Below are 56,655 nucleotides of genomic sequence, written 5' to 3'. Positions count from 1 at the left end.
CCCGAAGAGATCAAAGGGACCCTCGTGGTCCTTCCCATCCTCAACAGGCAGGGTTTCCGCAAGCGCAGCATCTACATCATGCCGGAAGACGGAAAGAACCTGAACCGCATGTTCCCGGGCAAGCCCGACGGCTCAACGAGCGAGCGCCTGGCCAACTGGCTTGTGACGGAAGTTTATCCGCAAGCCGATGCCTATCTCGATCTCCATGGAGGGGATCTCGATGAGTCGCTTGCGCCTTTCACGATCTTCCCCAAAGACTGCGAAAAATCGAAGGCGCTTGCCACCGCCTTCGGCATCCCAGTCGTGATCGCAGCGGGCGGCGAGGGCTACACCGTCAATGCCGCCAACAAGGTGGGGGTGCCGAGCATCCTGCCGGAGGTGAGCGGCAACGGGCTCTGGGGCGAGGAGACCGTCAGTGAGATGATGACGGGTGTCGAGCGCGTCATGCACTCTCTTGGCATGATCTCGGGGCCTGTGAAGCCGGCTCCTCAGAAGGTTCCGCAATACGTCACGATGTGGGTGCCATCGGCGCCTTCCGACGGGCTTTGGTACCCAGCAAAGGAGATCTCCGATTTCGTGGCCGTGGGTGACGTGCTCGGCGAGATCAAGGATGTCTTCGGCAAGGTGCTCGCGACCGTGCGCTCCGAGAAGGAGGGCTTCATTCTGTACCGGCTCACCAGCCTGGCCGTAAACCAGGGCGAAGCGCTGCTGGGCGTCGGTACGCCGCTCGCGAGCTGACATCTCCGTCCGACAGTCCGCACCGATAGAATCGGTGCGGACTGTTCCCCCTATCAAAACAGCACTCCGTTATGTTCGGCCGCTGCTCGCCAAGTTGCGCCTGCCTGCTGTCGAATGCCGGCCAACCGGACTGAAAGAACCTATGAGGCTCATCGTAAGTAACAAGGCCGTTTCGCCCTGGCCCTTCCGCGCTTGGCTCGTGCTGAAATCCTTCGAGATCCCGTTCGAAGAAGTGTTCCTCGATCTATCATTGCCGCAACGCAAAGAGCGTCTGAGGGCCGCCTCGCCGACAGGTAAGGTCCCGGTTCTGATTGATGGAGATATCAAGATCTGGGAGAGCCTGTCGATTATCGAGTACGTGGCAGAGAAGTTCCCATGCCGTCCGATCTGGCCTCAGGACCGCGGTGCACGGGCTCATGCACGCTCCATCGCCAACGAGATGCACGCCGGATTTTCCGCCCTGCGGGAGCATTGCCCCATGAACATGCTGCGGGCTCCTGAACCTGTCGAACTCGGCAGCGAGGTTCGGGCCGATATCGACCGGGTCATCGAGATCTGGGAGGAAACGAGGACTCGCTTCGGCGTGGGTGGCTCCTTTTTATATGGCGCCTTTTCAGCCGCCGACGCAATGTTCGCGCCCATTGTCAGTCGGTTCTACAGTTATGGGATCACCGTACCGCGGAAGGCCCGCAATTACATGAGAACAGTGATGTCGATGTCGGCTTGGGACGAATGGCAGAGGGATTGCGAGGCAGCCGCATGATAGTTGAAAAGGATTCGGAGCTCCAAAAGTCGCGACCCCAGTAACGTCGATCGCCGTGCGGATACCTACCACCTCGTGGGCCGCCAATTTGCCGAGCGCCACCACGTCCCGGGATGAGAGTTCGAGGGTCAGCACCTGCTCGATATAGGTTGCAGCTTCCGTCAGCTATTGGCGACCGAAACATACTTGGGTCCGACGCTCTAAGGTCCGTTCCTGGTACGACGCGGAACTAGGTCGACAGCCTGCTTAAGCAGGGAAGACTGGCCCCCAGAAGGGCAGGGGCCTTCAGAGTTTGGCTCTAAGACGGCCTTCAAGCTTGGACTTGCATCGGAGACTGCCTCGACATCGACGGCCGTTGGAGGGACAATGCAGATGCTTCGTCAGCCGCTTGCCACGACCGTCTCCAGGTGTTCACCGAAGGCCAGAAGATCCGCGTCGCGTCCTGTGCCAGCCAAAGCCTGAAGACCGACGGGAAGTCCGCCATCCCGAGGCCGCATGGGAACGGTGAGGCCGCAAAGATCCAGGTAATTGCCGATGCGCGTGAAGCGCGACATGGGGAAAACGCTCTCGTCCACTTCCGTCAATGGAACGGCCGGAAGCGGTGTGGCGGGCAGGAGGACGATATCGTATCGGGCGAAGATCGGGCTGAAGTCCCGGATTGCCTGCTGCCTTTCCGCCAGCGCCTCCCGATAGCGGGTTTCGCCGATCTCGCGGCCGGCCCGTGCCCGCTGACGCACGAAAGGGTCGATGGGTGACGACTCGTCGTCGACGATGCGACGCAGGCGCTGATAGGCTTCGAAGGCCATGATCTCACCGTTGCGGCGTTGATACTCAGCCGGGTCCACAGGCAGGCGAACGGACCCGCAATATGCGACGGTCTTGCGCAGCCGCGCGACCGTGTCATCGAACAACTCGGCCACGTGTGAAACGAGGGGCTCGAGTTGGGCACGCTCGACAATGCCGATGCGCAGGCGCGCCGCATCGCCCGTTGTCGGCGGGACGTCGGCTCCGGTCAGCGCCGCGAAGACGAGACGCGCATCATGAACGCTGTTCACGAGAGGGCCGATTGTATCGAAGGTCGGGCTGAGCGGTGCAACGCCCTCTGTCGACACCTGGCCGACCGTCGGCTTGAAGCCAACAATTCCGCACAAGGACGCAGGAATCCTGATAGAGCCGCCTGTGTCCGATCCGATTGAGGCGGGGACAAGGCCAGCCGCAACGGCCACCGCGGATCCGCTGCTCGATCCGCCGGGCACCCGGTGCGTCACGCGGTCGATCGGGTTCCAGGGAGTTCCCACGGCATGATTGGTGCCCCAGCTGCCAAAGGCGAACTCCACCATATGGGTCGTCCCGATGATGATGAGGCCCGCCTCCTTCAGGCGCTCGACGAAACGTGCCGTCTCGCGGGCGGGCTCGCTGCCGTATGCGCGGGAGCCGAACCCGGTCACGCGGCCCTTGATGTCCGCTAGTTCCTTGACTGCGATCGGGAGGCCGTGAAGCGGGCCGCGCACGATTCCTCGCCGGCGCTCGTCGTCGAGGCGGAACGCATCCTCAAGAGCTTCTTCGTCAAAGACATTCGAGAACGCATGAAGCTTGTCGTTCTCGCGATCGATGCGGGCGAGATATTGCCTCACCAGATCCTCGGACGAGAGGCTGCGGTTTTCCAGGCGTTGCCCGAGGGCAGCGAGCGTTTCGGTCATGATGTTGCTGGTCCGTTTGCGTTCAGCGGCGTCGCTGAGCTTGATGAATGTAAAACGAGAAGTCCTCTCAAGGCTTGTCGCGAACTGACGCGAGAGAGCAAAGATCCAGCGACAGGAGCATGAAGAGGAGCCTCTTGTTCCCCGGGGGCATTTGCCGCCATGGTCTGAGCGCTGCCGAAACTGGCCGTGCTCAATGGACTCTTATGATGGGTTTGATCGAAATTGGAGAGCAGGCGCTGAATGGGCTCATCATCAGCACTTTCTACGCCCTTACCGCGCTTGGCCTCGCCATCATCTTCGGTGTGCTGCGAATTGTGAACTTTGCCCATGGCGAGCTTTATATGCTCGGCGGGTATGTAGGGTACCTGATCGTCACCGTATTGGGATTGCCACCGGTCGTGGGAGTGGTTGCCGCCGCAGCCGCTCTTCTGATTTTCGGCGCGCTCATCGAACGGGCGCTTATCCGCCCCATCCACCTGGGTAAGGTCGACCGACCGGATGAATATGCCATCATCATCACCTTCGGCCTGTCGGTACTTCTGCTCAATGTTGCCAACAGCGTGTTCGGTCCCTGGCCGCAACGCCCAGCGCCGATCTATCGCGGGCGTGTCGAACTCGGCGAACTCATCGTGAGCGGCGACCGCTTGGCAGCTGCGGCTGCCGCGATGGTCCTGATCATCGGCACGATCGTGGTCCTGCGCTACACTTGGATCGGGCGCGCGGTTCGGGCCGTCAGCCAGGATCGCGCAGCCGCGGAGACCTTCGGGGTGGACATCAACCGCACCTCGATGCTTGCCTTCGGGGTCGGAGCTGCGCTTGCCGGTGCTGCCGGAGCGCTCATCGGACCGGTCTTCAACGTCACCCCGCCGATGGGGGTCGTTCCATCGATCAAAGCCTATATCGTGGTCGTGTTGGGAGGGCTCGGGTCCATTCCCGGGGCCATCGTCGGAGCACTGATCCTGGGCGAGGTCGAAAGCTTCGCGACAGTACTCATTCCCGACACCACGCGGGCGCTCGCGTACAAGGATGCGTATGGACTATTCGTGCTGACGGCAGTTCTTCTCCTGCGTCCGCAAGGCCTCTTCGGCCGAAAGGAGCGCCGGGCATGAGAGCCGCAAGCACGACACCAACGCATGTCGGCCTCGTCGTCCTTGGCGGATCGGCGCTGCTGCCGTTCCTGGGCCTGCAGGAGTACTGGATCTACACGCTCACCATCGGCTTCTACTACGCGATCCTCGCCGCGAGCTGGTCTCTCCTCGTCGGCTATGTCGGCCGCATCAGCTTCGCACAGGCGGCCATGAGCGGACTTGGCGCCTACGCGTCGATCCTGACCGTGCAGCATCTCGGTTGGCCTCTGCCGCTGGCGCTCGCTGCCGGCGTCCTGCTCGCAGGCGTGACGGGACTCTTCATCGGCTGGCTCACATTGCGCCTCCATGGAGCCTATCTCGGGCTTACCACGATCGCGTTTGGGGAGATCCTCCGCATCGCCGCGACGGCCGAGCATGGATTGACGGCAGGAAGCCTCGGCCTCCGGGCTACTCCCCTCATTCCCGGCGGCAGCGCCACAGTTTACTATTACGTCTTTCTCGGCGCGACAATCGTCTGTCTTGGGCTGATGCTTCTCATGCTGCATTCCCGCGTCGGCCTCTTCTTTCAGGCCATCCGGGAGGATGAAGACGGGGCTGCGAGCCTCGGCGTCGAGGTGACAACGTGGAAGATCGTGGCTTTCGCTGTCTCGAGCGCCTTCGCAGGATTCGCAGGCGGCTTGTACGCTCACTTCGTGCAGCTGATCACGCCGTCCATGATGTCCCTGCAGGAAATGGGCTTCGTGCTCGCGATGGCTGTCATCGGTGGATTCCATAACGTTGTCTTCGCAGCCCTTGGCGGGCTTGTCCTTCAAGTTGCCCTCGAGGCGCTGCGCAGTGTCGGGGAGTGGCGGCTCGTCGTCTTCGGCCTCGCGGCAATCCTGGTCCTCCGTTTCGCGCCCAACGGCTTGTTCGGCACCGTGGCGGCTCTGGTGACGCGGAAGGGGAAAAAGCCATGAGCGGGCAACTGACGATCAGCAGGCTGAGAAAGCAGTTCGGCGGCCTTGTGGCTCTCAACGATATCGATCTGACCTTCGACGAGGGCGAGCTCGTCGGGCTCATCGGTCCCAACGGCTCCGGAAAGACAACGCTGTTGAACATCGTCGGGGGCTATTATGCGCCGAGCGCCGGTTCGGTGCATTTTGCCGGGCAACGGGTCGATGGTCTGGCGCCAAGCCGACTCGCGCGACTTGGGGTCGGCCGGTCGTTCCAGGTCACGAAGGTCTTTCAGAGGCTGAGCGTTCTCGAGAACATGCAGGTCTCGGCGCTCACGGACTGGAAGATCTCCCGAAGCGACGCCAGAGAACAGGCGCTGCAAGTTCTCGAATCGCTCAACCTCACGCGCCTGGCGCATGAGCGGGCAGGACGCCTCTCCGGCGGACAGGCAAAGCTCCTCGAATTCGGGCGCATCATGATGCTCAAGCCGAAGCTCGTCCTGCTCGACGAGCCCTTCGGCGGCGTTCATCCCGAGCTCAAGCGCTTCATGTACGACACGATCCGCACATGGAATGCAGGCGGGGTCACGATCATTCTGATCAGCCATGACATGGGATCGATCTTCGGGCTATGCCGGCGGGTCGTCACCCTGAGCTATGGCGACATCATTGCCGACGGGGATCCGGAGACCGTGCGCAGCGATCCCGCTGTTCTCGAGGCCTATCTGGGAGACCATCATGCAGCTTGAAGTGCACGATGTCTCGGCAGGCTATCAGCGCGACATCGACATTCTGCGAGGAGTTTCGGTCATCGCGCGGCCGCGCCAGCTCACGACGATCATCGGGGCCAACGGCGTCGGCAAGTCGACGTTGCTGAAGACGATCATCGGGCAGCTGCGTCCTCATCGGGGCCAGATCAGCTATGACGGCCACGACCTGACCAGCTTGCCCACCCGCGATCTCGTGCGGATCGGGATTGCCTATGTGGCGCAGCGGCACGCCCTGTTCAAGGACATGACCGTCGCCGAGAATATCGAGATGGCGACCTGGAGCTTCCGTGGCGATCGGCAGCGGGCCAAGCGGGCGGTCGAGCGCATTTACGACCGGGCGCCCTATCTCAAGGACTTTGCCGCACGGCGAGCGGGCTTGATGTCGGGCGGGCAGCAGCGCCTCATGCAGCTCGAGCTTGCCCTGATGAGCGACCCCAGCCTGATCCTCGTGGACGAGCCGACCGTTGGCCTCGACCCAAAGCGGGCCGGGTTGATCTACAGCCATCTGCGTCGCCTCGTCCTCGAGGAGGGGCGGACAATCCTTATGGTGGACCAGAACGTCATCGCCGGGGTGGACGTGGCCGACTATATCTACGTCCTCGAACTCGGAGCCAACAAGATCGAGGGAACAAAAACAACCTTCGACGCGGAGTATCGCGACACGATCGCAGACTGGCTGTTCTGACCTGCGGGCCGGGAAAGCATGCCATTGCGCCCGAAAGCAAAAAACCCCGCCATTCGATGGCGGGGTTTTCCGTATTCAGAGCAACACGCGTCTCAAGGTGTCAGGACCAGCTTGTCGACAGTCGCCTGGGAGCGCGGCCAGAGGATGGCGGCATCGCCCGGAGTCTGCTGCTGCTTTGTGTACTGAATCACGAAGATCGGCACTTCAGGCCATTGCTGGAACTTCCAGGCCGGCTCGTCGGTCTGCGGGAAATGGATCGTCCCACGGGTACCTTCCCACTTCATCTCGCGCAGGGCCTTCTGAATGGCGACCCGGTCGGCGCTGCCGGCCTTCTTGATCGCCTCGGCCACCACCATGATGCCGTCGTATCCCTCCATCGACACGGCGTTCGCCGGGCGCTTGAACTTGGCTTCAAATGCCTTGCTGAAGGAGCGCGACAGGGGCGTGTCCGGCTTGCCCGGGAGACCGGCCGGATTGGCGATCACGCCGACACCGCCGTCGCCGACCACATTCCAGAATTCCGGCTCGAGGGCATCCGATCCGGCCGCGAAGATGGCGGTCTTCTTGCTTGGAGCGATTCCAAGCTCGGAAGCCTGACGCAGCATGAGAAGGAGGTTGGAGCCGGTGAAGCCCGCAACGATGAGGTCAGGCTGCGGATTGGCCCGCTTCAGCTGGAGGAGCTGCGGAGTGAAGTCGCTGACCGTGCGCTCAGCCGTGAACGATGTCACCTTCGCGCCGGTGTTCTGCAGGTTCTTCGTGAATACGTCGATGATGCCGAAACCCCAGTCCGAGTTCTCGGAAATGATCGCCACATTCTTGAAGCCGGCCTCCTTCACCCAATCGGCGGCAACGGAGTAGACTAATGAATTCGCGACCGTAATCCGGAAGACCTGCGGGAGCTTGGCCGCGGTCACCGCATCCGACCAGCACTCGTCGGCCACGAAGGCCATGTCGTATTTCTTTGCGACCGGGCCGACAGCAGTGCAGACTGCGCTGTGCGCCGCGCCCGTCACGGCTACAACTCCTTCCTTGGACGCCAGCCGCTCAAAGGCAGCGACTCCTTTCTCGGGAAGGCCGGCGGTGTCCTCGATCACCACCTCGACCTTCTTGCCCAGAAGACCGCCGGCCGCGTTGATTTCGTCGACGGCGATTACCATCCCGTCCCGCAGGGATTCACCGTTCTGGACGCCGCCCGGCGGTGACAGGGGCGCGATGCCGCCAATCTTGATCGTTTCCTGTGCCATTGCGGGGCCCAGAACCCCCAGTGCCGCGATGGCAGCGGCTGCCGTCAGCCTCATGGTCTTCATGTCTTGCTGTCCTCCGTCCGGTGTCGTGCTCGCGGGCTCTCTCCCGCATGATGCGGGCGCACCGAGTCATCGTTCCCGCGCAAAGTGTGGCTTGTCGCTTGTGTCGGGTGCAAGGATTGAGCAAACTCGGATTTGACGCGACTTGACGCTAACGAGGAGTCAAGAATGGTGGAAGCCGACCAGGGAAGCTCAAATCTGACCGCCAACCTGAAACTGTTGTGCAGTTATCACACATCCACCTCCGAAGTCTGCCGCCGCCTTCAGATCAACCGCCAGCAGTTCATGAAGTATCTCGCGGGTACGGCATTTCCCTCACGCCACAATCTTCGGCGCATCTGCGACTTCTTTGGAGTGGACGAGTACGAAATCCTCATGCCGCATGAGCAGTTTCGCGAGATCGTGCGGCTTCGGCCTCATGGTCAGGAGGATTCTCTCGTGATCCCACCGATGTTCCGCAATCTGCTCGGGCAGGCTCAGCGTCAGAAGGGGCAACTCACGAAGTATCTCGGATATTATTACAAATACTTCTATTCGTTTTCATCGCCCGGGTCGATCCTGCGCTCACTCGTGTGCGTGTACACGAGAGGGGATTATACGCTCTACAAGACAGTCGAACGGCTAAAGCCCCCAGGGGCGCAGACCACTCCTTACATCTTCAAGTATTCAGGGCTTCTCGTCCATGTGGGGGACAGGCTTCACATGATCGACTATGAGGCGGTTGCGGGTCATGAGATTTCCCAGACAATTCTCTATCCGTCCTACCGCAATCGCGTGATCACGTTGATCGGTTTGATGATCGGTGTTTCCGGAACAGAAGCCCACCAGCCGACGGCAGCGCGCGTGGCGCTTGAGTATGTAGGACGGACAATCAATTTGCGCCGGGCACTCGAGGGGTGCAGGCTGTATTCGGAAAATTCCACTGAGATTTCATATCAAGTCACGGAGTATCTAAAGGGCTCCTCGTCACCGCCAGTCCATTTGCTCCGTGCTGAGACAGCCTAGAGAGCAGTTGCGGGCGAGATCCAACGAGGAATATGTGGCCCCAAGGCATCGTCAGGTTAACGGGAATATGGCCGCGTGACCTCAATTCGTTAACCTGACGATACCCGTGTCAGGCTGCAAGTCAGCGCATCAGGGCGTCGACAACAATTCTCTCTGTCGATTCGAGCGTTCGCGCCAGGATCCCGCAAAGTTGCTCGGCCCCGGCTGATAGGGGTGACCCAATGCCCTTGATAAGCAGCGTTCGCACCGGCAGCGATCGCTCGAACCTCCGGAGCGCAATCCCGTTGCCGATGAAATCATATGCCGCGATTGGATGGACGAAGCCGATTCCGGCTCCCTCCCGGACGAGGGCACAGATGTTGGCGGAATATGGCGTCTCCACCGAAGCGCCTGAATAGCTAGCGCTGGCTTCCTCGAGTACGTTTGTCAGACCCCATCGGATCATGTCTTCACGAGGATAGGCAATGACGCTTTGCTTCTTCAGCATGCTCGCCGAAATCGTCTGCAGTCGTGCAAGCGCATGATCGATCGGGACGGCGCATAGCAGGTCCATCGAAGCAAAGGCAGAACTGGAGACTGACGATACATCGGCATTGTCGGTAACGAGGCCAACGTCACAGGTCCTCGCAGTGACCTGATCGGCGATGAGGGCGGACGATCCCATCGTGTGGGAGATCGGCACCTGGGGATGTTCGGCCTTGAAGGCCGTGATCGCCCGAGCCGAGAAGCCGATCCCGAACGACATTACGGTCCCAAAACGGACAGGAGACGAAACGCTTTCCTTAAGACTTTGCGCAAAATCGCGGATCGCTTGCAGGCCTACATAGCGGCGCTCGATCTCCTCGAAGAGAGCGTCGGCCTCCGGAGTTGGACTGAGTTTCCCGCGGGTACGATCGAAGAGTTTGAGGGCGCTGAGCCTCTCGAGTTCGGCGATGAGCCTGCTGATGCCGGGCTGGGATGCTCCAATCAGTTTGGCCGCCTGGATCATGTTCTCAGACTTCATCACCGCTCGGAACGCGTCAATATGGCGAAAATCCATCATAGCAAGCGAATGATCCTCAGTTTCATGGTGACCTCGGGCATCTATGGCCGTTCCGGACTGTGGTGCGCAAGGTGCTGGACGGTCGCAAACAAAATCTATTCGCAATTGAATATGATTTGTGTCTTTAATCCACATAAGCATAATTAGAAAAGAGACTGGAGAGGCTGGGTGCCGTCTCTGTCTCGACGCCTGTTCAACCGGCTCCAGTGCGACTCCTCTGGACCCCCCGCACAAGAAAGCGAATGCGGCACTCATGATCATAGTGACAAACAACGAAGGCCACGCGGGCATCGCGACGACCGCAAAGCTTCTGGCACAGGGCGGAACCAGTCTTGACGCTATCGAGGCAGGGATCCGCCTCGTGGAGGCTGACGAGAATGTACGCACGGTCGGCCGAGGTGGTTGGCCCAACCTTCTCGGCGAAGTCGAACTCGATGCCTCTGTGATGGATGGCACAACCCTCCGGACGGGCGCCGTCGGCGCGCTCAAGGGCTTCCTGCACCCGGTGAGTATCGCACGCCAAGTTCTCGAAAAGCTTCCGCACGAACTTCTCGCGGGGGAGGGAGCGAGACGCTTTGCAGCGGAAATCGGTGCCGAGGCGGGCGATCTCCTGATGCCGCACGCGCGGACAGCCTGGCAACGCTGGTTTGAGAATGAGGTCACCGAAGGTGAACGCGAGCGATGGCCGGAGGTACCGATGACGGATTTGTGCCGGCGTGCGATCGACCCCGAGATCGGACGCGATACGACGATTTTTATCGGCCAGGACAAGGACGACAATATTGCCGCCGGAACAAGTACGTCAGGTTGGGGCTGGAAGTATCCCGGCCGTCTTGGCGATAGCCCGATTATCGGCGCCGGCTCATATGCCGATACCCGCTATGGGGCCTGCGCCTGTACAGGTGTCGGCGAGATGAGCATCCGCGCCGGCACGGCGCGCGCCGTCGTGCTTTACATGAAGATGGGCATGACCGTCGAGGAGGCCGTTTACGAGGCTGTGACCGACATGCGCGCGCTCAAGGGCGGTCTGATCGGGCGAGTGACCATTCACGCCATCGATCCAGCAGGACGGCATAAGGTCGTCGCTGTAAACGGGCTGCCGGAGAACCACTACTGGATCTGGCAGGATGGAATGGAGGCGCCGGTCAGTTGCCCGGCTGAGATCATCGCAATCAGTGAGGATCCAACGCCCAAGCCCACTGCTCACCGAAGGTACGAGCAGATGGGACTCTAGAAGACTCTGCCGGGTCACAAGAACCCACTACTCAAGACGTGACCCACCGAAACTCATTCGCAATAAGCCTTCCAGGAGGACATGAGATGGCGCGAACCATGAAGACCGCTTTGTTTGCATTGGCCGGAACAATTATGTTGGGCTCGGCTGCATTTGCACAGGACACGCTTCAGAAAGCCAAAGATCGAGGCCATATTCTGTGCGGCACAAGCACGGGCATCGCAGGCTTCAGTCAGGCTGACAGTCAGGGCAACTGGGCCGGCTTCGACGTTGACATATGCCGTGCGTTGGCAGCGGCAATCTTCAATGACGCCGACAAGATACGTTTCATTCCGTTGACCAGTAAGGATCGGCTCACAGCGCTTCAGAGCGGTGAGATCGACGTGCTCCCACGGACGACCACCTGGACACTGAGCCGTGATGCAGGCCAAGGCCTGAACTTCACGGCCGTGAACTACTACGACGGGCAAGGTTTTCAGGTGCGGAAGGGCGCCAACATCAAGTCTGTCAGGGAACTCGACGGTGCCTCCATTTGCACGGTGCAGGGAACCACGAACGAACTCAATCTGGCGGACTACTTCCGGACGAATGGATTGAAGTATCAGGTCGTCACCTACCAGGGCATCGACGACACGGTGAAGGCCTATGAGGGTGGCCGGTGCGACGCACTTTCGACGGATATGTCGCAGCTTGTCTCCTACCGCTTGAAAATGGCCAATCCGGACGACCATATGCTCTTGCCGGAGGTCATCTCAAAGGAGCCTCTCGGCCCCTACGTGCGTCAGGGCGACGATCAGTGGTTCGATATCGTGCGTTGGACCGTATTTGCGTTGCTCAATGCTGAGGAGTTCGGCGTTACCCAATCGAATGTGGGCGAGATGCTCAAATCGGATAATCCCGAAGTGCGCCGTCTTCTGGGCCTTGAGGGAAAGTACGGTGAAGGCCTCGGCCTCACGGCGGATTGGGTGGTGCGCATCGTCCGGCACGTTGGAAATTATGGTGAATCTTTCGAGCGCAATCTCGGCTCGAAGAGCAAAATCGGCCTGCCCAGGGGAATAAACAGCCTCTGGTCGAAGGGCGGTATTCAATTCGCGCCCCCCATCCGCTAATGGCTCGCTGAAGCAGGGGCGCGGCAGCCGTGCCGCGTCTCCCGATGGGCGATAATGGGAATCATGAGGATCTATGGGGCCGTCGGTGGCAGGCCGGGTCCAGAAGACTGCTCTCTCGGTACGATGACAGACACTATCAAGGGGGGCACTCACCAGGGGCTGCATCATCGCCCCACGCTTTCTCATGCTCTCCGGTTTTCTGTGCGTCGCGTGTATGGGACCGTTGAGGAAATAGAATTATAACTCCGGCAGCGATAAGGTTAGTTTTGCGGCCTGGCTGATTACTTCTATGTCTAGAGTATCGGACGCTTAATCGGCCGCATATCCAGTGGCCTTGAGGTAGCTCCAACATTCCTGAGGCTCGAACAAGTTGCGGATCTCGCCAAGGGTGCGCCAGAGCGCGTCAACGGTTCGCGCTTCGGCCTTGCGCAGATGCGCTTTGATTTTTGCGAAGGCCTGCTCAATCGGGTTCAAATCGGGCGAGTAAGCGGGCAGGAACAGGAACCAAGCGCCGTGTTGCTTCAGACACTGGGCAGCCCTCTCACTCTTGTGGGCTGCTAGGTTGTCGAGACTGACCATATCGCCTTTTGCCAGGGTCGGCGCCAGTTGCGTCTTGATGCAGGCGTCAAACGCCGAGCGGCTGATCGGGCCGTCAATGATCCACGGCGCGCGCAACTCATGGCAGCGCAGCCCGGCGAGGAAAGTGGGGTTTTCCAATGACCAAACGGAACGCTCGTGCGTAACCGCTGGCCGTTGCGAGAGCGGCCGCACAGATGGGTCTCATCTTGGTGTTGACGTAAGTCTGTTCAAAAACACCGGACGGTGCGGCTGCTCGCGCATGCGCGGCTGGCGTTGGCCTCTCCAGACGCGACGCTCGTCACGAACATCGGCGCGTGCGCACTCCGCGGCTATCAGCAGTTTTTTATACGTGAAGCCGTGCCGGCACAGCAGACGCGAGAAGGTGGCCGGGGCTACCACCCCATGCTTCTGTAGCAGTTGAGCCACCAGTTCGGATCATCCCATGCTCTCCCTGCAAGAGCGCTTGGTCGAAACCGGCGAGATGCTGCTTTACTTTGCCATGAGCCGCATCCTGCTGCGGCGCCTCACGCTAAAGGACGAAAGATAATTGCTCACCAGCCTCTTATTCTATCAATGTCCTCCCTTCAAAACGAGAAGGGCTGCATTCCTCCCCATAGCTGAAGCCAGGGGGTTTCCTGCCGAAAGTCTCGATGAATCGGCTTATCATCGATGCGAGCCGATCACCGTTTCGGACGTTACCACGACCCACTCCTCCCCAACCCGATCAATCGATTTGACGAGACCCGCCCCAGGGATTTCCATCCCGACGATGACGTTCCTGGCGCCGTCAGGACCCTCGATCACCGCAAAGCCGGAAACCGCCATTTTCACCACATATCCGGGGTTTTGCAGTTCTTCCTCCGATGATGCGCTAGACGCTATTGGAGTTGGCCCAACTTGATCCGGTTTAGCCTTCTTAGGTTTGGCACTATCCTCGTCCGATTGTTCCTTCGTGGGCCCTTTGAGAACGATTATAGGCTTCTTCTCGCCCGGTTCACCCTCCTCGACGTCAAACCACGCCTCAGGCAGAACCAGCCGACCGGTGTTTTTCTTGAAACCGTAGAGCAAGAGACCCAGGGAAAGAAAGGTAAGCGCAAGAGCAAGCCCATAGGTGATCAAGTCACCTACCCGCTGCCTACGGCGAATAGACGCCTCGAGAGGATGCAGCTTACTTCTGCCAAGCCCACCGGCCATCACGATACTCCCGCCCTCTGACTTGCCAGAGGCAGCCTTCCCGAGAAAACTTCGAAACCGAACGCCCATCCGAGCCCCCAATCTGAAAGTTCGTCTCAGTCCTAGGATAGCCTAAAGAAGGGTTCGCCCCCTTCTGCCCGTTACTATATTAGGGAATTATCAATCGGTAAATTATGGTTAAGATTGTTTTAAACACGACCTAAGCGGTGCATCCGGCAGGTAGAGGGCATCGTCAGGTTATGAAGCTGAGGTGAAAAAGATATTGTCACGAGAATGGCTGATGAGGGCTTCAAGTCGCCTGGCTCAGCCTAGCGCTTTCTCTCCGCCCATGCCGCCGTTTACGACACCTTCAACCTGCAGCGCCATCTGATCTCCCGCCAGACGTTGCGCCTCTTCAGGGCAGAGGCGGCGGAGCAATGGCACACCGCCGCCGCTTGAATGAAGCCGCCTATCACCCCTTTGACCGTTCCGCTTCAGTTCCCGTGACAGTGCCTGCCGGAGCAAGTTACCGGGGGAGTTTGCGATGGTTACAGATGATCCACATGATGCGGAAAGGGCAGGCGAAGTATGCCCGCGATCCGCAGCCGCCACTGGCGGAGCAGTGTGACCTCCTCGCCGCGCTGAATTTCATCGGCTGGGGTACCGCAACAGAGCCAACGCTAGAGCATCGTGCGAAAAACCGGGTCCACTTTTCCGCACGATGCGCTAGGTCCGTCCTCGATGTTGAAAGGTCAGAACAGGCGCTTGCCCGTCGCCTTATCGAACAGGTGCGACAGGGATGGGTTTGGCAGAATGGGGATGACATCCCCAGGGCGAGCGTTGATCCGCTCACGGAACACACAGGTTACATCTCGTCCGCCCAGGCTCCCGATGACCTGAGTTTCCGATCCGGTCGGTTCGACAACACGCACCGTGAGAGGGATCCCGTCGCCCGTGACGTGAAAATGCTCGGGTCGGATACCATAGAGGGCAGTCTTGCCTGAGGATGCCTGCGGGGCTGTTGCAAGCGGCATCGATACTTCGCCGATCTTAAACCCATCCGTCTCGATGCGCCCTTCCAAGATGTTCATGGCGGGGGATCCGATAAAGCCTGCGACGAAGAGATTGGCGGGCCGATCGTAGAGCTCGAGCGGGGCACCGATCTGCTCGACGATGCCGTCATGCATCACCACGATCTTGTCCGCCATGGTCATGGCCTCGATCTGATCGTGCGTCACATAGATCGTCGTGGTCTTGAGCCGCTGATGCAGCGCCTTGATCTCAGCGCGCATCTGCACCCGCAGCTTGGCATCCAGGTTGGACAGCGGTTCGTCGAACAAAAACACCTGCGGGTCGCGTACGATGGCGCGGCCCATAGCCACCCGCTGACGCTGCCCGCCCGAGAGCTGGCGCGGATAGCGCTCAAGGAGCGGCACCAGGCCGAGTATCTCGGCGGCCCGCCTGACCTTGCCGTCGATCTCGGATTTGGCAGCCCTCTTGAGCTTGAGCGAGAAGGCCATGTTGTCGGCGACCGTCATGTGCGGGTAGAGGGCATAGTTCTGGAACACCATGGCGATGTCGCGATCCTTGGGCGGCACGGTGTTGACGATGCGCTCGCCGATGCGGATGTCCCCACCCGTGATGTCCTCCAGCCCCGCGATCATCCGCAGAAGCGTGGATTTCCCGCAGCCCGACGGGCCCACCAAAATCACAAACTCGCCGTCGGCGATATCCACCGAGACCCCGTGCAGAACTGCGGCGGCGCCGTACGACTTCCGGGCATTGCGAATGGTGACTGAGGACATGGGCCGGGCCTAGTGGAGGATCGAGAAAATTAGGAGATGCGGTGGGCGTCGAGTACGGCCCGGTCGAGGGTCACGCCGAGGCCTGGGGCCTGCGGCACCGCAAGCTGGCCCTCTTCGAGATGGAGCGCACTGCCGACGAGAGGTGTACAGAGCGTATCCCGAAGCGGGTTGTCGTAGACCATGCACTCGAAGCTGCGGAAGGTTTCGGCCGCTGCGGCAAGATGAAGGCTCGCGGCGACGCAGATCGCACCCGACCAGCCCACATGGGGCGCATAAGCCACGTGATGGACCGCAGCCAGCTCCGCGATCCGCCAAGTCTCCGTGATCCCACCTGAGCGGGTCACGTCCGGTTGGATCATGCCGAGGGAGCGGTCTTCGAGCGAAATCAAAGCCTCAGCGGCCACATAGTCGCTCTCGCCGGCCGCCAGCCTCATCGGAAGGTGCTGAGACAGTCGTCGGTAGCCTGCACGATCATGCGGTGCGATGGGCTCCTCGAAGAAATCGTAGCCGAGATCGGCAAGGGCTCGGCCGATCGAAATGGCTTCATCCACGTCGTAGGCCCAATTCGCATCGACGCCAAGCAGCGCGTCCGGCGCGAGGCGGCGCACCAGCGCCGCTCGGGCGATGGCGTCCTTTATGGGACGACCGAGCTTCACCTTTATCTCGCGAAATCCGAGTGCCAGCGCATGCGCGACTTCGGCCTCAACGGTTGCATCGTCGAGCCAGTTGATGGACGACGCATAGGCCTTGACGTGCGTGCGGCCCATCCCACCGAGCAGGCGATGGATGGGCTCGCCCGCGATCTTGCCTGCAATATCCCAAAGAGCGATGTCGATGGCCGCTATGGCTTCCACCAGCTGCCCGCCCGGACGTCCCGTGAGAGCACCTCTCATGACACGCCATAGGCGACGGCGGTCGCGGACATCCTGGCCGATCAAGCGCGGCGCCAATGCCTCATTTACGAGAGCCGCATATCCTCGAGCTCCGCGCCGGGCCAAGCCTTCACCGATTCCGATGATTCCCGCCTCGGTCTCAATCTCCACCACCAGGATCTCGACCGCAGGATAGTCGCCCTGCGAGGTCCGCTGGGCTTTCGGCAGGACCACTCTCAGAGGGTGGGACGTCACTCTGCGGATGCGTCCGGCCGCATTCGGGCTGGAAGAGGCTTCGCCAAAATGCAGGAGAGGGGAGGGGGGCATTACTGTGGGACCTTCAGCTCTTCAGGTGAATGGTGACGAGAACGGTGTTGGCGCTGTCTTCGGGCAGGGTGGCGGCAAGGCGAAGCCATGTGCCGAAATGGGAGACGCGCGCAAAGGTCACAGCGTCCTTTTTGTCCGGAAGGGGAATTTCCGCACCTTCCGGAGCCCAGTTCATGCCGTCCGGAGAAATCTCCACTCGCGCACGGACCTGCGGTCCCGACGGTGTCTTGAGGGAGCGCACGAAAATGATCGCTTCCTTCGCCCAGCCCGCCTCATAGGGTTCGGTTGCCGCCTCGCCGGTCCATGTTTCGTTACGTGCGATGATCGCGCTCGTGCTGGTGCGCATCAGAAATCTCCCGAGAGGCAGACGGAATCGAGATAGAGAAATGCGCGCTTGTCGGTGTCGGTCTCGGCAAAGAATGCGAGATTGAGCATGCACCAGAGGTTCTTCATGGCCGGAAGGCGCAGGGAGTCGAAGCCTGAAACATCGAATTCCCGATCGTTGCAGCGGAATCCCGTGCAGGTCATCGAGGCGAGGTCAAAGTCGAACCGGATATAGTGCCAGTTCACCTTGGTGGGGATTTCATTGTAGCAGAGCCGCTGATCGCCGCCGGGCAGGTCCTCCCAATCCTCAGGGGCGAGATGGTAGTGGCTGATCGTCTTGTTTTCGGTGCCGAGCGGAATGATCGGAACGGAACGCCGCTTGAACTGCCACCGCTGCACATGCTCCCCGTCACGGGCGTTCAGGAAGCGCATATGAGGCATCACCCGCTGGCCGCCAGCGCCTTGGCGATCGCCTACCTGGAGGTCGAACAGAAAACCGAAGGACCGGATGTCGCTTTCGGATAATTTCAGTTCCGTCGCCTCGGGCTTGAAGGTCACATAGGCCTCCATGCGGATCGGCCCGGCTTCGCGAAACGTGAGCCGCTTGATGGCGACGTTCTGCGCCCCTCGGCGCGGCCGTGTGGCGATCTTAAGGGCATAGTTGCCACCCATGGAATTGTGGGAGCCCGCGTCCCAATGGGCTAGGCTGGACAACATGGGAGAGGTGTGTTGGGCGTAGCCGGGCAGCATGGAATCGAGGTTGCCCTCGTAATTGCCGACGAGTTGGGTCCAGCCACAAAAGCCTCGGTCGAAATCATCAAGGCAGATGATGCGCGACAGGGGATCGAAGCGGCTCAAAGCCGGATCTGTCCAGGTCGCAGGCGGCTGCGCCGTTCGATGGTGGCCTAGCATGTCTGATGTCTCCTGAGATCATGATCCCTTCCGGGCATTCATCAACCCTTCGTGGCACCGGCGGTAAGGCCCGCGACGAGGTGTTTCTGGGCAAGCACGACGAAGAGTAGGACGGGCAGGAGCTGCACCGTCGAAGCGGCGAAGAGCACGCCCCATTCCACGCCTTCCACAGCGCCGATCATTTCGGATATCACCAGCGGCGCAGTCTTCGCGCGCGTCGTGGTGAAGATGAAGGCGAAGAGAAACTCGTTCCATGCATAGACAATCACAAAGACGGCCACCGCCACCATGCCCTGCGCGGACAAAGGGAGGATGATCTTGCGCAGGATCTGCCCGCGGGTTGCGCCGTCGATATGGGCTGCCTCGTCGACCTCCTTAGGAATCTGGTCGATGAAGGTGCGCATGACCAATGTGCCGAGCGACACGAAGAAGGTGGCATAGAGCACGATCAGGATCAGGTGCGTATCACTGAGACCAACGGCGTTGACGGCTGGAAAGAGCGGTAGCGTGATGACGATCGGCGGGATGAGCCGGATGAAGATGAGGAAAAAGGCGCTGCCGGCCAGAATTCGGTGGCGGAAGCGGGAATAGGCATAGCCCGCCATGGCGCTTGTAAGCACGGCAAGGACAGTGGCGCCCACCGTTACAATGAGGCTATTGAGGAGTCCGCTGAAAAAGTCGCCCCAACGGGTGACGAGCGCCACGTAGTTGTCCAGGGTCGGGCTGAAGCCGAGCCGGGGCGGCACGGCGAAAATGTCCCGGTCGGCCTTGAACGACGACATGAAGATCAGAAGGATCGGCGCGAGAGACCAAGCGAGAACTACCGCCACCGCTACGATCTTCAAAAAGCTGCGAAGGAACGATCTAGGACGCATAGGTCGCAAACATGTCCTTGTAGATCCGGCGCAGGTACCACAGCGCGAGAATGAGGGATGCGAGCACCAGGAGCCAACCGGTCGCAGCCGCTTCACCGAAGGCGTTGTAACGGAAGGCTTCGAGGTAGAGATAGACTGCGAGCACCTCCGTCTGCCGCGCCGGGCCTCCTCCCGTGAGAAGCCAGACCTCCGAGAACAGCCGGAAGGCGAAGATGTAGCGGAACAGGACGGCAATCAGGATCGCCGGCATGAGCAGGGGAAGGGTCACGCGCCGGAACTGCTGGAGCGGCGTGGCGCCGTCCACCTCGGCAGCCTCGTAGAGCTCACGTGGGATGGCGAGCCGCGCCGCGTAGAGGATCACGAAAGTGAAGGGCAGATGCAGCCAGATGCTCAGGAGAGCGACGAGGATAAGCCCATGGGTTGGATTGATCGCCCATTCCAGCCCAGGCAGACCGAGCCACGCGAGGGCTTGGCTGACGTATCCGATGTCGAGGTCGAACAGGTAGCGCCACATGACGACGGCGCTCACCTCACTCACCGCGTAGGGCGCCAGAACTGCTGCGAGCAGGAGCGGCGTCGCCCGCAGCCCGCTGGCAAACAGAAGCGCGACTCCAAGGCCGAGCAGAAGTTCCAGGTGGACGACGATGAGAACAACCAGGACGGTATTGCCAAGAGCGCGCCAGAAGTAGGGATCGCCGAGTACCTGGGCGTAGTTCTCGAAGCCGACGAAGATGGGTTGCTGCCCGAAGGAGGATTGCGTCAGGCTGAGCCATGCCACGTAGAGGGCTGGCACAAAGATGATCGCGCCGATCAGGAAATGAACAGGCGAGATCAGGGCAAGCGCTGGCCAAGGAGTCGGAACGCGGCGTGTCGAATCTCTCATGGAGGGGGACAACTCCATCGTCACGCCTTCGCCGGATCGTCGGTCGTGATGTGCTGAAGGACCATAGCCGAGGGCATCCATTCGCAGGAGAGACCGCAGTGCGATCAGATGTAGTAAAAATAAAATTGCCAGCTGCCGAAAGTCAAGTTTTCTCTTGAAATTCGACTTTCCTCGTAACTATTCTACAAAGGTCATCGGACAGGCGACGATGGCCGGCATGCGTCCGGCTCGATCCGGCGGGCGCAGCAAATGATGGGGCCACGGCAGGCTGCCCATGCAATCCCGGATTGGGAGGAAAGCATCATGGTCGTAACGAGGCGAGATATTCTGGCGGGAGGCCTAGCGGCCGCTACGTTGCCGGCATTCGGAAATATGGCGAACGCCCAGGGCAAGCAAATCAATGTATTCGCCCACCGGGTGTTGCAGAACGTGTCCAACGGCACCAAGGGCGGTGATGTCACGCAGGGTTTCACGAAGGCCACCGACGCAACGGTCAACTGGGTGACTTTCGAGACGGGTCCCCTCCACGACCGGCTCTTCCGTGAAGCGTCCCTTGGGGAATCGACCGTGGATGTGGCCTTCATCTTGAACACCTACGCGACGCCTCGGGTCGCTTCCATGTTCGAGCCGCTCGACACGTATATGGCGAAAGATCCGATCCCGGACTTGGGCGATGTTTTTCCGGGCTTGGTGAAGGGCGTAACCCTGGACAACAGGCTGTTCGCTATGCCCTTCCGCCATGCTTCGACGGGTCTGCACTACAACGAGGAGATCTTTGCCGAGCGCGGCATCAAAGGCCCTCCGCAGACAATCGAGGAGTTCGTCGAGGTCGCCAAGAAATGTACCTATACGCGGGCCGATGGAACGCCGGTGGTCGGCATGATCCTCCCCGGGGTCGCCTATCCGGAGGTCATCGCCCTCGCGAGGGCCTGGGATGCCGACTTCATCACACCGGACATGAAGGTCGTAGCGAATTCTCCGGCGATGGTGGCCGCGCTGACGATGATCCGCGACCTCTATACGGCTGGGGCCATTCCGAAGAACCTGACCGGCATGAAGGCGGAAGACGCCAACACCTGGATGCAGAATGGCCGCGCCGCTATGGCCGCCAGCTCCATGAGCCGATACGGGCTCTACAACGACCCGGCCAAGTCGCAGGTCGCGGGCAAGATCAAGACGACCTACTTCCCCGTGGCGGCAGAACTGAAGGGCAAATACGAGGTTGCGCCCACCAAGGTCGAATTCTGGAGCATGGCGATCCCGAAGAATTCCAAGAACAAGGATTTGGCCTGGAGCTTCATCAAGGCCATGTCCTCCAAGGAGGCAGCGCTGGCAGCTGCTCTCAACGGCAACGGGCCCGTACGCAGCTCCACCTACGACGATCCGCGCATCAAAGCAGAGTTGCCCTATTCCGAAGCCGAGCGGAAGGTCTTGAAGGTCTCGCGTGTCCCGCTGCCCGCCTTCGATAATGCAGCGCGGGCTGCCGATTTCTTCAAAGAAGAGGCCGAGGCCGCGGTGCTGGGCATGAAGAATCCGCAGCGGGCCATGGACGACCTGACCACCCGCGTTCAGAAGCTCATCGGCTGAGAAGCGTAGCCCGGTCGACGTCCTGGCCCAGATGGACGAGGACGTCGCCAGGTTCCACCATTGCGGGCACGCGTCGGCAGATCACCGTACCGCCAGCGGTAAAGGCAATTTCCTCGGCCGGGCTGCCCGGCCGCTCGGGGTTGGACAGCCGGCCCGCCGCTTCGCCGGCATCGACGTTCTGGCCCAGCGTAAACATTGGCTCAAACAAGCCGCGCCCCGGCGAGCGCACGAAATGCTCCGCCTCGATGGCGAGAAGCCGCGTCTGCGGTGGTGGACCGTTAGCGGGAAGAATCCCCATATGGGCGAGAACTCGTGAAAGCCCCTGTTCGGCAAGGGCGACCGTTTCTCTCGTTACGCCCCCTCCGCCAGCTAGTTCGGTTGCCATGGCTACCACGCCCTGCTCCAGGGCTTCGGCCACCAGGGTGCCACGGGCTTCGGGCCTGCGGACGACCGCCGTCACGGGAGCACCGAACGCGATCATAAGGTCCAGGACACGATCCGCGAGCGCGGCCTCTGACGGGAGACGTCCGAAGGCACAAGGCAGATAGTCAAGAGTGCTTCCCCCGCTGTGAAAATCGACGAGGAAGTCCGTCTCCGCCAGCAGCAAACGGCTGATGCCCTCGGCAAGCTGGCTGGTCGGGCCACCGTGGGCATCGCCAGGAAAAAGCCGTGCGAGATTGCCTCCGTCGAATGGGGACGTGCGCCGCCCCGCCAATGAGGCTGCCGGATGCGCGCAGGGCAGGATGATGACACGCCCACAGATGGCCTCAGGCCGAAGGGTGCGGGCAAGGCTGCCGAGCACGATCTGGCCTTCATACTCGTCGCCGTGAATCCCGGCGGAGAGGAGCGCTGTCGGTCCGTCTCCGTTTTTGACCACGATGACCGGAACAACGATCTGGCCGTAGGCCGACCGGTCATGGGACCAGGGCAGCCGCAGGGCTCCGACAGTGCGCCCAGGACGGTCGAGAGGAATGTCGAGCCGCGCTGGCCCCGGTTGCGTCGTCATGCGGCCCGGTCCGTCCCGAAGGCCTCGGCGTGGGCGAACAAGCCGGGTGTGCCTCCGGAATGAACAAAGATGACGGAATGCTCTGGCCGCACCAGGCCGGCTCGCAGGGCGGCCTGAAGGCCTGCGAGCCCCTTACCCGTGTAGATCGGATCGAGCAGCAAGCCCTCCGTGCGACCCGCGAGCCGGACTGCCGAGATGCTGGCCGCCGATGGCTTGCCGTAGCCGGGGCCGATCTCGCTATCCACGATATCGAAATCCTCGGCCGTCAGCCTGCAGGAAAGGCCCAGCCGCGTTGCGGCCTCGTCGGCTGCGGTGACGATCCACGCTTTCAGACGGGCGGCGGGCTGCTGGGCGCTGATGCCCACCAGACGGGCCGGGCAGGAGAGATGCTTGAAGCCGAGAGCGAGGCCGGCGAGAGACAGCCCCGAACCGCAAACGGAGATCACCACGTCGGGAATGCCGGGGCCGGCTTCGGCATCTCGCAGGAGTTCCGCCGCGCCGGACATCCACCCGGCGACAGCGGTGGCGGCACTGACACCTGTGAGCTGCACGATGAAGGGCTTCCTGCCCTGCCGCTCGTAGTTGTCAGCGATATCCGCAAGTTCCTGCGTGATTTGCGGATCCCAGGGATCGGTGGCTTGGGTGAATGTGATGGCGGCACCCAGAATCTCGTCGAGCAGGAGGTTGCCCACCAGTGCGGTGCCGGTAGCAGCGCGCAGATGCAGGTGACAGCCCAGACCTAGTCTTGCAGCAGCCCCCGCAAGGGAGCGGCAGAAGTTGGATTGGCTGCCCGCTGTCGTGACGAGGATATCCGCTCCTGCCGCCAGCGCCTCGGCAAGGATGAAATCGAGCTGGCGCAGCTTGTTGCCGCCCAAGGCATAGCCCGACAGGTCCTCTCGCTTTACCGACAATCGTGCCACCCCGAGGGCGGAGGCCAGCTTCGGGGCCGGATCGAGAGGTGTCGGCAGACGGGACAGCACCAGCCGGTCGAGCCCGGTGGTGGGATCGCGAACAATCTGGGGCATGGCTTGAAATCTCGCGGCTGGGCAATTCCAGTCCAGGACGCATTGCGCCTCGTCCCGGGCACGTGTAGATTAATTACAAAACTCGGTGAGTCAACCCCGAGAAAGGCTCCGCGTTCCTTCAAGTCAGCACCGAATGTGAGTAATTATCGCCAATATCCATCCGGTGTCGACGCCCTATTATGGAAACTTAAATGACTGATAAAACAGAACAAAAATTGAAGGAACTGAAGATCGAACTTCCGGCGGTGACAGAGTCGGTGAAAAACTACATCCACACGAAACGGACCGGAAATCTGTTGTATGTTTCCGGCCAGCTCTGCTTCGGGCCCGACGGCAAGATTCCGCCGCGTTATGTCGGGAAGATCGGAAGCACGGTGTCGGCGGAAGATGGATATGCGGCCGCCCGCCTGTGCCTCATGCATGTTCTCGGTCACGCCCGCCTTGCCCTTGGGTCCCTGGATGCGATCAAGGAATGTGTCAGGCTCGGCGGCTTCGTCAACGCCGAGCCCGATTGCACCGATCTCGCAGCGGTGATGAACGGTGCCTCCGATGCCATCGTCGAGATTTTGGGTGAGAGGGGACGCCATTCGCGCACAACCATCGGTGTGGCGACGCTCCCGCTCGGATCTTGCGTCGAAGTGGAAGCAATCCTAGAAATTGCCGCGTCGTGACGATGTTGCGCGCGGAGAAGGGAGTCCCGATGATGCCGGAGACCGCCACAGATTCCCAATCGGATTCGAACCGGTTTCTCGAGAAGCTGGCGGCCCAGCGGGCACATCTTTCTCCGTCTGAACGGCGTGTGGCGGATTTCGTGCTCGATCATCCCGAGCAGATCATCCGAATGTCGATTGCGACCCTCGCCGAAACGGTCGGCGTCAGCCAGCCGACGGTGCTGCGCTTCGTCCGCGCGCTTGGCCTCCAACGTTATCCGGAGCTGAAGCTTCTCACGGGGCAGAGCATCGTCTCCGGCACGCCGTATCTGCATAGCGAGGTCGCTCCGGACGATGAGCTCGACACCATTGTCACGAAGATCTTCGACTCGAGCGTCTATGTCCTGAGTTCCGTCCGTCAATCCATCGACCGGGAGGCGCTCAGGCGCGTCGTCGGCATACTGCACGAGGCCCGCCGCATCGATTGCTTCGGCACGGGCGCAGCGAGCATCCTGGCCATCGAGGCTCAGCATAAGCTCATGCGTCTCGGCATTCCGGTCGTGACCTATGGCGACACACATCTGCAGCGCATGGCGGCCGCCACTCTGCGTCCCGGCGACGTAGCCCTGTGTTTTTCCCACACCGGCGAGGTGAGCGACACGGTGAAAATGGCTCAGATGGCACGGCAGGCCGGAGCGACGGTTATCGCCGTGACACGCCCGGAGACGACTCTTGCGAACGCGGCCGATGTCCTGCTCGCCGTGGATGCCCAGGAGAACACGGAGGTCTATGCACCGATGACCTCTCGCGTCGCCCACGCGGTGCTGATCGACGTGATCGCCACTGCCCTGGCCTTGAGCTTCGGTGAACCCATGCTTGCCCGGCTGCGGGAGGTGAAGGACAGCCTTGCCGACCTGCGCCTCCAGCCGCATCGAGGTGAAGCAGGCTCATTCCGGAAAGACCGCCCATGAAGGTCTTCGTGGCCTCCCTTGCGACGGAAACTAACACGTTCTCTCCGATTCCCACCGACCGCGCAGCCTTCGAGGATGCGTTCTATGCCCCGCCGGGCCAGCATCCCGAGACGCCGACGCTCTGCTCGGCTCCCTTCGTGGCGGCTCGCCGAAGGGCTCGCGAGGAGGGGTTCTTACTGGTCGAGGGAACGGCAACCTGGGCCGAGCCTGCAGGCCTCGTAAGTCGCGACGCCTATGAAAGCCTCCGGGACGAGATTCTCGACCAGCTTCGAGCCTGTACGCCGGTGGACGTTGCTCTGTTCGGATTGCACGGCGCTATGGTGGCAGACGGTTACGACGACTGTGAGGGCGACCTTCTCACCCGCGCCCGCGCCATCGTCGGGCCAGACGCGGTGATCGGCATCGAGCTAGATCCCCATTGCCATCTCAGTGACGCCATGGTGGCCGCCTCCACGATCATTGTCACCTTCAAGGAAGTGCCGCATACGGATTTCCTGGAGCGCGCGGAGGATCTGGTTGATTTCGCCCTACGGACGGCGCGGGGGGAGATCAAGCCGGTGATCTCGGTGGTCGATTGTCGCGCCATCGCCAACTTCATCACGAGCCGCGAGCCGGGGCGTTCACTGGTCGACCGGATCAAGACCCTGGAAGGCCGGGACGGGATCCTCAGCATTTCCGTCGTTCACGGCTTTCCGGCCGCGGACGTCTACGACGTGGGGACCAAGATCGTCGTGGTGTCCGACGCAGCGCCCGAGCGGGGCGAGGCGCTCGCTCGTACCCTGGCCAAGGACGTGCTCGGGTTTGGCGGCAATCGCCTGCCGCCGATGCCTTCACCCGCCGAAGCCGTGAAGGCTGCGCTGGCCGTTGAGGGCGGTCCGGTGGTGCTGGCCGACCGCTGGGACAATCCGGGCGGAGGGGTTGCGGGAGACAGCACCTTCCTCATCCATGAACTCCTGAAGTACCCTACGGTCCCAGCGGCGGCCGGGGCCCTATGGGATCCCGTGGCTGTCCAGTTCTGTCACGCAGCGGGACCCGGCGCACGGCTGGCGCTTCGCATTGGCGGGAAGGTGGCGCCGAGTTCTGGGCCTCCGGTGGATGCCGAGGTCGACGTCATCGCCGTGACCCGCGACCTCGTGATTCCCTTCGAGAAAAGCCTCGTCTCCCTGGGGGCAGCGGCGGCCGTGCGCATTGGCGAATTGTTCGTCGTAGTTGCATCGAAGCGCGCGCAGACCTTTCATCCGGACGTGTTCCGCAATCTCGGGATCGATCTCGAAAGGCAGAAGATTGTGGTCGTGAAGTCCGCCAGTCACTTCCATGCGGGCTTCGCGCCGATCGCTCGGGAGATCATCTACGTGAATTGCGGCGGACCCTATCCTCCGGATCCGGCGAAGATTCCCTATACGAAGATCCGCCGCCCCATCGCGCCGCTCGATCCGGTGTCTGAGCCCGTGCGCTGACGGCCGACGGAGCGAACTTACGCGACCGGCGCACCGCCTCGGTCCGCCGCCGGTGTTGTCACATTAACCCGAGTATAGGAGCGAGGCGTGCGGATGGACCGGCATGATCAAGTCCGTCAGCTACAAACGCCATCGCTTTCCACCTGAGATCATCGCCCATGCGGTATGGCTCTATTTCAAGTTCCCCTTGAGCCTGCGGCTGGTTGAGGAGATGCTGCTCGAGCGGGGCATTCTCGTCTCCTACGAGACTGTCCGTCGGTGGGCTCTAAAGTTTGGACCGGACCACGCCCGCCGCCTCAAGCGCAAGGCGCCGAGGTTGTGGCGGGCTGTGGACCAGGACGGACACGTGCTGGACGAGATTGTCCAGACCCGCCGCAATGCCAAGGCGGCCAAGCGCCTGTTGAAGCGTCTGCTGAAGAAGCCCGGCCGGCGCAAAGTACGACGAGATGATGTCGCACATCGACTGCTGGTCGACGCTGGCCGCGATGGCCGGGATCACCCCGCCACCGCACGGCGCATGGACAGGTGATGACGGCAAGCCGATCTACTTCGACAGCATCGACAACAGCGCCTACATCCTCGGCCAGGCCCGCCACTCCGCCCGGAGGTCGTGGATCTACGTCGACGGAGAAAACTTCATGGGAGCGCGCGTGGACGTCGCCGGCGACCCGAACAATCCCGATCTCAACATCGCTTGGAAATACCTCTGGACGGCCAAGGACACCTGGCTCGGGCCGGAGCAGAACCTGGGCGCGATTGGCGCGGCCTACAACCGCACCATGGATCCGTTCGAGAAATACGACATGGTCTTCAACGGAGCGGTGGCGGCCCGGCTGCCCCAGTCCTCGCCGGGCAGGTATGCGGGACAGGACAACGGCTGGGTGCTGGCGCTGATCTTCCCGGCCGTGATGGAGTTCAACAAGTCGCTTGTCGAGTTTCCGAACATCAAGCGGGTGCCGGGCGGCGCCTCGAACGACTGGCGGCCCAATCTCCAGAACCCGGACAACCCCGTCCCCGCGCTGGATCTGAAGAACCCGCCGCGCATTAAGGGCGGTGGCGGCTAGTTGCGGCGGCGTCAATCGAGCGGGGCGTGTGCAATCCCACGTCCCGCCTTTTGTTGACCAAAGTTGGTGCGAGGCGTGTTGCAATCGTTGGTGGCGTCCGGTTCTGACACTGAGCTGGAGTACATCGAATGTCTGCTCAACCAGCAAACACCGTACGCCCCTGAAGGGTTGGCGGTTTCCTGACGTGACCCGACGCGGACCTCCGCCGTGACGAATAAGGAAGGGGATGGTTCCCTTCCTGAGCCGGAACGGCACTCTGCGGGGCGAGTCCACAATCTCGGGAGCGCGCTCTCAACGCCCCTCGTCTGGGCTGGTTTCAGCGTGGCCGGTGCAAGTTATGGCGCTTTGTCCCCGTGCAGCCGGAAATCGCCAAGGTCGCCCCGAACTTCATCGTGTTCCCGCCCATGCGGAAGGGTGGTAAGTTTAGTATGGAAGCGGTGGTGCAGCAGATCGAGACCGCAGTTCGATCCCGCCCTGGCAATTGAACAATCGGCCCTGAATTGCGTCGGGTGCCCTGCAACAGAGCCCCTGCGCCAAGGGATCGGAGGCGTCGATGGGTATCCGTCTATCCCGGCTCGGGGGTTTTGCCCTGTTCGTCGTCTGGGTCTCAACCGCTGTCGCGCAATCCGATCCGCGACAGGGCGTCCCTCCGCCGGTGCCACAGCCGCCCGCCGGATGGACCCAAGAGCAATTCGACAGGCTCGTCGACGCGATCAGCGCCACCGTCGTCGCAAAGCTTAAGCAGGACGGCAAGGGAGAGCCGCACGACGGCATCCCGGCGCCTCCCGTGGCGGACGCAGAAGAGGATTTCGGCTCCGCTGTCGCGGCCTTCAAGACTCGCGCCGGTTCGGTTCTCCGTGCCTACCCGGACTACATTCGTGAAGTTGCCCGCATCCCTAGCCTCCTCGACCAGGGTGACGCCGGCCGCGGGGTCGGTGCGTTCGTTGCGCTCCTGAGCACGACCATCGCCGCTGCCCTCGCGGCGGAAGCCCTGTTTCGCAACGCGTTCCTTGCCGTTCGACGCAAGCTCGCGGCTCACGTCGCCGCTGGCCTCGACAGAGCCGGCCTCGGCAGCCTCATCGGCCTTGCCGTCATCGACGGCCTAGCGGTCGGGATGGTCTGGTTGATCGGTTACGGCGCCATCGGCTTATGGTTTTCCGGCGCAGATGCGCAGTCCCGGCTCGCGACGCTGGTGCTGGCGGGGATCCTGTCCTGGCGTCTCTACATGTTGGCGTTCCGCTTGGTACTGCGCCCCGATCTGCCGGGCGCGAGACTCGCCGTGATGGCCGATGCGGACGCTCGCGCCCTCTATCGGCGCATCCTCGCGGTGGTCCTCGCCATCGTTGCGGCCAGAAGCCTGACCCGGGTGCTGGTCGCCATTCACTCGCCCCCGGAGGCAATCGCGGCCGGCCAAGTTGCCGCCCATCTCGTCCTCCTGGCGATCTTCATCGCGGTCACCATCGCCTCACGCGACGCCGTAAGAGGCTGGTTTTCGACCCTCGCGCGACCAACCGGCTATTCGATTGGTCGGATCCTCGCACAGTACTGGCACTACCTTGCGGTGCTCTTCTTCGTGGTCGTCGCGGTGACCGGGACCTACGGCGCAATCATGGCACGCTACACCGTTCCGACGGCGCTCATTCTGACGCTCAGCATCATCATCGCGCTGATCTTCCTCCAAACAGTCATCGTCTTCGTGCTGCGGACCACGCTGGGCGAGGGACGCGGCGATACTGCTGCTCTGCCGCGCACGTCGCCGGGACCGCGCCTCGGCGATCTCGTCGCGCGCTGCCTCACGGTCGCCGCCCTGATCGGCGCGGTCGTGCTGGTCACTCAGGTCTGGATCGTCGATGTGTTCGCCCTCGTCGATGCCAGGGACTGGGCAAGGCTCACCGGCTCCTCGCTCACGGCTGGGCTGACGCTGTTCACCGCCTTCATTGCCTGGGAAGCGGTCAAGTTCGCGACAGCGCGCTATATCGCTGTAAATTCCAGTGGCACAGGCAAAGCCAACGGCGGCGAGGAGCAGCAAGCCGGCGGCAGCTCGCGGCTCGCGACCTTGATACCGCTGCTACGCATCGTGGCCGCCATCGCGATCCTGGTGATTGCGCTTCTCATCGTGCTATCCGGACTTGGCGTCAACATCACGCCGCTGATTGCCGGCGTTTCGGTGTTCGGCCTCGCGATCTCATTCGGCAGCCAGACGCTGGTCCGCGACATCGTCTCGGGCATCTTCTATCTCGCCGACGACGCTTTCAGGGTCGGGGAATATATCGATTGCGGCCGCGCCAAGGGCACTGTCGAGGGCTTCACGCTGCGTTCCATCAAGCTCAGGCACCAGAATGGCCAGTTGCACACGATCCCGTTCGGTCAGCTTGGCCAGATCACCAATTTCAGCCGTGACTGGACGACGGTGAAGTTCAACCTCCGCTTCACTCGCAAAACCGATCTCGAGAAGCTGCGCAAGACGGTGAAAGCGGTCGGCCAGGACCTGCTGAACGATCCCGAGGTCCAGGACGATTTCCTGGAGCCCTTGAAGATGCAGGGGTTGGTTGACATCACCGACAATGCGCTTGTCGTGCGGTTCAAGTTCACGGTCAAGCCGATGAATCCGAGCGTGGTGCAGCGCCAGGCGATCAAGCGGATGGTCGCCGCCTTCGCTGCGAATGGCATCGATTTCGCCGACGCAACGGTCGCTGTCCAAACGCTCGGCGCTGCGCTCGACGCGACCACGGCCGGTGCGGGTGTCGCCAGCAGCCGCCTGCGGGACGCCGCCGCGGGATGACCCTGCCGTTACCGCAAACGCGGGCACCGCCTCGATGCCAGGTCAAGGCCAAGTCAAGGGCGCCGAGGGCCCCTAAGGACGGCTCCGTTGCAGTAATTTGGAGAGGGCACGACAAACCCGACTGGAAGAGCCCCTCAGGCAGCAAGACCGAAGAGCTGATTGACGAGACGGATTTCGCCTGTCGCTCCTGGCGGTGTGAGGATGCAGTGGCCACGCCGGATCATCCGCATGACCTCGAAGCCTTTGATCGTCGCGTCGGCTGTTTTCATCCTCTGGAAGCCGCGCGTCGGTCGGATCACGCAGTTGAGAGCGCCATGATCCGCCTCGATAATATTATTGAGATATTTCGAGGTCCGATGCTCGACATCTTTCGACCGTAGCCCTTCGCGCTGGATCGCCTTCGGGTACGAGGCCAGCTTGTCGGTCGTGATTGAAGAGGGCGGATAGTCATTCATTGTCTTCAAAGCTTTGCGCAGGAAGCGACAGGCCGCTCGGGTGTTACGGCGGTCGGTCAGCATGAAGTCGATCAGCTGACCGTGCTTGTCGACGCTGCGATGCTCTGATCGGGAATAGGACTATGGCTTTACGGTGAGACGCAGAGAGGCGTCGCCCCTCGTAATCTTCGCCCGGTCGAAGTTGATATCCCCCAGCCGCCACGACTGCAGAACCACGACGGCATCGCCGATGGTTTTGGGCTTCACACCCCCGTCGGCGACCCGCGTGACGGACAGGGTCTTTCTCGTCCAGTCGATCTGAATACGGTCTTCTGTTGCAAATCCTGCGCCGTCCCACAACTCCCTGGGGAGCCGAATGGAGGTGTAGAACCGGTCCGGCCGCTTGGCGTCTGGGATGGACTTCACCGAAACCTGACCGGGAGACTTGCGATGAGCACTGTCCTCGGACTTCTGGCGGCGCCGGACCCGCTGGGCCGGCTCTGACGCTTCCTCCCCCTGGACACGCTCTGGTTCTGAGCGGGCCTCTTGCTTCTGTGCGTTGCCGAGTCCTTCCTCCAGAGGAAGCTGCCGCTCAGCTGCGGTTGGCCGATCCGGGATGGCGTGGACAGGGCTGACGACATTCCTCAGGCCGCCGGTGATCCCGTCCACGGCCTGGATCATCACAGGCGCCACCCGGGCGATGGCCTCAATCTGCTGACCTCCGATGGCAACCAACCTGCTCACCTGCTCTGCAATCGCTTCCATGGTCGATCGAAGGCTTTTGAGATCCGCGGCCATCCCAACCAGAGCCTGCTCCCCCTCAGGTGACAGCGCTGGAGCAGACGCCGGTGGCCGCGAAGCCTCCGGATCGGCCGTTCGAGAGGACTGCAAGTCCTTGGGCCGGAAGACCTCCGCGGCCAAGGCTTCAGGCTTGCCCAGGTGCCGGGTCAGGATGTCGGCGGTCTCCCGATGGCGCTTGTCCGCCGGGGCGGGGGTGCGGTCCGCCTGCTTCATCGGCGAGACGAACTCGTGGCGGCGAGGTTCGTTGCGCGACCGGAGTGGCTGGGTGTTGCCGGATGTCTCCAGACAGGCCGAGCACAGATCATCCGAGCGCCTTCGCCCCAGAATCCAACCGCGCCCATCAAAGTAGCGTCTGAGCTCGGCATCGCTGACAGGCTTGCCGGCTTCATGGGTATCCGTCGTGGCGCAAGTGGAGCATCGCACCGTGAAGCGATACTTTGAGGGGACACCGCCACTGCGGGTGATTTGCGGCTCGAATTGACGCGCGATGCCCGGCATCAAAATTTCCTTAATGATCGCGATGAGCTTCCAATGGGACGAGGCTCGCCAAAGGCGTCGTCTCAGCCGTTTTCAGGGAGCTGTGCGGATGAATGGAGGGGACGTCTAACCGAACTTGCGGCAGCTTCCAAGTTCAGGCGGCCTGCGCTGATGACGCGGATAGATCGGCGGAATGGCAAGGGCAGCATTGCTACCGGTATATCGATAGAGACATCTTTGAGGAGATCCGGGGTGAGAGACCTATCGATCGCGCGAACAACAGTCCCTGCTTGCGGTGAAATACCGAGCGCGTTACGCATAATCCTTATATGAAATTTGTTAGAAGGCACTCCTGATGGGCCGGGGTAACGATCACCGTGATCGTCGACGTCAGTTCGGCGCTCAACCTGCAGATCCTTGGGGCGACTATGCACCCCAGCCACCGCATGAGCGACCAGCGCGCCAGCAGGGATCCTCCCCGGCGTCCGGGAGCGAGGCCGAGGCTCGGGTCAAATGGTTCAATCCCGAGAAAGGCTTTGGCTTCGTCGAGCTGACCGATGGCTCGGGCGAGGCCTTCCTGCATATCAGGCAGGTCGAGGCTGCTGGCCACACGGCTTTAGAGCCCGGCACAACCCTGATGGTGAAGGTTGGGCCAGGGCAAAAAGGCCAGCAGGTCAACGAGGTCCTTAGCGTCGACGCCAGCACCGCCACCCCTGAACCGCCGCGACGTGCATTTCCGGCCAGACAGGGGCAATCCGATGGTTACCCGCGGCAAGGCGCGCCAAGGCGGGGGCCCAGGGAAACTGAGGTCCGGCCTGTGAGCGGCCCTCCGACCATCGCAGGCACGGTCAAGTGGTTCGATCCGGTGAAGGGATATGGCTTTGTGTCCGTCGAGGGCGAAAGCAAGGATCTTTTCCTTCACATCTCAGCGGTCGAGCGGGCGGGTCTTGGTGCCCTGACAGAGGGACAACCTGTTCTCGTTTCCATCGTGGAAGGTCGTAAGGGGCGTGAGGTTGGCGCTATCGAGGCGGCATAGCCCTGCGTCAGCACAAGACGTCGTCTCGACCGCCTGCGGATGATGGTGACTTGGATGCCTCTGTTTGTAACATAATTCGCATTTAAGAATAGAATCCACCCATATCAGATAACAATTCGCATAACAGGGCTTTTGACAAGAAGTCGGTAACCGCTGGTATGCGAGGATCCTTCCGACCAGGAGGATCTCATGCGTTCCAACCGACGGCTGGCTCAATTATGGCTCGACGCCCTTAGCACCGAACTCGGGGCCGCAGTCGGCACCATCGACACCTACACCGATGACCTCAACTGCTACCTCGCTTGGCTCGACGAGAACAGCCTTGGGCTCGAGGATGTTGGCTTGGACCAGGTCCGGGATTACATCGCCGATCTCGATCAGCGCGGATACGCCGGATCGACCATCGCCCGGCGCATCACAGTCGTGCGCGGCCTGCACCGCTTCCTGATGGCCGAGGAGCTCGGCTCGCGCGATCCCACCGCCACCTTGTCGACCATGCGCCGACCCAGAAAGCTGCCTTTCGTGCTCTCGGTTGCCGAGACGGAGTCTCTACTGGAGACGGCTCATGCGCTCGCGGCCGATCCTTCAGTCGGCCTTTACCGCCAAGCTGGCTATGCCCGCCGGGCGGCGGTGTTCGAGACGCTCTATGCCTCGGGCATGCGCATCAGCGAGGCGCTGTCCCTACCCTCCGATGTGGCTCCGCCTGGCACCCGGATGCTACTGGTGCGTGGCAAGGGCGACAAGCAGCGACTCGTGCCCCTCCACAACCGGGCGATTGAGGCTCTCGCCCACTGGCAGCGACTGGCCCGCGCCTACTCCGGAGGAGCGCCCTCCCCCTGGCTGTTCCACTCGGTGCGCAACGGTACCAAGGCTCTGACCCGTCAGGCGGCTCTGCTCGAGATCAAGGAAGCCGCCGCCGCGGCAGGCCTTGCCAGCCCCGAGCGGGTGTCGCCACATGTGCTGCGCCATGCCTTTGCCACTCACATGCACTCAGGCGGCACGGACTTGCGCGTGCTGCAGGAGCTGCTGGGGCATGCTGGCATCGAGACCACTCAGATCTACACCCATCTGGATACCTCCCGCCTGCACCAGATGGTCCGCGACCTCCATCCGCTCAATGCTCAAGACCTTTCGGAATGACAGTGGCGTGCTGGATGATAGAAGCGAAAATAAGCAGCAGGGACAACAAATCGGCTGCCGAAGAAGCAAGGCTGCCTGCCCCGTCGGATGATCACCGACAAGCTCGGCGCCTACGCAGCCGCGCGACGCCAGATCATGCCGGCGGTTGAGCACCGCTCGTACAAAGGCCCGAATAACCGGGCAGAGAATTCGCATCTGCCGCTGCGCCGGCGAGAGCAAGCAATGCAGGGCTTTCGATCGCCAGGAAGCCTGCAGAGGTTCGTCAGCATCTCCTCGGCTGTCCGCAATCTCTTCGTTCCGCCCCATTCTCGCCGTTCTGCCCTTGCTACCCACCTTCATCGCCTCAATGCCATGGCGGCATGGAAGTCTGCAGCCGGCGTTGCCGCGTGAAGCCGCCAGGCGACTGGGTTTGCCTCAGTGCTCCAATACCAGTTAATGTGACAACGCCCGTTGGTGAGATCCTGCCTATTCGAGGCGGACCGTGTCTTGCCCACTCGGGTCCGGCGCTGGTCGCCGCTTAAGGCCTGGGCGGTGCGGCTGCGCAGCGAGGTGGGTTCAACAAGGCCGTGTCGCCCTGGCCCGCAAGCTCGCCGTCATTCTGCATGCGATCTGGCGGATGGTCCCAGCCCTTCCGCTGGACCAAGGCGGTACGCGGGCTGCTCTCCAGCCGGGTCGGGGTTCGCGACATTGGGGCTCCTCATAGTGGTTCATGCCTTCATGAACCACGTTAGAGTTTCTTGTAGGGCTGCATGTGCGTGTACCAACCGCTCCGGAGCCGTAAGATCCTTTGCCCGGTGGCCAAACTCAGTCCGCGTAACCGCTTTCTCCCAATCATGATCCCTTGCCTCTATGCCGATTTCCTCTCGCCGCCCACGGCAGCCCGCAGCAGGGCCATGACCATCGGCCCGACCGAGAACTGGCCTTCCCGGGCTCGCTCCGTGAGATTTCGCAGATAGGCGCCGGCGCTTCGGATCATCTCGTCGCGCTGCAGGATGGCCGCCAAGACGATGGCAGCCTGCTCTTCGCCCATGACTTCGCACGCATCAGTCCAAGCGCTTGGACTGATGCCCAAGACGGGTCGGACCACGCCAGCCGCAACGATAAGATCACGCCAAGTCGAGATCCCTGCCCCGCCCTTGGTGTACATCGCGATGTCGGGACAGGCCTGAAGTACCAAGCTCAGGGGAAAAGTCCTGACTGGCGGTCGCTTCGATTCGAGTTCTGGAGCCGAGGCTTCTTCCAGCCTTCCTCGAAGGCTTTGCTCAGAATCTAAAAAGGGGTTTGGGTTTGAATTCTGATAATGGCGCTCAGATTGGGACTCAGTGGCGCTCATATTATCAGGTTTAACCTGTTCTCTGAGGCATTTATCCACATCCTGCCAGAGAGTCCGTAACTCGGCCGCCATCGCTTCCAGAAGAATCGTGTCCGCATTACGAGCGGGCATGTCTCCGCAGGAGCGATACCGATCCGCAAGCTCGGCCCAAGGGCCTTCGAGATTTTCGTCCGTCGCGACAGCAATCGTTTTCCAGATGTCCCGGCGCAGAATGCTGATTTCCTCGCGGAGGAGATAGCGGGCCTTCCGCTCGGCGCGTACTTGCCGGGCGAGATGCTCGAACTCGCCGGCTCGTGCGACGAGAGGGCTGAGATCGAAGCCAAAGGCCTGCTGAATCTGACCGCCCTCCCCTCTCCGGGCGTAGCGCTTCCCGTTCGGGCTATCGCGCCGGATGAGGAGGCCTGTCTCCACCAAGGCCGCCAGGTGCCGCCGCAGCGTCGAGGGCGACATCCCATTCGAGCGAAGCATCAGGGCCTGGTTTGATGGGAATACGATGAGATCGGATCCGAGCGTCAGCGTCGTATCCTGGTGGAAGGTCAGGAGCGCGTTGAGAACACTGAGAGCCCGGTCGGAAATGCCGATCATGTTCTTCGCTTCCCGAAGATTGTCCAGGATCTTCCATTTCTCGGCGATGGTCTCCGGTGGAGCTGTCTCGGCAATCGCCCGCGCTGCCACCATGGCCAGAGATAGCGGTCGCGGTCCAAAGGGGGTTGTCGATCGATGAGGGCTCATACTGCCCCCCATCCAGCTTGAGGGTGGGGTATCGTAAATATCATTGTTTAGGCCCTTTGTTGGGCCGCACGTGTCCGTTCGCAAAAGCCAGTTGGTCTTTGCGTGAAGAAGCAAAATCCCAGCATTCGAAGAAGTGGCACTTCTCCGTTGACACCGGATTCGGTGTGTGAGACTCTTCGGGCTGTGAGTGGACCGAAGGGTCTCTATCGAATTACTGGCCTCCGAAGTTCCCGCTTCGGGGGCCGTTGCTTTTTCTAGGTCACTGTCGCGGCATTGCTCCTGTCTTGTAGACCGGTCCGACTCGGCCGACCGACTCGAGCCGAACCTTTAGGCTTGCTCCACAAATCAATTGTGGGGGCAATAAATTTGCCGGAAAGTCTCGAAACATTCCCAGCAGAACCAGTTGTCGGCAGAAATGCCGTACAGAATACTGACTGATTTGAAGTTTGCTTTTCCCGGCATGCCGAATTTTGCCCGTGAATGCCTTTCAGAAGACGCACGAAACCTTCTGACTCGCGAAAGGCCGGGCCAAGCGATGCACCTCTGCTTTGAACCCCTGCCACGATAACGTCGTGACCGTGTTCCCGCCCCAGCGCATCGATGCGTAGATTTCCTGACGATGCCGATTGCATCTCAGCCTCCTGATGAGCACAAGCGAAAGCATTCACCGAAACCGATGTTCTTGACACTCAGCTTGTCAGGGTGGCATAAGGGGGTTGTCACACGCCCTTATTCACCCCTTTGTGGGTTCCAAAGGCCTCGAAGTCGCCAAACTTCGGGGCCTTTTGTTTTGCCTGGTTACGTCGGTATCGGCGTATCCTTCTTGTTAAAGGCTTGCTGGATTGCAGCAGACATTGCGGCTTGGCGCGACGGGTACAGCCCACCTTCAACCGCACGGTCGATCGCGGAAGTCACAGCCTCATCGACCCACACCGTAGCCTCTTTGAGCCCCTTTGCTCGCCGAGTCTGCCGATGACGGTGAACCCGCTGTCGATTGAGATGATCAGACATGGATCGGCTCCATTTCCTGTAATGACTCGACGCTGCCCGATTCCCCCCGATGCGTGGAGTCGAAATGCAAGATTGATTCCTAAACGGGCTAAGAATGCTTTGGAAAACTCGCCGCTGGCTCCCGTAAGACTACTACACCCAACTTTAGGAATGGCTGCTGCAGGTCAAGGCAAATAGCCCCTCATGCGAGGCCATTCGCGCTAGCGCTCAAGGGATTAGGCGCGCTCGTTGTAGGAAATCTCTGCGGAGCTTGGAGGTTTTTGACGCGGCTGGCTGATGCGCGCGTTAAACCTCGATAGAATCATCCCGCGGCCTCAAGGTTTTCCGCGCAGAGGTTCTAGGTTTCCCGCGCGCTTTGGCGGATCGCCCAGTATCCTTTGGCAAGCTAGGCGACGCGTATTTTATATTCCGAGTGTTTCGGCTTAGTTCTGCTTCTTGGTTTTGCACGCGGATCCAACTATCGCGGTTTTAGACACGCTTCTGGATCGAATCGGCCTCTGACTAGGGAACGCCTACCGGGACCGGAGTGCGATCCGCGACAAATACCTAGGATTCGTTTTGGTTGTTCCGAGCCCGCGATCTCGGGATGTTCCTCCGTAGGGCTGAGATCCGCGCCGAATACCTTAAGGTTCCGCAGCGAAAACCTAGCGCTCGTCGCGCGAAAGCGCCCTTCGATGGCAAAAAAGAGGATAACCTGCTGCCCTCCCTTTGACAGCTCGCCAAGAGTAATTCAGCGTGACAAGTCCTAGGAGGGATTAATGATCTCGAATGTAGTGGTTGCGCCAATGACAACGGGGACCCCTTCCCAGTTGCTTCAGTTTGAAAATCAGGATCCGCAGCGCACGAACACCATTGATCTCTGGGATGTCGCCCCCCGAGGGGTTTTCTACACCACTGCAAACGACCGTGAGGCTGGAAAATACCTCAAGATCGTCGAACGTGAGTTCGAGCACTGCGGGAAGTTCTATAAGCTCCAGATTAAGCCGGCGCGCCTGAAGCGTGCTGGCCAGGAGACCGAGGAATATCCTGGTGAACGCGAACAGCTCGTAGAAGAGGTCGTGCGCCGTCTAGCTCAAGAGACCGGACGGCTACGGTTGGAAAACCGTGACCTGTGGATGTCGTTCTCGATCAATGAGATCACTGCGGAGCTCGCGAGGACAGGTCATCGCTATTCTTGGAGCGAGGTCAGAGAGGCGCTCCAAATCCTCCACCTCTCGACGGTCGAGATTATGCGCGTTGACCGAGACCACACGTCCTCTACCGGATCAGCCGTGACCGTCATCAGTGCGTCTGCCTTTCCTCAGCTCGCATTTAGAGAGCGCGGCCGCGAATTCAGCGAGACGACGGTACAGTTCAACGCGCTCCTTACGAACGCAATCAAGCACCTGGAGTTCGTGCAACTAGACTACGACACCATTATGGGCCTCAAGGGCCCAGTCCCGCGGTGGCTCTACAAGCGTCTTAGTCATAACGTGTTCTTTGGTGGTCAGGAGGCGCATCTTCAAGTCCTGACGGCGTCAGACCTCTATCGAGGTTGCGGTTTGGCGCCGAGATCCAGAAAGCGCGACGAACTCCGCAAGATCACAGGTGCAATCGACGCACTTAAAGCCGCCGGTGTCATCGATGTCTATGACGTCGAGGAGGTCCATGACGGCATCGATCGACGTCGAAAGGAGGATATCGTTTATACGGTCCATCTGTCGGCGGCCTTCGTAAAAGACATCACGATCGCAAAGCGGCGGCAACAAGTCATTAGATCCGACTATGTTCAGATCGAGGGAAAGGAGGCCAAGGATTTTGCGCCGGGTACTCCGCAAAAACGCGACAAGCTGCGCCAAATCAAAGCTATGCGTCGCGTTTCAGACCAAAGCGAGCTTCAGTTTTAGAAACCGCACTTGCGACGGCTCAAGCTTCGCGGTCAAATAAATGGTTTTGTCGCAAATTCTGTCTGGAGACAAAACGAAGCGTAGACGCCTCGCCAACCGGTTCATGCGGCAAGGCTTTCGAACTGCTCGGCGGGCATTGGCCGGACGCGTCACTTGATGGCGCGATGATCCTGTTCAACGCATTCATTCAGATATTGGCTCTACCGGATCCGGATCGGCTTCAGCCGCCGTCTCGGTCTACCCTGCAACTGGTTTGCCATATCACAGGATACGATGGCTTCGCGGTCGGTCTGGCTGCCGTCGATGACAATCCGATCGGGACGGCCATGCCGCTTGTGGATTTGTTTCGCTTTCGTGAGGGCGGTTGGCTCACTTTTCTGCCCGTCGTTCGAACTGGGCGGGGCTGACGGAGGCAAGCGACGAGTGGCGCAGGACGGCTTCGCCAAGCGAAATACCCGCTGGGGCTCACGTCGAGAACCTGGCAACGGCACACTGGGAGCGCCCACTCGTGAGACCGAGGCGGACCGCCTCATCCTGAAAGTCTCTCGTAAAACGCGTCTTCTGCGGCATGGACATCCTCCCGCTTCATCCAGAGCTCTCCACTTCTCCCAAAAAAGTCCAGCCCACCGTACCACCGATACTGTCGATGGCCCGGTTCGGGCAGAGTCGGTGTATATCAGATCTGTACGAAGTGCCCCGACGACACCTCCCGATACTGCCGCTTCGGTGGAATGTAATCCACCGCCCGCACCGGGCTCTTGATCTCCTCCACCGCACCCATGCGCCGTTCGCCACGCCGCGAGGGATCCGGCACCGGGACGGCGGCGAGCAACTTCTTCGTGTAGATGTGCTGCGGATTCTGAAACACGTCAGCGCGCGGACCGATTTCGACAATCTCTCCCAGATACATTACCGCTACCCGGTGACTCACGCGCTCGACCACGGCCATATCGTGGGAGATGAACAGGTAGGCAAGTTTCAGGCTGGCTTGCAGATCCAACATGAGATTGATCACTTGCGCCTTGATCGAGACATCGAGTGCGGAAACAGCCTCGTCGGCGATAATCAGCTGCGGTTCGAGGGCAAGCGCCCGCGCGATGCAAATGCGCTGGCGTTGCCCGCCTGAAAATTCGTGCGGGAACCGGCGCGCCATGTCGGGACTCAGACCCACCCGGCTCAACAGATCCGCAACCTTTTCCTTTGCTCGCGCCGCCTGATTGTGAATGTGCAAGGGCTCTGCAACGGCCGCTCCCACAGTCATGCGCGGGTTGAGGCTTGCAAAGGGATCCTGGAAGATCATCTGCGCATGACGGCGCACGCTTTGCAGTCTACCCTTGGGCTCGGACAGGATTTCTCGCCCGGCGATCTTTATCGATCCGCCCTCAGGTTCGACCAAACGCAGGATTGAGCGACCGGTCGTGGATTTCCCGCATCCCGATTCTCCAACAAGCGCGAGGGTCTCGCCCGCCTTGAGCCCGAAGGAGACGTCCTCTACCGCGTGAACGCGACCGGTAATCCTTCCGAACAAACCACTTCTGATGTCAAAGCGCGTGACGAGGTTCTTCACTTCGAGAATCGTCGTCGGCGCGACCGTATCGGGTATTTCCTGGCCATCGTTCGTCTCCCCGGTTTCGGGGTTGACGACAGCAAACCGCCTTGGCCCACTGCTTGCTCCCATGGCGCCGAGTTTCGGAACTGCGGCCAGGAGCGTGCGCGTGTAGGGATGTTGCGGACGGGCGAATACATCCGGAGTCTCTCCGGTTTCGACCACCTTCCCCCGAGACATCACGATGGTCCTGTCGGCGATTTCCGCAACGACGCCCATGTCATGCGTGATGAAGAGGACGGCCATCCCTTCTTCTTCCTGCAGAAGTTTGATGAGATCGAGAATCTGCGCTTGGATTGTCACGTCGAGCGCTGTGGTCGGCTCGTCGGCGATCAGAAGCTTGGGCCTGCATGCGAGCGCCATGGCGATCATGACGCGCTGGCGCATGCCACCGGAGAAGCGGTGCGGATAGTCGTGGAAGCGCGCCTTGGCCGCAGGAATTCGCACTTTGTCCAACAGCCTCACCACTTCCGCCTCTGCCGCCGCCGCGGAAAGGCCGCGATGCTGCATGAGAACCTCGGCAATCTGGAATCCGGAGGTCAGGACTGGGTTGAGGCTGGTCATCGGTTCCTGGAAGATCATCCCGATCTGGTTGCCGCGAACCTGCTGCATTTCCTGCTGGCTCAGGGCGAGAAGGTTGCGCCCATCCAGCAGGATCTGCCCTTGGGTGCGAGCCGTTTCTGCTCCAAGGAGCCGCATTATCGAGAGCGCGGTCACGCTCTTACCCGATCCGGACTCCCCGACGATCGCCAACGTCTCCTTCGGTGCAATGGTGAATGTCATGCCCTGTACGATGGAAATCCATTTGCCATCGACCCAAAAGGACGTGTTCAGATCGTTGACCGCGATGACAGGTGTGCTCATCGGCGCCTCATCGGAAAGGATCGTCATGGGAATGGCCGAATGACTTCACCGGCCCGCATGACGAAGGCCGGTTGCCGGAACGCCGCCGGGTCGACTAGAGGATCCGATGTGACGGCAATGATATCGGCGCTGTAGCCGCGCGCAATGCGACCGACGCTATCATCAATGAGCAAGGCTTTCGCAGCCCCTGAGGTCGCGGCCCGGATTGCGTCGGCAGCCGGCAAACCTCCTTTGACGAGCCAGGCGAATTCTAGCCAGGTGTCCTCGAAGGGCGTGTCGCGGACACCGGCATCGTTGCCGCAAACCATCGGAATGCCGAGATCGACCAGCTTGCCGAAATTCTCGATCATGATATCGAATTGACGAAGCGCATGGGTCTCGGCGGATGTCTGACTCGCACTTTCGCGCAGAACATCGAGATAGCGCGTCGCGGTTGACAGGTTGGCCATTACCGCCGAACCACTATCCCGTACCACGGAGGCAATCTCCGGATCGAAGGTCCGGACGATCGCACCCTGCCCGTCGCGTTCGAAGAAGGCGCAATGCTCGAGACTGTCGAACCGAGCGATAGCGGACCGGCGAATGCTCTCTGTCGCCAGGACATGAGAAACGCTGGGGAGTCTCCTGTGACGTGCCTCATCCGCGATGAAGTTCAGTGACTCCTGCGTGAAGACGGTTTCCTCCGGAAGTGAGCCAGGTGTCATTTGCCCACCGCTCGCCATGACCTTCACGCTCCGTCCGCCCTCATCCTCAAGGCGGTCGATATGAGCGCGGATTTCGTCGTGGCTGTGCACCACCCCGTGCATGAAGTGTAAATGCCCTTTCGGCACTGTGATCGGTGGACCTGAGCACAGCAAGCGTGGCAGCGCGACCGGACTGAGATCCGGTCGCCGGGCCAGCGCCAGCATGATCCAACTCGAGCCGCAGTCACGGGCCGTTGTGACGCCACTGGTCAGGAGGCGATGGGCGTTTCCGGCAGCCCGCAAAAGCCGTTCTTCAGCTGTCTCGGACTCGAAATCTGCCAGTGGCCGGCTGGACGCACTAAACTCCAGATGGACGTGAGTGTTTATGAGACCTGGCAAGACCCACAGCCCTGTCAGATCGATCACCGCATCCTCATCCGGCAGGGCAGTCGCGATTGGTTCGATGGCGACGATCCGGTCGTTATCGAGGAGGATGAGGCCCGGCTCGAAGCGCCCCCGTTCTTCGCACCAGATCGTTAGCGAACGAAGCCAGGATTTCGCAGACTGTGACACGACAGACTCCTCTTTCATATGTCTCCCACCGCCCGTTCAGCCGTCGCTGACAGTTGGATTCAGGAGTCCGTAGACAATGTCCACGAGGATGTTGACGATGAGAATGAAGGACGATGAGACGAGGAGAAGCCCCTGGATCACTGGATAGTCGCGGCGCAGCACAGCGGAGACCCCGAGGCTTCCGATGCCGGGCAACTGAAACAAAGCCTCCGTAATGAAAGCGCCGCTGAGAAGGAGCGCCAACGACAGGCCGATGACCGTGACGATGGTGATGATGGCATTACGAAAGGCGTGTCGACCGATCACGACCTTTTCCGGCAGGCCCTTGGCGCGGGCAGTGCGGATATAGTCCGCACCGAGCACCTGCAGCAAACTCGCCCGCGTCATCCGTGCGATCAGGGCTGATTGCGAAAGGCCGAGCGCCAGGGCAGGAAGCGCCAAATGATGAAGCCACGGACCGACACCGTCACTCAAAGGCGCGTAGCGCCCGATCGGAAACCAACGCAACTCGACGCCGAGTACGTAGATGAGCAGCATTCCGACGACGAATTCCGGAATACTGAGAAAGGTCAGCGAGATGCCGATGGTCGATGCGTCCTTCCATGAATTCGGGGACAGCGCCGCGATCGTGCCGAGTGGAATGCCGACTACGATTCCTACAAGAAGCGCGAGTATACCCAGGCTGAACGTCACCGGCAGCCGCTCGAGAATCGCCTCAGCGACGCTCCGTCCGAGGAAATAGGATTGACCCAGGTCGCCGGCGAGGGAACCGGCGACCCAATGATAGAGCTGTTCCATGTATGGGCGATCGAGGCCAAGGCGCTGTCGGGCAGCGTCCAGACTCGCGGCACCCGCGTCCTGACCTACGAAGCTTGCGGCCGGATCCCCTGGCGTCGCGTGCACGATCATGAATGACAGCACACTCACGGCAATCCACATGGGGATGAACAGAACAAGCCTGCGCAGGACCAGATTCATCATGGCACAGACCTCGTCATTTACCTTTCTTGGTGACGTTCCAGAATCGTGGCGTCACATAAAATGGCTGGTAGCCGCTGAGCGCCGTGCGTGTTGCCTCAGGCTCGAAGTAATCGCCGATGCGCAGCACTGCGACATCGTCCCAGACGAGCTTCTGTGCCGCGGTCCAGGCGGTCTGCCGTTCCGTATCGGACGCGCCCGAATTGATCGTCTTGAGCAGCTGCTCCATCTTCTCGTTACAGTAACCAAAGGACGAGACCGCCTTGCAGTGCAATCCATCGGTGAGCTGGAAGGGATCGAAGCGCGGCGACCAGCCGGTCTGATTGATCGCCCAGTCGTTGCTTGTCTGCGCCCGCTTGATCTGCGAAGGCCAGTCCATCAGTTCGAGCTTTACGTTGATCCCCGCCTGCTGCCACTGTGCGGCGATCGCCTGTGATGCCTTATACATCCAAGCGTAGTTCTGGTTCGTGAGGAAGACGACAGGCTCGTTCTTGTAACCTGCCTCCGCGAGATAGGCCTTGACCTTGTTCAGGTCCGGCTTGTTGTAGGTTTCGGCACCGGCCTCGGCGTACCACTGTGTCTGTTCGGGAAAGAAGATGCTTGGCTGGACGCGGAAATAGTCGGGGCGCCCAAACGCGGCGGCGCGCATGACCTGTTCGGCATTGATCGCCGAAAGCAGCGCCTTGCGGAAGGGCAGGCTCGCCATCAGCGGATTCTTGTGACCGAGTTCCAGTACCACGGCCCAGCGCGGCTTGACGATTTCTACCTTAAGATCCTTGTTGGTCTCGAGCTGCGGCACTGCAGTGATCGGCACTGCTTCCGCGAAATCGAGTTCACCCGTCTGCAATCCAGCGACGCGGCTAGCATCCTCCGAGATCGGTAGGAAATTCACCTCGTCTACACACACTGTTCGGGCTCCGCCGAAGCCGGACGGGCCGCTGAAGCGCTGATCGGTGACATAATTTTCGAACTTCGCCATCTTGATGCCCACATCAGGCCGCCAATCGACAAGTCGGAACGGCCCGGTGCCGATCACATCGACGCCACGGACTTCCTTGTCACCATATTTCTCTGCGATCTCAGCTGGAATGATGGCGACGACAGGCGACGGCATCGCCAGATTGGTGATGAGCGGAAAATCCTGGCTAAGCGTGAATTTGACCGTCTTGGGATCAATCGCCACGACATCGGTAACGGCGCGGAAGCGGTTCGCGCCGGGGGAGATCTTGAGGAAGCGCTTGAGGGAAGCCACCACGTCTGCGGAGGTGAGTGACTTTCCATTGTGGAATTGCACGCCATCGCGAAGAGTGAAGGTATAGGCCAAGCCGTCGTCACTGCGCTTCCAGTCCTGCGCGAGTTGGGGGATGACCTTGTAGTTCTGATCAAGTGAGACGAGGGATTCGAAGAGATGGATTGCGATCTGGCGACTGGCATTGGTAGTCGAGAGAATGGGGTCCATCGTGGAGGCATTCGCCGTCATTGCGGCCTGGATCTTTCCGCCTGTGGTTTCACAGGTGGCGGAAAGTGCCGTCCCGGCGCAGGCCAGGACCATGAAGGAGCTGAGCGTTGTCGATTTTAGAATGGTCATTGTCGTACACCTCTGGAATTAGGGAGAAGACCGTTCTTGTTTTGGACGGGCGGCCGATCAGAGTGAGGAATCGGCCAAGCCCGTCACCGTGATGGCTGCGCGTTGCGGTTCGAACTCGACGAAACGCTTCGTAGCGGCCATATCCTTGAGCCCGATGCCGGTCACGATGCAGGCGACCGTCGCGTCGGGATCGATCTCTCCATTGCGCGCCGCACGCATGAGGGCGGCCGTGGCATAGGCGCCCTGCGGTTCGGCGAAAATGCCTTCCAGATTGGCGAGCCAGGCTTGCGCCTCGGCTATTTCGTCGCTGCTGACCGACAGCAGGGTGCCGCCCGTGTCCTGGATCGCGCTCCAGGCCCATTCCCCATCGAGCGGTAGATAATAGTCGCCTTCGACATAAAGCCGGTGGGTCATCTTATCGATGGGCGCGTAATTCCGGTCGGTGCGCTGTCCACCGTGAATGCGCGGCATGCGCGTCGATTGGCCGAGGCCGACCAACTCAGAGAACCCCTTGTGCATGCCGCCCAGCAAGCCGCCGCCACCGACGCAGCAGAACACCTCGTCCGGCACGCTATTGAGTTTCGCAGCGATTTCGAACGCGATTGTCTTCGTCCCTTCAACCATGAACGGATTGACCGGTCGCGCCGAAATCATCGGAACGACGTCGCGCGCAAGACAGAACCCCTGAAGATCCCTGAACAAATTCCAATGATCGCGGACTCGTCCTTCGCTGGGTGCAGGTACGAGAAAGAGCTGCCCACCATAGACGCTGATCTGCTGACGTTTCGATTCCGCGGTGTCGTCTGACACCCAGACAAACGCTTCATAACCCGCCTTTGCGCAATAGGCTGACAGGGCGTTGCCTACATTGCCCGACGACACCGTGGCGTAGCGCGTGCGTCCCCAGGATCGGCCCATGCTCAACGCTACCGAGATCTGCCGATCCTTGAACGATCCGGTCGGATTGCAGGATTCCAGCTTGAAGAAGAGGTTTCTCAGGCCCAGCCGCTTTGCGATGCGCTCGCTGCGCACCAGCGGGGTACTTCCCTCCCCCAGACTGATGACATGAGACCGGTCCAACGGCGTAAGAACAGCTCCAAAGCGGTCCCACATGGAGCCGGCGGACTTCCATTCGTCAGCGAACCGTTCCGCTACAGCCGGCAGATCGAACGTCACGCTGAGTTGCCCACCGTCGACAGGATCACGGAACAGCGGATGGATCTCGTGCTTCTCGCCTGACGTCACACCCTGGAGCCAAACCGTGTTGTTACGTGTCATGATGCGACTTCCCCCGGGCGCCCTGCCCTTCTCCGATGGTGCCGATGATGGATGCCTAGTTCCGGCGCGAGCTCAAACAGATCCGCACCGCCGATGCGGATCCGGTTAGCGCACTGCTCTATCGGGGCCTTCGTTCGCCGGGCTGCGATGCGCGCCCGGAGCGCGGGAATGGTGCACTCCATGCTTATCGCGCCCTACGCTTAGGATCGATGAACTGGCCGAGGCCGTCTCCGAGAAGATTGAGGGACAGCACGGTCAGGGCGAGTGCAATGCCGGGATAGATCACGAGCCAGGACGCCTGCTGAAAGCTCGCTCGCGCTTCTCCCAGAATGTTACCCCAGCTTGGGTCGGGCGGTTGCAGGCCCAACCCGACGAAGCTCAGTCCCGCCTCGCCCAGAATGGCATAGGCGAAGAGAAAGGTTTCCTGCACCACAAGCGCAGGGATGGCGCCAGGCAGAATATGCAGCAGCAAAATGCGCAAACGCGACGCTCCGAGTGCCTCGGCAGCTTCCACATAGGGCATCCTGCTGAGCACCAGCGCCTCACCGCGGACGATGCGCGCCGTACGCGGGATATAGACGAGAGACAAGGCAAGAACGACATTGAACGCCGTATTTCCGAAGGCCGCCAGAATCGCGAGCGCGAGAAGAAGTGCGGGAAATGCCATCAGGATGTCCATGATCCGCATAAGGGGCCCGTCGAGCCATGCCGTCGTCCCCGCACATAGACCGATCACCGTTCCGGCAAGGGCGGTGACAGCCATCACCGAGGCACCGATGAGGAGGCTGTTGTGCCCGCCATAGATGACCCGCGCCAGGAGGTCGCGTCCCAGTGCATCGGTGCCCAGACGGTGGACTTCCGAGGGTCCAGTGAGGATCTCCGCATAATCCAGCGCATTCGGATTGAGCGGCAGGAACAAAGGCAGGAGGATGAGTGTGGCGAGGATCATCACGAAAAGCGATCCGCCGCCGATCAGGAGCACGTTGAGATGGCGCCTCCTAAAGCTGCGTCCAGACGTTTTGGATTCCGTCTGCACCGTCGACGTCATTCTCGTCCGTCTCCTCTGAGGGTACAGGCTCCTGCCCGATGCTATGTCTATATGATCATGTCACAACGGCTATTGCGGTCATCTCGACCCTTAGGTCTGGATCGGCCAGCCGTGCTTCGACGCAGGCGCGCGCGGGCGGATGGGCGGGGTCGATCCAGCGGTCGTAGACGGCGTTCATCGCATCGAAATCGGTGATGTGCGGCAGGAACACGTTGATCGCCACGAGATCCGCCTTTGTGGCGCCCGCCTGTCCGATCAATGCCTCGATTTTCGCAAGTACTTCCTCGGTTTGAACCGCGATTGATCCCTTGCGGGTATCGGCGATCTGACCCGCCACGTGGACGCATCCGTTCACCAGGACTGCCTGGCTCATCCGTGCGCCGACCCCAAAGCGCTGTAATTCCTGCTTATCGGGATCGGTGCGATGGGACGGTAAATGGGACACGGCGCAAACCTCCAGGCAGGAAGCAAGAAGCAGTGGAATTCGCTTGAAAGCTTGTCCGAAGTATTGGACAAGTTGTCGGTATATAAAACAGTGTAGGCACACATCGTGCCTATAGGCAATAGGCTTCAGGTGCAGTTCAGCGGATGCGATATCCGAAAGGTGGGAGATGAATGAGTAAAGAGCCCAATGCACGCATGCGCGGAATTGATCGTGCCATCGCCATTCTCGAATTCCTGAAAGCGCGCCGCAGACCAGTCGGCATCGGCGACATGGCTCGTGCGCTTAAAGCTCCGCGCTCGTCCGTCTACGAGATCGTCGGACGCTTCGTCGAAGCCGGCATTCTCGAGACCGATCAGGACAATAGCGTCTATTTCGGCCGCTCGGTCTATTTTTATGCGGACGCCTATCTGGCATCCCAACCTCTGGTACGCCTCGGTCGTGACGAGGCTATCCGCCTGTCCCGGGCGACCGGCGAGACAACACAGCTCTGCATGCTTGTCGCCAACAAGTACACCGTTGCATTCATGCACCCGGGGTCAAGCCTGTTTCGCATTAGTTCTGAGACGGGCGTGCTCGTTCCGATTCCCTGGACGGCATCGGGGCGGCTTCTGCTCGGCGGCATGACTGACGACGAGATCCGGGAGTTGATCCCGCCGGAGGACTTCTGGTTGCCCGACGGCCGCGAAATCAAGTTCAAGGACTTCATTGATGACGTGCGGGATGCATGCGAGAAGTATCGCACGGTGACCTCGGGCCTCTCCGATCCCTATACTATGTGTCTTGCTGCCGCTATTCGCGACCAACACGCAAAGCCCGTGGCGACCATTTGCTTCATGGTGTCGGCCAGCACCGATGCTGGCCGACGCGACGAGCTTCTCAATTTACTCAGCGCTTCGGCGGACGCACTCTCGCGGCGCCTTGATCATCCCTCGAACATAAGTGATTGATTCCAGCGTGCGATGTGTTTGTTCCGTTACCCCATTGCGACAAAAGCCATGAAACGGGATAGAGAATTCTGGCAGTTCGCCAAACTCCGGCCGGTGAAGGTCTTGACTAACATCGTCGAGCAGGATCACCGGCGCATCAAACGGCTGGTCCGGCCGGGCCTGGGCCTCAAGAGCTTAGCAACGGCCTCAAAAAAACGATCGCTGGCTACGAGATGCTGGTGATGATCCGCAAGGACCAGGTCACGAACGCAGCAGCGAACGACATGTATGCTCAGCGTGATTTTATCGCTACTCTGTTCAGCACATTTTCCTAACTCGGGCGCCCGACCCGCACTCGCTTGATCCACATCAGGGTTTGCAACAGAACCGTCATGCGTCACGAGCCTTTGGTACGCTTTCAAGGCGTTCTTTCAACCAGTTGATCAACCCACCGCGGAACATCACCTGCACTTGTCGCGGCGACATGAAATGGCGGACCCGGAAACTCCGCTGGCGCGTCACGTTTTCAATCACGAATTCACTACCCTCTGCGAGCGCGCGCCGCACATTTACCAAGCGTAGCTTGTCATTCGCGTGAATATTATCGTAGACGGCAGGATCGACGAAGGTCAGAGGCAGCACACCGAAGTTGATCAGGTTCTGCGCGTGGATCCGGGCAAAGCTCTTGGCAAGAACCGCCTGCAGGCCGAGGAACTTCGGACCCAGCGCAGCGTGCTCGCGACTGGAACCTTGACCGTAGTTGCTCCCTCCGACGACGGCGTGGCCCCGCACCTGTTTGGCTCGGGCGGCGTAGGTGGGATCGATGATATCGAAGGAGAACTCAGCGATCTTAGGAATATTGCTCCGGAACGGCAGTACCCGCGTTCCGGCGGGCATGATCTCGTCGGTGGAAATATTGTCCGTCACCTTAAGCAGAACGGGCACTTCGATCGTATCTGGCAGCGGCTCGAACGGCGGAAGCGCGGCGATGTTGGGGCCCTTGTGCAGGGCCACGTGTAGTGCCGTTTCACGCGGTAACGGCGCCATGAACATCTCGCGATTGATGATGGGGTCATCGGGGTCCACGACGCGCGGGTAGGAAGTACCGAGCGTGCGCGGGTCGGTGATCACCCCGGTGAGCGCGGATGCGGTAGCGGTCTCAGGGCTGACTAGGCACACCCTGTCCTCTTTCGTGCCGGAGCGCCCGGGAAAGTTGCGAGGCACCGTACGCAGAGACAGCTCGTGCGTCGCCGGTGCTTGGCCCATGCCGATACAACCATTACAGCCGGCTTGATGCAGCCGCGCTCCGGCATGTAGCAGGTCGGTAACGTATCCATCGCGCACCAGCGTTTCAAGCTGCGCCCGGGAAGTGGGATTGACGTCGAATGAGACGCGATCATTGATCCGTCGGCCGCGCACCATCATCGCGGTGACGGCGAAATCGCGATAGCCTGGGTTGGCCGATGAGCCGATATACGCTTGGTAAATGGGTTCGCCTGCGACTTCGCGGACTGGCCGTACGTTCCCTGGGCTGGACGGCATGGCGATCAGAGGCTCAAGGCTCGTGAGATCGATCTCGTCATGCACGTCGTAGCTCGCTCCGGGATCCGCGATTACTTCAACCCAGTCGCCTTCCCGCTTCCACGCGCGCAGGAAACGGCGCACCTCTTGATCGGAGGGAAAGACCGTGGTTGTCGCGCCAAGCTCGGCCCCCATGTTGGCGATCACGTGTCTGTCCATCGCGCTCAACGTGTCGAGACCTGGGCCATAGTATTCGACAATCCGGCCCAATCCGCCCTCCACGTCGTGGCGGCGTAGCATCTCGAGGATCACATCCTTGGCGCTCACCCACTCCGGCAGTTGGCCCGTGAGCCTAACGCCCCAGATCTGCGGCATGCGCGTGAAGAACGGCTCGCCCGCCATGGCCAAGGCCACTTCGAGCCCGCCCGCGCCGATGGCCAGCATGCCGAGCGCACCGCCCGCTGGCGTGTGGCTGTCGGATCCGAGGAGCGTCCTGCCTGGCTTGCCGAAATTCTCCTGGTGGCACGGATGGCTCACTCCATTTCCAGGCCTGGAGTACCAGACGCCAAATCGCTGGCATGCGCTCCGCAGAAAGAGATGATCGTCAGGGTTCTTGTAGTCCGCCTGGACCAGGTTGTGGTCAACGTACTGGACACTGACGTCGGTCTTGACGCGGTCCAAGCCCATCGCCTCCAGCTCCAGCGTGACCAGGGTGCCGGTGGCGTCCTGGGTGAGTGTCTGGTCGATACGGATCCCGATCTCCTCACCAAGCTTCATCTCTCCGGATACGAGGTGCGATTGAATGATTTTCTGCGCGACATTCCAAGGCATCACCAGTCCTCCACTGCGGAACGACAGGGTTAGGCTAGCCGGTCCGGCTCGGCTTCGGTTACCCCTGGGGAGACGGAACCGATCAGGTGGACGCCCGCCGTTCAGATTGGCTCAAGCCCTTTCGCCTTTTCAACCACCCGTTCAAAGTGGTGCTCCTACTTGCGAAGAGCAACATCCGATAAGGTCACCCGTTCTCGCGACACCTTCTCCATGGGGGCGATCACATCCGCAACGCCCTCAATTACGACCTCTCCACGCTGGTTGAGAGCCGCACAATCGAGGCTAACCCGATGGTCCTGCCCGCTCTTCTGCGCCACCTTGACGGTCACGGTCACCGTATCGCCGAGGCCGATCGGTCTCCGAAAGCGAAGGGTCTGGGCAAGATAAAAGGTTCCAGGCCCCGGAAGTTTGGTGCCGAGGACCGTCGAGATAAGGGCACCGCCCCACATGCCATGGGCCACCACCTTATGAAACATGTCGCTCCTCGCGAATTCCGGATCGACATGCGCCGGATTGACGTCGCCCGACATGGCAGCAAAGAGTTCGATGTCTTTGAAGGTCAGCGTACGAACGATGCTAGCCGAGTCGCCGATCTGCAGCTCATCGAAGGTTCGGTTCTCAATCCTGCTCATCAGCGCACTCTCCGGGACAGGGCATCGCCACGTGCACGCGTTACTAAAGGTGCCTCTCGTAGCCAAATGCGCAGGACATCCGATGCCGCGTTGCTCGGCCGATCGAGCGGCCAGCTCGTGTAACCGTGGTGGTGTTCTTTGGTGAGGCGGTCATCGTGTCGATGATGGCTTCCTATCGATTGCCCTGACGATAGATTTGCAGACACTCAAGGAGACAGCTTTCGAACGGCATCGATAAGCTGTTCGCATTTGGCCTTTCCGGTCTTAGCATCTGCGTAATCTGGACCTGTGAGCAAGTCTGCTAAGCTGACCGTCACAAGAAAACCCACCGAACTCTTGGAAGTCATGAAAGGCCACCCTGACCGCATGAGTACACGCACTCCATTCCAATGACATTGGCGTTCATCGAGGTTACATCTTCGAGGTTACATCTTCCTGCTTTGAGGTGTTCCTGGGAGGCGCTCTATGACGACGAAAGTTTGTACGCTAGGGAGCCGTGTGCAAGATGTTGATTGAAGGACAGTGCGCCGCCTCGTTGAGCACCGTCGTCAGCCCGATCCTGTCGACGCCAAGCTTGCCTGCGCTGACTGCGGAGTTATCTCGTCAACTCGACTACAAAGAAACGGTATCGTTAACCTCAGCGACAAGTTACTTTGTATCGAAACATACGGCATCCGCCTCAGCAGGCATTGGGTCAGAAGGGCCAGAATGTGGGCAACCTGGACGGCAGATGGGAGCCGAAAGCATGAGGGTGACAGAAGCCTACCAGAAGCCGCAGAGCTTGGCTCCCGCCGGCCGATCCGATGTAACTCTCATCAATGCGCTCGGGCTCCATGACCAAGTCTTCAACAGCGCACTGGGAGCCCAGAGCGGATAGGCAGCCAGCCAGGGGGTCGGCCGCAGGCGGGGAATGGCAGAGGTGAGGCGCACTGCCGAGCGGGTAGCAGAACCAGCAGAACAAATGAAGCCGGCGACCTCATGACGAGTTCCGACGCGCGTGCCTTTTCGGCCGCTGCCGCCAAATAGAAGAAGCTCTCATAAAACTTGTTTCATTAAATGCTTGAGACGTTGATGCAGGAGCAGATTCATTGAGCAAACCGGGCACGAGGATACGTACCCCATTTGCCCCCTCAGCTCACCATATCCATGCGCAAGCCCGACTACTATTTACGGGCAACCTTAAGAAAGTTGTCGTATTTGTGGATCTATTTACCACATCCCGCGAATTACTTGGAATAAGCCGCGCAAATTTTAGCTATCATGGTTCCATATGAGTCCTTGTAGCAGTCACGCCCCGTGAAACTCAGGTTACGGGCCACATGTTTTGCATGTAACGCCATAAATTTGGACTTCTTTGTCTGACACCTAGAGATGAGATCTCAATTGTCCCGGATCATGGCGTCCGCTTGGGAAAGAATCTTCTTCACGGTGCGAGACAAGGAATGTGTCCGGGCAGACCTGCGCATCGTACTTTGTAGCCGTCCTGAATACGCGAGTGCCGATATGTGGATCTAAACGCCAAGGGAAAAGGATGCAGATCTTTCACCCACGAGCGGACACCATAGCGCGAGTTGTGTTTGTCTCGCTCGGGGCGGTCCCAACCCTGCTCCTTTTCCTCGGCTATATGATCATGCGCTCCCCTTATATCACGGGGCAGGACTTGGTGCGTGAGCAGCCGGTCCCTTTCAGCCATGAGCACCACGTCGGCGGGCTGGGCATCGACTGCCGCTATTGCCACACCTCGGTAGAACAGGCGCGCTTTGCTGGCATTCCACCCACGGGAACCTGCATGACCTGTCACTCGCAGATATGGACCAATGCCGGCATGCTTGCACCGGTGCGAGCAAGTCTTGCAGACGATCGGCCCCTACGCTGGCGGCGCGTCCATAATCTCCCGGATTACGTCTACTTCGACCACGCAATTCATGTTGCCAAGGGTGTTGGGTGCTCCACGTGTCATGGGCGTGTCGACCAGATGCCACTGATGCGACAAGCTGTTCCGCTCACGATGGGCTGGTGTCTTGATTGCCATCGCGATCCCGCGCCGAACCTGCGCCCACGCGAGGAGGTGTTCGACATGGCCTGGGCACCACCGAAGAACCTGGACGAGCAGGGCAAGCGTCTCATGGGAGAGTATCATATTAGAACGCAACATCTAACCGATTGCTCGACATGTCATCGCTGACAGCGCCCCCTGCCGATCATCCTTCGGCCGCGCCGGCTAGTGAAGCCGGTTCGCGCGCACTCTCCCGCCGCGACGCATTGAGAATGCTTGCCGCGCAGATCACGCTCACACTTGGATCATGCAGCGGGCCCGACGAGGAAATCTTCCCATACGTGCGCATGCCCGAGAGATTGACGCCAGGGGAACCCCTTGGGTTCGCGACGACCTTGCCGCTTGGCGGCTACGGGCGCGGAGTCGTTTGTACTTCGGTCGATGGGCGGCCGATCAAGGTAGAGGGCAATCCTCTCCACCCCGCGAGCCTAGGATCGACCGACGTTTTCGCGGAGGCCGCGATCTTCGGGCTCTATGACCCTGATCGTTCGCGGGTCGCGCTGCATGAGGGTTCGATCGCATCATGGGACATGTTCCTCAAGGCGCTTCGTCCGCACATCGATCGTCATCGTGCCCGGGGGGGCGATGGCCTGCGACTCCTGACCGGTCGCATCAGTTCGCCAACCCTCCTGCGTCAGATCGATCTTGTCCTGAAGCAATTTCCCGGCGCTCGCTGGCATTCCTATGAGCCCATTGGAAACGAGACGGAGCGCGCTGGCACGATCCTCGCGTTCGGCCGTCCTGTGCAACCTCTGGCACGGCTCGATCAAGCGCGGGTGATCCTCTCGTTGGATGCCGACCCGCTGGGGCCCGGGCCGGGTCAGATCCAGGATGCGCGGAACTGGACCGACGGACGCAGATTGTTCGGTCGAGATCCCGCGCCGTCGCGTCTCTATGTCATCGAGACTGCGCTGACTCTGACGGGCGTCAAGGCCGATCAGCGGTTCATGCTCCATCCAAAACTCATCCATAATGCCGCAATCGCCATTGCGAATTCCCTTGATGCCGGACTTCCGAAGCCGGATCTGCCTGAAGCGGCGGGGCGGTTCGTTGATGCCTGCACACAGGATTTCCTCGCTCATCACGGAAGCGCGCTCGTCCTAGCCGGGCGCGGGCTTCCGCCGGAGACACAGGCGCTCATTCACTGGATCAATGCGGAGCTCGGGGCACCGATCGATTTCATCGAACCCGTCGACAGTCTCTTCGGCACACCCGAGCCGCTTCAAGACCTAGCGCAAGTTCTCGATGAAGGCCGCGTCCAGACGCTCGTCGTGATCGGCGCCAACCCAGCCTATGATGCACCAGCCGACCTTGGATTCCAGGAAGGGCTGAAGAAAGCTTCGTTCAGCGTTCACATGGGGCTGTACACCGACGAGACCGCGGCGGGCTGCCATTGGCATGTTCCGCAATCCCATCCCCTTGAGAGCTGGTCGGACCTGCGAGCTATCGATGGCACGGCGAGCCTCGTGCAACCCCTGATCCGCCCGCTTTACGCCACCCGCACAGCGCATGAGCTTCTGGCAAGTTTGCTCGGATTCGACGACGCGTCAGCTTATGATCTCGTGCGCGAGACATGGGCCACCACGGGTCTTCCCGGTTTCGACGCCTGGTGGCGTCAGGCACTCCATGACGGAGTGCTGACAGGGAGCACGGCGAAGCCCGTCGTGATGCCACGGCCACGTCTTCCGGCAATTGTGCCAGCGCGTGCTCCAGAGGATCTGACGGTCGTCCTGAGCCCTGACGCATGCCTGTGGGACGGCAGCTTCGCCAACAATGCCTGGCTGCAGGAATGCCCGAAGCCGATCACGAAGCAGGTCTGGGGCAATGCCCTGGCGCTCGGCCCCTCGGATGCGCAGAGGTTTGGGCTCTCGACGGGCGACATCGTGCACATCGAAGCGAACGGGCGAGCCGTGACCGGGCCGGTGATCGTCGAGCCGGGGCATGCGCCCGGGGTGGCGAGCTTGACCCTAGGCTACGGCCGGAGACGGGCCGGCAAGATCGGTACGCAGGTCGGCATCAACGGCTATGAAATCCGCACCTCGAATGCGCCATGGGTGATCGAGGGCGTGCATTTGACTAAGAGCGGTGGTCGGCAGGAAATTCTGAATACGCAG

At 60.7% G+C, this 56,655-nt stretch carries 46 protein-coding genes and 7 pseudogenes (2 of these 53 running past the window's edge); 26 read left to right on the top strand and 27 right to left on the bottom strand.

Features of this window, described 5'->3' with window-relative positions; translation table 11 throughout:
* Together AB4Y97_RS12125 and AB4Y97_RS12120 are read left to right on the top strand one after the other, a co-directional pair.
* A protein-coding gene (locus AB4Y97_RS12125; protein ID WP_441999296.1) for a succinylglutamate desuccinylase/aspartoacylase family protein crosses the window boundary here: on the top strand, positions 1-738 show its 3' portion. Its footprint begins 201 nt before the window's first position; only the last 738 of its 939 coding nucleotides appear in the window; its start codon lies off the left edge, out of view; it ends in the stop codon at positions 736-738.
* 142 nt (positions 739-880) lie between these two features.
* Positions 881-1,501 (top strand): glutathione S-transferase family protein, encoded by a 621-nt coding sequence (locus AB4Y97_RS12120; protein ID WP_441999295.1) that lies wholly within the window; start codon positions 881-883, stop codon positions 1,499-1,501.
* A 380-nt stretch (positions 1,502-1,881) separates the two neighbouring features.
* Here the strand turns inward: AB4Y97_RS12120 and AB4Y97_RS12115 are convergent, their stop codons facing one another.
* On the bottom strand, positions 1,882-3,201 hold the full coding sequence (locus AB4Y97_RS12115) for an amidase (RefSeq protein WP_441999294.1): 1,320 nt from the start codon (positions 3,199-3,201) through the stop codon (positions 1,882-1,884).
* A 203-nt stretch (positions 3,202-3,404) separates the two neighbouring features.
* On the opposite strand from AB4Y97_RS12115, the gene AB4Y97_RS12110 reads away from it, so the two are divergent.
* Genes AB4Y97_RS12110 through AB4Y97_RS12095 form a run of 4 tightly spaced genes read left to right on the top strand, consistent with a single transcriptional unit; the run spans position 3,405 to position 6,676 of the window.
* Positions 3,405-4,310 (top strand): branched-chain amino acid ABC transporter permease, encoded by a 906-nt coding sequence (locus tag AB4Y97_RS12110; RefSeq protein WP_441999293.1) that lies wholly within the window; start codon positions 3,405-3,407, stop codon positions 4,308-4,310.
* Positions 4,307-5,245 (top strand): branched-chain amino acid ABC transporter permease, encoded by a 939-nt coding sequence (locus AB4Y97_RS12105; RefSeq protein WP_441999292.1) that lies wholly within the window; start codon positions 4,307-4,309, stop codon positions 5,243-5,245. Before AB4Y97_RS12110 ends, AB4Y97_RS12105 begins: the two co-directional genes overlap by 4 nt.
* On the top strand, positions 5,242-5,970 hold the full coding sequence (locus AB4Y97_RS12100; protein WP_441999291.1) for an ABC transporter ATP-binding protein: 729 nt from the start codon (positions 5,242-5,244) through the stop codon (positions 5,968-5,970). The genes AB4Y97_RS12105 and AB4Y97_RS12100 overlap by 4 nt, the downstream gene beginning before the upstream one ends.
* Positions 5,960-6,676 carry an ABC transporter ATP-binding protein gene (locus AB4Y97_RS12095; protein ID WP_441999290.1) on the top strand — a complete coding sequence of 239 codons (717 nt, stop codon included), beginning with the start codon at positions 5,960-5,962 and terminating at the stop codon, positions 6,674-6,676. Before AB4Y97_RS12100 ends, AB4Y97_RS12095 begins: the two co-directional genes overlap by 11 nt.
* 92 nt (positions 6,677-6,768) lie before the next feature.
* On the opposite strand, the gene AB4Y97_RS12090 is transcribed toward AB4Y97_RS12095, so the two are convergent.
* Positions 6,769-7,983 (bottom strand): ABC transporter substrate-binding protein, encoded by a 1,215-nt coding sequence (locus tag AB4Y97_RS12090; RefSeq protein WP_441999289.1) that lies wholly within the window; start codon positions 7,981-7,983, stop codon positions 6,769-6,771.
* A gap of 165 nt (positions 7,984-8,148) precedes the next feature.
* Here AB4Y97_RS12090 and AB4Y97_RS12085 point away from each other — a divergent pair, with 165 nt between their 5' ends.
* Positions 8,149-8,985: a helix-turn-helix domain-containing protein gene (locus AB4Y97_RS12085; RefSeq protein WP_441999288.1), complete on the top strand. Its 837-nt coding sequence runs from the start codon at positions 8,149-8,151 to the stop codon at positions 8,983-8,985.
* A gap of 121 nt (positions 8,986-9,106) precedes the next feature.
* Here the strand turns inward: AB4Y97_RS12085 and AB4Y97_RS12080 are convergent, their stop codons facing one another.
* Entirely contained in the window at positions 9,107-10,162 is a 1,056-nt protein-coding gene (locus AB4Y97_RS12080) for a LysR substrate-binding domain-containing protein (RefSeq protein ID WP_441999287.1), read from the bottom strand.
* A gap of 118 nt (positions 10,163-10,280) precedes the next feature.
* On the opposite strand from AB4Y97_RS12080, the gene AB4Y97_RS12075 reads away from it, so the two are divergent.
* Both AB4Y97_RS12075 and AB4Y97_RS12070 read left to right on the top strand, forming a co-directional pair.
* Complete coding sequence (locus AB4Y97_RS12075; protein ID WP_441999286.1) at positions 10,281-11,261, top strand: N(4)-(beta-N-acetylglucosaminyl)-L-asparaginase; 981 nt, start codon at positions 10,281-10,283, stop codon at positions 11,259-11,261.
* 98 nt (positions 11,262-11,359) lie between these two features.
* Positions 11,360-12,370, top strand: a complete 1,011-nt coding sequence (locus tag AB4Y97_RS12070) for an amino acid ABC transporter substrate-binding protein (protein WP_441999285.1) — start codon at positions 11,360-11,362, stop codon at positions 12,368-12,370.
* A gap of 309 nt (positions 12,371-12,679) precedes the next feature.
* Here the strand turns inward: AB4Y97_RS12070 and AB4Y97_RS12065 are convergent, their stop codons facing one another.
* On the bottom strand, positions 12,680-13,087 hold the full coding sequence (locus AB4Y97_RS12065) for a transposase (protein WP_441999284.1): 408 nt from the start codon (positions 13,085-13,087) through the stop codon (positions 12,680-12,682).
* Positions 13,088-13,612: 525 nt separating this feature from the next.
* A complete protein-coding gene (locus tag AB4Y97_RS12060; protein WP_441999282.1) occupies positions 13,613-14,068 on the bottom strand; it encodes a hypothetical protein in 456 nt (151 codons plus the stop codon).
* 360 nt (positions 14,069-14,428) lie between these two features.
* Here AB4Y97_RS12060 and AB4Y97_RS12055 point away from each other — a divergent pair.
* Positions 14,429-14,581, top strand: a pseudogene (locus tag AB4Y97_RS12055) (IS6 family transposase); the annotation flags it as partial.
* Positions 14,582-14,646: 65 nt separating this feature from the next.
* A pseudogene (locus AB4Y97_RS12050) lies at positions 14,647-14,760 on the top strand (IS6 family transposase); the annotation flags it as partial.
* Positions 14,761-14,874: 114 nt separating this feature from the next.
* Here AB4Y97_RS12050 and AB4Y97_RS12045 read toward each other — a convergent pair.
* From AB4Y97_RS12045 to AB4Y97_RS12020, 6 genes are read right to left on the bottom strand one after another with little or no spacing between them, the layout of a single operon-like run.
* On the bottom strand, positions 14,875-15,927 hold the full coding sequence (locus AB4Y97_RS12045) for an ABC transporter ATP-binding protein (protein ID WP_441999281.1): 1,053 nt from the start codon (positions 15,925-15,927) through the stop codon (positions 14,875-14,877).
* Between the two features lie 29 nt (positions 15,928-15,956).
* Positions 15,957-17,126, bottom strand: coding sequence for a mandelate racemase/muconate lactonizing enzyme family protein (locus AB4Y97_RS12040; protein WP_441999280.1), 1,170 nt, complete (start codon positions 17,124-17,126; stop codon positions 15,957-15,959).
* A gap of 13 nt (positions 17,127-17,139) precedes the next feature.
* The gene (locus AB4Y97_RS12035; protein WP_441999279.1) at positions 17,140-17,472 is read right to left on the bottom strand and encodes a hypothetical protein; all 333 of its coding nucleotides are present in this window, start codon (positions 17,470-17,472) and stop codon (positions 17,140-17,142) included.
* A complete protein-coding gene (locus AB4Y97_RS12030) occupies positions 17,472-18,362 on the bottom strand; it encodes a DUF6772 family protein (protein ID WP_441999278.1) in 891 nt (296 codons plus the stop codon). Before AB4Y97_RS12030 ends, AB4Y97_RS12035 begins: the two co-directional genes overlap by 1 nt.
* Before the next feature lie 41 nt (positions 18,363-18,403).
* Positions 18,404-19,192, bottom strand: coding sequence for a carbohydrate ABC transporter permease (locus AB4Y97_RS12025; protein ID WP_441999277.1), 789 nt, complete (start codon positions 19,190-19,192; stop codon positions 18,404-18,406).
* A gap of 34 nt (positions 19,193-19,226) precedes the next feature.
* Positions 19,227-20,120, bottom strand: coding sequence for a carbohydrate ABC transporter permease (locus AB4Y97_RS12020; RefSeq protein WP_441999276.1), 894 nt, complete (start codon positions 20,118-20,120; stop codon positions 19,227-19,229).
* Between the two features lie 303 nt (positions 20,121-20,423).
* Between AB4Y97_RS12020 and AB4Y97_RS12015 the strand changes: the two genes are divergently transcribed.
* Positions 20,424-21,707, top strand: coding sequence for an ABC transporter substrate-binding protein (locus AB4Y97_RS12015; protein ID WP_441999275.1), 1,284 nt, complete (start codon positions 20,424-20,426; stop codon positions 21,705-21,707).
* Here the strand turns inward: AB4Y97_RS12015 and AB4Y97_RS12010 are convergent.
* Together AB4Y97_RS12010 and AB4Y97_RS12005 are read right to left on the bottom strand one after the other, a co-directional pair.
* Entirely contained in the window at positions 21,697-22,713 is a 1,017-nt protein-coding gene (locus AB4Y97_RS12010) for a succinylglutamate desuccinylase/aspartoacylase family protein (protein WP_441999274.1), read from the bottom strand. The genes AB4Y97_RS12015 and AB4Y97_RS12010 overlap by 11 nt on opposite strands.
* The gene (locus AB4Y97_RS12005) at positions 22,710-23,738 is read right to left on the bottom strand and encodes a 1-aminocyclopropane-1-carboxylate deaminase/D-cysteine desulfhydrase (RefSeq protein ID WP_441999273.1); all 1,029 of its coding nucleotides are present in this window, start codon (positions 23,736-23,738) and stop codon (positions 22,710-22,712) included. The genes AB4Y97_RS12010 and AB4Y97_RS12005 overlap by 4 nt, the downstream gene beginning before the upstream one ends.
* Positions 23,739-23,929: 191 nt before the next feature.
* Between AB4Y97_RS12005 and AB4Y97_RS12000 the strand changes: the two genes are divergently transcribed.
* The 6 genes and pseudogenes from AB4Y97_RS12000 to AB4Y97_RS11975 all read left to right on the top strand — a co-directional run bounded on the left by AB4Y97_RS12000 (position 23,930) and on the right by AB4Y97_RS11975 (position 30,662).
* Positions 23,930-24,409 (top strand): RidA family protein, encoded by a 480-nt coding sequence (locus AB4Y97_RS12000; protein WP_441999272.1) that lies wholly within the window; start codon positions 23,930-23,932, stop codon positions 24,407-24,409.
* Between the two features lie 29 nt (positions 24,410-24,438).
* A complete protein-coding gene (locus AB4Y97_RS11995) occupies positions 24,439-25,359 on the top strand; it encodes an SIS domain-containing protein (RefSeq protein WP_441999271.1) in 921 nt (306 codons plus the stop codon).
* Positions 25,356-26,816: a M81 family metallopeptidase gene (locus AB4Y97_RS11990; RefSeq protein WP_441999270.1), complete on the top strand. Its 1,461-nt coding sequence runs from the start codon at positions 25,356-25,358 to the stop codon at positions 26,814-26,816. Before AB4Y97_RS11995 ends, AB4Y97_RS11990 begins: the two co-directional genes overlap by 4 nt.
* Positions 26,817-26,919: 103 nt before the next feature.
* Positions 26,920-27,243, top strand: a pseudogene (locus tag AB4Y97_RS11985) (DDE-type integrase/transposase/recombinase); the annotation flags it as partial.
* Between the two features lie 19 nt (positions 27,244-27,262).
* The gene (locus AB4Y97_RS11980) at positions 27,263-27,880 is read left to right on the top strand and encodes a hypothetical protein (protein WP_441999269.1); all 618 of its coding nucleotides are present in this window, start codon (positions 27,263-27,265) and stop codon (positions 27,878-27,880) included.
* Between the two features lie 553 nt (positions 27,881-28,433).
* Complete coding sequence (locus AB4Y97_RS11975; protein ID WP_441999268.1) at positions 28,434-30,662, top strand: mechanosensitive ion channel family protein; 2,229 nt, start codon at positions 28,434-28,436, stop codon at positions 30,660-30,662.
* A 134-nt stretch (positions 30,663-30,796) separates the two neighbouring features.
* On the opposite strand, the pseudogene AB4Y97_RS11970 reads toward AB4Y97_RS11975, so the two are convergent.
* Together AB4Y97_RS11970 and AB4Y97_RS11965 are read right to left on the bottom strand one after the other, a co-directional pair.
* Positions 30,797-31,204: pseudogene (locus AB4Y97_RS11970) on the bottom strand (IS6 family transposase); the annotation flags it as partial.
* 33 nt (positions 31,205-31,237) lie between these two features.
* On the bottom strand, positions 31,238-32,395 hold the full coding sequence (locus tag AB4Y97_RS11965) for a hypothetical protein (protein ID WP_441999267.1): 1,158 nt from the start codon (positions 32,393-32,395) through the stop codon (positions 31,238-31,240).
* A gap of 334 nt (positions 32,396-32,729) precedes the next feature.
* On the opposite strand from AB4Y97_RS11965, the gene AB4Y97_RS11960 reads away from it, so the two are divergent.
* The 3 genes and pseudogenes from AB4Y97_RS11960 to AB4Y97_RS11950 all read left to right on the top strand — a co-directional run.
* Positions 32,730-33,410, top strand: coding sequence for a cold-shock protein (locus AB4Y97_RS11960; RefSeq protein ID WP_441999266.1), 681 nt, complete (start codon positions 32,730-32,732; stop codon positions 33,408-33,410).
* 189 nt (positions 33,411-33,599) lie between these two features.
* Positions 33,600-34,550, top strand: coding sequence for a tyrosine recombinase (locus AB4Y97_RS11955; RefSeq protein ID WP_441999265.1), 951 nt, complete (start codon positions 33,600-33,602; stop codon positions 34,548-34,550).
* A gap of 51 nt (positions 34,551-34,601) precedes the next feature.
* Positions 34,602-34,940 (top strand): annotated as a pseudogene (locus tag AB4Y97_RS11950) (DDE-type integrase/transposase/recombinase); the annotation flags it as partial.
* Between the two features lie 457 nt (positions 34,941-35,397).
* Here the strand turns inward: AB4Y97_RS11950 and repC are convergent.
* Both repC and AB4Y97_RS11940 read right to left on the bottom strand, forming a co-directional pair.
* Positions 35,398-36,615: a plasmid replication protein RepC gene (gene repC, locus AB4Y97_RS11945; protein WP_441999264.1), complete on the bottom strand. Its 1,218-nt coding sequence runs from the start codon at positions 36,613-36,615 to the stop codon at positions 35,398-35,400.
* A 798-nt stretch (positions 36,616-37,413) separates the two neighbouring features.
* Positions 37,414-37,626, bottom strand: a complete 213-nt coding sequence (locus AB4Y97_RS11940) for an antitoxin MazE-like protein (RefSeq protein WP_441999263.1) — start codon at positions 37,624-37,626, stop codon at positions 37,414-37,416.
* A 758-nt stretch (positions 37,627-38,384) separates the two neighbouring features.
* Between AB4Y97_RS11940 and AB4Y97_RS11935 the strand changes: the two genes are divergently transcribed.
* Complete coding sequence (locus tag AB4Y97_RS11935; RefSeq protein ID WP_441999262.1) at positions 38,385-39,512, top strand: hypothetical protein; 1,128 nt, start codon at positions 38,385-38,387, stop codon at positions 39,510-39,512.
* A 152-nt stretch (positions 39,513-39,664) separates the two neighbouring features.
* On the opposite strand, the pseudogene AB4Y97_RS11930 reads toward AB4Y97_RS11935, so the two are convergent.
* The 8 genes and pseudogenes from AB4Y97_RS11930 to AB4Y97_RS11895 all read right to left on the bottom strand — a co-directional run.
* Positions 39,665-39,847 (bottom strand): annotated as a pseudogene (locus tag AB4Y97_RS11930) (IS6 family transposase); the annotation flags it as partial.
* Positions 39,848-40,188: 341 nt separating this feature from the next.
* Complete coding sequence (locus tag AB4Y97_RS11925) at positions 40,189-41,982, bottom strand: ABC transporter ATP-binding protein (RefSeq protein WP_441999261.1); 1,794 nt, start codon at positions 41,980-41,982, stop codon at positions 40,189-40,191.
* A gap of 23 nt (positions 41,983-42,005) precedes the next feature.
* Entirely contained in the window at positions 42,006-43,091 is a 1,086-nt protein-coding gene (locus AB4Y97_RS11920; protein WP_441999260.1) for an amidohydrolase family protein, read from the bottom strand.
* Between the two features lie 183 nt (positions 43,092-43,274).
* A complete protein-coding gene (locus AB4Y97_RS11915; protein ID WP_441999259.1) occupies positions 43,275-44,219 on the bottom strand; it encodes an ABC transporter permease in 945 nt (314 codons plus the stop codon).
* Positions 44,220-44,232: 13 nt separating this feature from the next.
* Positions 44,233-45,804 carry an ABC transporter substrate-binding protein gene (locus AB4Y97_RS11910; protein WP_441999258.1) on the bottom strand — a complete coding sequence of 524 codons (1,572 nt, stop codon included), beginning with the start codon at positions 45,802-45,804 and terminating at the stop codon, positions 44,233-44,235.
* Positions 45,805-45,861: 57 nt separating this feature from the next.
* Positions 45,862-47,082, bottom strand: a complete 1,221-nt coding sequence (locus tag AB4Y97_RS11905) for a threonine synthase (RefSeq protein WP_441999257.1) — start codon at positions 47,080-47,082, stop codon at positions 45,862-45,864.
* Between the two features lie 184 nt (positions 47,083-47,266).
* Positions 47,267-48,130 carry an ABC transporter permease gene (locus AB4Y97_RS11900; protein ID WP_441999256.1) on the bottom strand — a complete coding sequence of 288 codons (864 nt, stop codon included), beginning with the start codon at positions 48,128-48,130 and terminating at the stop codon, positions 47,267-47,269.
* Between the two features lie 55 nt (positions 48,131-48,185).
* The gene (locus AB4Y97_RS11895) at positions 48,186-48,503 is read right to left on the bottom strand and encodes a RidA family protein (RefSeq protein WP_441999337.1); all 318 of its coding nucleotides are present in this window, start codon (positions 48,501-48,503) and stop codon (positions 48,186-48,188) included.
* A 242-nt stretch (positions 48,504-48,745) separates the two neighbouring features.
* On the opposite strand from AB4Y97_RS11895, the gene AB4Y97_RS11890 reads away from it, so the two are divergent.
* Entirely contained in the window at positions 48,746-49,522 is a 777-nt protein-coding gene (locus tag AB4Y97_RS11890) for an IclR family transcriptional regulator (RefSeq protein WP_441999255.1), read from the top strand.
* 108 nt (positions 49,523-49,630) lie between these two features.
* A pseudogene (locus AB4Y97_RS11885) lies at positions 49,631-49,836 on the top strand (DDE-type integrase/transposase/recombinase); the annotation flags it as partial.
* 55 nt (positions 49,837-49,891) lie between these two features.
* Here AB4Y97_RS11885 and AB4Y97_RS11880 read toward each other — a convergent pair.
* Both AB4Y97_RS11880 and AB4Y97_RS11875 read right to left on the bottom strand, forming a co-directional pair.
* Positions 49,892-51,853 (bottom strand): aconitate hydratase, encoded by a 1,962-nt coding sequence (locus AB4Y97_RS11880; protein WP_441999254.1) that lies wholly within the window; start codon positions 51,851-51,853, stop codon positions 49,892-49,894.
* Positions 51,854-52,008: 155 nt separating this feature from the next.
* Positions 52,009-52,485 (bottom strand): MaoC/PaaZ C-terminal domain-containing protein, encoded by a 477-nt coding sequence (locus AB4Y97_RS11875; RefSeq protein WP_441999253.1) that lies wholly within the window; start codon positions 52,483-52,485, stop codon positions 52,009-52,011.
* A 1,531-nt stretch (positions 52,486-54,016) separates the two neighbouring features.
* On the opposite strand from AB4Y97_RS11875, the gene AB4Y97_RS11870 reads away from it, so the two are divergent.
* Positions 54,017-54,670 (top strand): cytochrome c3 family protein, encoded by a 654-nt coding sequence (locus AB4Y97_RS11870; protein WP_441999252.1) that lies wholly within the window; start codon positions 54,017-54,019, stop codon positions 54,668-54,670.
* A protein-coding gene (locus AB4Y97_RS11865) for a 4Fe-4S dicluster domain-containing protein (protein WP_441999251.1) crosses the window boundary here: on the top strand, positions 54,658-56,655 show its 5' portion. It continues 873 nt past the right edge of the window; only the first 1,998 of its 2,871 coding nucleotides appear in the window; its start codon is at positions 54,658-54,660; the stop codon falls past the right edge of the window. The genes AB4Y97_RS11870 and AB4Y97_RS11865 overlap by 13 nt, the downstream gene beginning before the upstream one ends.

The sequence above is a fragment of the Microvirga sp. 2TAF3 genome (assembly GCF_052114965.1).
GTDB lineage: Bacteria > Pseudomonadota > Alphaproteobacteria > Rhizobiales > Beijerinckiaceae > Microvirga.
Note: the sequence above shows the minus strand (reverse complement) of the source record. Positions and strands in the feature narration are given on the sequence as shown.

Excerpts from the sequence above, each read along its gene's own strand:
- AB4Y97_RS11940 (WP_441999263.1), bottom strand. The coding sequence starts at position 37,626 with ATGTCTGATCATCTCAATCGACAGCGGGTTCACCGTCATCGGCAGACT.
- AB4Y97_RS12095 (WP_441999290.1), top strand. The coding sequence starts at position 5,960 with ATGCAGCTTGAAGTGCACGATGTCTCGGCAGGCTATCAGCGCGACATC.
- AB4Y97_RS11960 (WP_441999266.1), top strand. The coding sequence starts at position 32,730 with ATGGGCCGGGGTAACGATCACCGTGATCGTCGACGTCAGTTCGGCGCT.
- AB4Y97_RS12100 (WP_441999291.1), top strand. The coding sequence starts at position 5,242 with ATGAGCGGGCAACTGACGATCAGCAGGCTGAGAAAGCAGTTCGGCGGC.
- AB4Y97_RS12010 (WP_441999274.1), bottom strand. The coding sequence starts at position 22,713 with ATGACGACGCAACCGGGGCCAGCGCGGCTCGACATTCCTCTCGACCGT.
- AB4Y97_RS12075 (WP_441999286.1), top strand. The coding sequence starts at position 10,281 with ATGATCATAGTGACAAACAACGAAGGCCACGCGGGCATCGCGACGACC.
- AB4Y97_RS12005 (WP_441999273.1), bottom strand. The coding sequence starts at position 23,738 with ATGCCCCAGATTGTTCGCGATCCCACCACCGGGCTCGACCGGCTGGTG.
- AB4Y97_RS11900 (WP_441999256.1), bottom strand. The coding sequence starts at position 48,130 with ATGACGTCGACGGTGCAGACGGAATCCAAAACGTCTGGACGCAGCTTT.
- AB4Y97_RS12105 (WP_441999292.1), top strand. The coding sequence starts at position 4,307 with ATGAGAGCCGCAAGCACGACACCAACGCATGTCGGCCTCGTCGTCCTT.
- AB4Y97_RS12085 (WP_441999288.1), top strand. The coding sequence starts at position 8,149 with ATGGTGGAAGCCGACCAGGGAAGCTCAAATCTGACCGCCAACCTGAAA.
- repC (WP_441999264.1), bottom strand. The coding sequence starts at position 36,615 with ATGAGCCCTCATCGATCGACAACCCCCTTTGGACCGCGACCGCTATCT.
- AB4Y97_RS11915 (WP_441999259.1), bottom strand. The coding sequence starts at position 44,219 with ATGATGAATCTGGTCCTGCGCAGGCTTGTTCTGTTCATCCCCATGTGG.
- AB4Y97_RS11870 (WP_441999252.1), top strand. The coding sequence starts at position 54,017 with ATGCAGATCTTTCACCCACGAGCGGACACCATAGCGCGAGTTGTGTTT.
- AB4Y97_RS12020 (WP_441999276.1), bottom strand. The coding sequence starts at position 20,120 with ATGAGAGATTCGACACGCCGCGTTCCGACTCCTTGGCCAGCGCTTGCC.
- AB4Y97_RS11990 (WP_441999270.1), top strand. The coding sequence starts at position 25,356 with ATGAAGGTCTTCGTGGCCTCCCTTGCGACGGAAACTAACACGTTCTCT.
- AB4Y97_RS12080 (WP_441999287.1), bottom strand. The coding sequence starts at position 10,162 with ATGTGGATTAAAGACACAAATCATATTCAATTGCGAATAGATTTTGTT.
- AB4Y97_RS12000 (WP_441999272.1), top strand. The coding sequence starts at position 23,930 with ATGACTGATAAAACAGAACAAAAATTGAAGGAACTGAAGATCGAACTT.
- AB4Y97_RS11965 (WP_441999267.1), bottom strand. The coding sequence starts at position 32,395 with ATGCCGGGCATCGCGCGTCAATTCGAGCCGCAAATCACCCGCAGTGGC.
- AB4Y97_RS12035 (WP_441999279.1), bottom strand. The coding sequence starts at position 17,472 with ATGCGCACCAGCACGAGCGCGATCATCGCACGTAACGAAACATGGACC.
- AB4Y97_RS11935 (WP_441999262.1), top strand. The coding sequence starts at position 38,385 with ATGATCTCGAATGTAGTGGTTGCGCCAATGACAACGGGGACCCCTTCC.
- AB4Y97_RS12040 (WP_441999280.1), bottom strand. The coding sequence starts at position 17,126 with ATGCCCCCCTCCCCTCTCCTGCATTTTGGCGAAGCCTCTTCCAGCCCG.
- AB4Y97_RS11910 (WP_441999258.1), bottom strand. The coding sequence starts at position 45,804 with ATGACCATTCTAAAATCGACAACGCTCAGCTCCTTCATGGTCCTGGCC.
- AB4Y97_RS11905 (WP_441999257.1), bottom strand. The coding sequence starts at position 47,082 with ATGACACGTAACAACACGGTTTGGCTCCAGGGTGTGACGTCAGGCGAG.
- AB4Y97_RS11955 (WP_441999265.1), top strand. The coding sequence starts at position 33,600 with ATGCGTTCCAACCGACGGCTGGCTCAATTATGGCTCGACGCCCTTAGC.
- AB4Y97_RS12110 (WP_441999293.1), top strand. The coding sequence starts at position 3,405 with ATGATGGGTTTGATCGAAATTGGAGAGCAGGCGCTGAATGGGCTCATC.
- AB4Y97_RS11980 (WP_441999269.1), top strand. The coding sequence starts at position 27,263 with ATGATGTCGCACATCGACTGCTGGTCGACGCTGGCCGCGATGGCCGGG.
- AB4Y97_RS11995 (WP_441999271.1), top strand. The coding sequence starts at position 24,439 with ATGATGCCGGAGACCGCCACAGATTCCCAATCGGATTCGAACCGGTTT.
- AB4Y97_RS11890 (WP_441999255.1), top strand. The coding sequence starts at position 48,746 with ATGAGTAAAGAGCCCAATGCACGCATGCGCGGAATTGATCGTGCCATC.
- AB4Y97_RS11875 (WP_441999253.1), bottom strand. The coding sequence starts at position 52,485 with ATGAGCAGGATTGAGAACCGAACCTTCGATGAGCTGCAGATCGGCGAC.
- AB4Y97_RS11880 (WP_441999254.1), bottom strand. The coding sequence starts at position 51,853 with ATGCCTTGGAATGTCGCGCAGAAAATCATTCAATCGCACCTCGTATCC.
- AB4Y97_RS12090 (WP_441999289.1), bottom strand. The coding sequence starts at position 7,983 with ATGAAGACCATGAGGCTGACGGCAGCCGCTGCCATCGCGGCACTGGGG.
- AB4Y97_RS12120 (WP_441999295.1), top strand. The coding sequence starts at position 881 with ATGAGGCTCATCGTAAGTAACAAGGCCGTTTCGCCCTGGCCCTTCCGC.
- AB4Y97_RS11895 (WP_441999337.1), bottom strand. The coding sequence starts at position 48,503 with ATGAGCCAGGCAGTCCTGGTGAACGGATGCGTCCACGTGGCGGGTCAG.
- AB4Y97_RS12015 (WP_441999275.1), top strand. The coding sequence starts at position 20,424 with ATGGTCGTAACGAGGCGAGATATTCTGGCGGGAGGCCTAGCGGCCGCT.
- AB4Y97_RS12115 (WP_441999294.1), bottom strand. The coding sequence starts at position 3,201 with ATGACCGAAACGCTCGCTGCCCTCGGGCAACGCCTGGAAAACCGCAGC.
- AB4Y97_RS11975 (WP_441999268.1), top strand. The coding sequence starts at position 28,434 with ATGGGTATCCGTCTATCCCGGCTCGGGGGTTTTGCCCTGTTCGTCGTC.
- AB4Y97_RS11925 (WP_441999261.1), bottom strand. The coding sequence starts at position 41,982 with ATGAGCACACCTGTCATCGCGGTCAACGATCTGAACACGTCCTTTTGG.
- AB4Y97_RS12045 (WP_441999281.1), bottom strand. The coding sequence starts at position 15,927 with ATGTCCTCAGTCACCATTCGCAATGCCCGGAAGTCGTACGGCGCCGCC.
- AB4Y97_RS12070 (WP_441999285.1), top strand. The coding sequence starts at position 11,360 with ATGAAGACCGCTTTGTTTGCATTGGCCGGAACAATTATGTTGGGCTCG.
- AB4Y97_RS12030 (WP_441999278.1), bottom strand. The coding sequence starts at position 18,362 with ATGCTAGGCCACCATCGAACGGCGCAGCCGCCTGCGACCTGGACAGAT.